The following is a 57,671-nucleotide window of genomic DNA, read 5'->3' as shown; positions in this document are numbered from 1 at the left end:
TGGCCCGTGCCGTAGAGGCCGGCCGCCGTGTCCTTACTGACTACCAGGTTATTGGCCGGCACCGTGATTTTGCCCAGCGGGCTGATGGCCGTGCCGTAGCGCACGCGGTAGTCTGGGTCGCGGGTGTCGTTTTCGCTCCACATGAAGTAGTAGGTGCCGTTGCGGTAGAGCACGTGGGTACCCTCGCGGAAGGTGCCGTCGGGCGTCAGCACCTGCGTGGTACCGGGCTTCAGGGAGGTAAGGTCGTCGTTCAACTCGGCGCCGGCCAGGTAGCCGTTGCCCCAGTAGAGGTAGTTTTTGCCGGTTTGGGGGTCGTGGAACACGGCCGGGTCAATCTGTTGGCCGCCCTTCACGCCCTCGGGCCGGGTGTCAATCAGGGGCTTGCCCGAGTCCACGAACGGGCCGGTGGGGCTGTCGGCCAGGGCCACGCCAATCTTGGCTTCGGCGCAGAAATAATAGGCGTACTTGTAGCCAGTGGCCGTTTTCTGCTCGATGATGCAGGGGGCCCAGGCGTTTTTCTTCGCCCAGTTCACATCATTGCCCAAATCCAATATCACGCCCTCATCTTTCCAGTTCACTAAATCGGGCGATGAAAACGCTTTGAAGTAAGTGCCCGACCAGCCCGTGAAGCCGTCGCTGGTAGGATAGAGGTAGAATTTGCCGGTTTTTTCGGAATAGAGAATGGCCGGGTCGGCGTAGTAGCCGGTCAGGGCCGGGTTGTGGGTTTCGGTGATGCTCAGCGAAACGGACTGTTTCTGGTTGGTGCCGCTCACGGTGTAGCGCACGGGGCCTTTGGTAAAATCCTGCGGGCCGGCGGGCTGCACCGCTACGCCGGCGAAGGTGGAAAGCGCGGGGTCGAAGACTTTCAGATTGGTGCCCGGTTTGGCCAGAAAACTCAGCTTGCCGGCAGCAGAATCAGCCACGGTATTCTGCGGACGGATAGCGGGATTACGGGCCGAGCGTAGCACCGCCGCCGGGGCCAGCCAGCGGGAGGCCAGGCGCGCGCCCTCCTGCGCCGTGATGGGCAGCACCGTGCCGTGACGCGGGTGGAAATCCATGCTCACCTCGCCATCCACGACCTTGAAATTGCGCAGGTCGGAAGTGCGCGTGAACTGGTAGCGGCCCTTGGTGTACACGTCGTACATCAGGATGTAATCGTTGGAATTGTTGAGCTTGAAAGTGCCCGCGCCTTCTACCGGGTCGGTGGTTTGCTGCACGTACTGGTCGCGCAGCACGTAGCCGCCGGTGAGCTTATCCGACACGGCTATTTTGATGCCGTTGCCCTGGCCTTCGGTCTTAAAAAACAGGTAAAACTTCCCGTCTTTCGCCACGATGTCGCCGTCGATGCACGAGCCGTTGGTGGGGCTCACGAACAGCTGCTTCGGCTCGCCTTCCAGGTCGGTGAAGTCTTTGTTGGCGTAGGCGTAGTAGATTTTGTCGGGGTCGGTGCCGTGCTTCAGCGAGAAGTAAACCAAGTACTTGCCGGCCTGGGCGTCGTAAATGGTTTGCGGGGCCCACACGCGTTTCAGATTTTCCTGGCCGGGGTAGCGCTTTTGGAAATTGATGGCGCTGGACTTCCAGGTAATTAGATCAGTGGACTTCATCAGCACCATGCCCCGGTTCGAATCCCAGCCCTTGGCCGATACCATGTCGGTGGCCACCATGTAGAATGTTTTGCCATCGGCCCCGCGCAGGATGTGCGGGTCGCGCACGCCGCCCGTTTCGCTGATGGCGGCCGAGCTGATGACCGGCCGGTTGCCATTCAGGGCCGTGTAGTGGTAGCCATCGGGGCTAAGGGCGAAGCGAATGGCTTCTTCTTTAATGTCGTTGCCGGTGAAGTAGACGAACAGGTAGGCGCTGGTTTTTTCCTTCGCGGGCGGGCCAAGCCAGCCGGCGGCATGCCGGATGAAACCGAGCGCGCCAAGCAACAGCAGCAAAAAGCAGTGTTTCATATAAACCGATAAAGTGGCCGGAGCCACCTGAAGATGCTTGTCATTCGGAGCGCAGCGAAGGACCTTCTCACGCTCGCCCTGCTCAGAATCGGGCCAAAGTAAGCAGTCCTAATAAGGTCCTTCGCTGCGCTCAGGATGACAGATGAATAAATGCTGACGGAGAAAAACACGAACGCACGGCCCAACCAGTGGCCGGCAAGGGTCCCACCTCCCACCGGCCAGCGGCTCCTCTTGCGGAAGGAGACGGGCTCTCACTGTTGGGGCCAGCTGGTTTCTCACTGCGCAGCGGGCCGGGGCGCTGGTTGGGGCCGTACGTTCGTTAGGTTTTTCGGGGGTTAATCGTACTTGATGGTCTTGCTGCTGCCGTCCCTGAAAGTCACCGTAGCGCTGCCGTTCGGGGTGGTGGGCAACAGTTTTTTCACGGGCATCAGCTCGGCCTCCGTCCAGGTTCCGCCCGATTTTTTCCAGAGCATGAGCGTGGCGTAGAGCGCGGGCTGGGCGGGCGCGAACTGCGCCGAGACGTTGATAACGGCGCTTTCAGGCTTCACGGGGTTGAGGCCGGTGGTGGTCAGAGTTTCGGTTTTGGTCCAGCCACTGAGCGGGACGAGGGCCAGCTGGTAGGTGCCGTTGTCGATGATTTGGGCCTCGTAGCCGCCCACCTTGCGCGTGCTGCGCCGGATGGTGCCCATGAGGTTGGGCAGCGAATAATGGCCGAGGCGGACCGCCACGGGCTCGGTGCTCAGGTTCTGGTCGAGGCGCAGGATGCCGTTGGGCAGGGTGATGTCGGCGAGGTGGAGCTTGACGTTGTGGTTGGTTTCCAGCTCGGCATCGCGGTAGTAAACGCCGTTTTCAAACTTTTTGAAGGTGTAAAGGCGCAGCGGCTCCCACTTGTTGTCCGGGGTTTTGAATACGTAGTCCATGGCCACTTCGCCGTTGGGGCCGTCGGCCTGCCAAGGGAAGGCGCTGTTGTAGCTCAGGCGGTTGTAATTCTCGTTGCCCCGGTTGCCGTCGCTGGCCGGTTGGGCCGAGGGCACGCGGATTTCGGCCGCGCCGATGTTCGGGTAGTCGGTCACGAGGATGTTGGGGCCGGCCTCGAACTTGTTGAACACGGTGCCCGGCTTCAGCTCTTTGGTCCAGGGGCCTTCATTTTCGGTGGCGGTCCAGAAGGGCGAGTCGGCCGGCACGAGCAGGCCCAGGAAGGCCTTGGCCATCCAGAACACGCTGCCCCGGCAGCTATAGGCCTGCACGGCGGGGTCGAAAGCGCCGTAGAAGCCCAGCGTGGGGATGTTATCCTGCAGGAAATCCGGGTTTTCCAGAAATTGCAGCAGTGCGCCCGAGGCAATACGCCGCATCCAGCCGAAGTTGGTGCCGGCCTCGGGGTGCAGGCCCATCAGCGGGAAGGGCACCACCGCCGCAAAGCGGTAGGTGATGCTGCGGCCCCACATTATCATGCTGCCGTCGCGCCCGAACTGGTAGGGGTAATTGTCCTTCAGCGGGGCAAAATTGGCGGTGAGCTGGGCGGCAATTTCGGGGTAGTGCGCCCGGCCGTAGTATTCGCTCCACAGCCGGCCGTACATCTGGAAGGCCCACATGCTGTAATAGTCGAAGGTGGGTGCGTCGTGGTACCATCCTTCGCCGCGGTAGTGCGTGAGCTGCTTTTGCAGGTATTCCTCCATCAATTTCTCATTGACAGCATAGCCCCGGCTTTTGTAAAAGCTCAGGATGAAAATGTTGAAATAGCGCCAGTTCTGGGGCACGGTGGGGCCGTCGCCGTAGCTGAGCATGGTGGCAGCCAGAGCATCTTTGGTGGCCTGGGGCAGCGGGTCCCACAGGATTTCGGGGGCCGCAAACAGCGCCACACTCAGCCCGCCAAACTCCACCAAATTCTGGCTGGGGCCGCCGTCCTTGGCCCGGGGCTGAATGAACGCCGGGCTGGCCGGGTTCACCAGCTGGGCCAACTGGTGGCGGTAGTAGTCGCCCACTTTGATGCCGTTTAGCGTCAGGCCGGGGGCTTCCTTGAGCAACGGCGCGGCCATAAACAACGTGCGGCATAGGCCCTCCAGCTTCTCGGTGGGCACCTGGGCGGCGGTGCGTGGGTAGCTTTTGCCGGGCTGCTTCGGAAACTGCATCGGGTCGTCCAGCTGGTGTACGTAGCTGAACGCGCCGCCGAGCAGGTAGCGGGCGGCGTCCTGCCAGTGCCGCCGCGTCATACCGGTGAAGGGACTCAGCTTCTTATCTGGCTGCTGCACCTTGAACAGCGGCAGCCTGGTGGCGGGTGGCGTGACGGCGGTAGTGAAGGCAGGCGCAACCGGCTGGGCGTAGGCCGAGGGTGCGGCCAGGGCGGCGAGGGTTCCGAGAAGTAAGCCGGTTATTTTCATCAAGAGTAAATACGGTTTCGGCTTCGTTTGCACATTTAACCTCACCCCCGGCCCCTCTCCTTGGGGAGAGGGGCCGGGGGTGAGGTTTTTAGTACCCGTCGTTCTGGCCCAGCGTGGCCATGCCGTTCAGGTCAATGGACGTTTGCGGGATGGGCAGCAACAGCTTTTTGGCGGTGAGGCCGGACACCGGGGCCGGGTTCAGGCGCGTCACACGGTCAATGAGCGTGCCGGTGCGCAGCAGCGTGAGGCGGCGCTGCTCCTCCCCTATCAGCTCGCGGGCGCGCTCGTCGAGGATGAAGTCCAGCGTCATCTGGCCGGCCGAAACCGGGGCGGCCTGGGCGCGGGTGCGCAGCTCGTTGATGCTGCTGGCCGCGCCGGTGGTGTTGCCTTGCTTTACCTGGGCCTCGGCCAGCAGCAGGTAGGTTTCGCCCAGGCGCATCATGGGCAGGTCCTTGATGGTGCCGAAGCCGAAGGTGTCGGTGGGGTCAAACTGGTTCCACTTGGTGGTGTAGGGCGTGATGTAGAAGATGGTATCCGAACCGGTGAGTCCGGTCACGCGCTTGCCGTATTTGAGCGGCACGGCGGGGTTGTTGTAGTAGAACACGCGCTTGAGGTTGTACTTCGAGTTGCGCATGTCGGGGCCGGTGTTGTACAGGCGGTAGTCCACCCAGTTGCTCAGGCGCAGGCGGCCCAGGCCGCGTCCGCCCAGCGAGTCCACCAGCGTCATGCCGTTCACGTTGTAGTAGGCCGGCACCCACACGCGGCGTTGTTGGGCGCTGGTGGTGCCGCCGGGCACCAGCAACTGCTGCTCAATGCCCCAAATCAGCTCGGTGTTGCCTTGGCTGCGGCGCTGGTTGCCCACAATGAACATATCCGAGAAGCAGTCGCCCGGCTGGGTCGATTTAACGCCGTAGCGGGCCTTAATCAGGCTATACTGGCCGCCGCTGATAACCTCTTTCAGCTGCGTTTCGGCCAGCGCGGGCTGGTTGGTTCGCAGGTACACTTCGCCGAGCAGCTGCTGGGCCGCCCCCTTCGTGATGCGGCCCGAAGCCGCCTTGCTGGCCAGAAACAGCTTCGGAATGGCCGTGGTCAGGTCGTTGATGATGAACGTATTCACCGCCGCGATGGGCGTGCGGGTGAAGTCGGTGCGCGGCGTGGTCACGGGCGTCTCAATCAGCGGCACGTCGCCCCACAGCGTCACCAGGAAGTTGTAGGCGTAGGCGCGGTAGAAGCGGGCCTCGCCGCTGATGCGGTCCTTGTAGCCCTGGCGCAGCGTGGCCGGCGCGGTGGCCGCGCCCTGAATAATCTGGTTGCAGTTGTTGATGGTGCGGTAGGCCCAGCTCCACATCACGGCGGCGGCCTGGTCCTGCGAGTTCAGCAAGGTGTAGTTGTAATAGGGAATCTCGGCGCCCTGCACCTGGCCGGGAATGGCCACGTCGGTGCCGAGCTGCATCATGCTCAGCAGGCCCTGCTCGTCGGAGCGGGTGTATTGCTCGCGCACCACCGACTGCAGGCCGGCCATGGCGGCCTCAAAGCCCAGCGAATCGACCAGCACCGTTTGGGGCGTGTAGAGCGACTGCGGGGTTTCGGCCAGATAATCTTTTTTACAGGAGCTCAGCAGCTGGGCCGCCGCGAGCAGGGCAAAGCCCACTAATCCAATGCGTTTCATATAAATAGGGTGCGAAAGTCGGGTGGGATGGAATTACAGCGTCAGGTTGAGGCCGAACACGAAGGTGCGCACCTGCGGGAAGTTGGGGTTGGTGCCGTTGCGGGGGTTGCCCAGCGTGGTCAGGTTGTCCACGTTGCCCGAGCCGTTGCCTAGGGTGTAGCCCTGCTCGGGGTCCCAGCCCACCCACTTGGTCCAGGTGTAGAGGTTGCGGCCGCTCACGTACACCGAGATGCCGCCCATTTTCAAGCGCTCTATCAGCGGGGCCGGCAGCGAGTAGCTCAGCGTCACGTCCTTGAGGCGGGTGTAGCTGGCGTCCACGGGGTACTGGTAGCCGCGGGTGTTGTAGAAGTTCAGGCCGGGGCGGTCGTTGCTGGCGTTCTGAGGCGTCCAGTAGCCCACTTCCTGGGGGGTGTTGAGACGGCCGCCCAGGTCCACGAAGTTCAGGATGCCGTTGTTTTTCAGAATGCCCTGCGCCGTTTGCAGGAACACACGCAGGCTCAGCCCCTTGTAGGTGAAGGTATTGGTGAGGCCGGCCGTGTAATCGGGCAGCGACGAGCCCACATACTCGCGGTCGTTGGAGTCGATTTTCTTGTCGCCGTTCAGGTCCGCAAATTTCAGGTCGCCGGGTTTGGCGCCGGGGTCCTGCTGCGAGGGGTCTTCGCCCACCTGCCACACGCCAATCTTGCGGTAGTCGTAGATGGCCCCCAGCGGCCGGCCCAGAAAGCGGCGGTTGCCGATGTCGTCGGTGCTGGTGTAGCCCAGCTCCAGCAGGCGGTTGCGGTTGGCCGAGATGTTGAAGGCCGACGACCAGCTGAAATCGGCTTTCTGAATATTCACCGTGTTCAGACTCAGCTCAATACCCTTGTTTTGCACCACCCCGATATTGTCGAGAATGGAGTTGTAGCCCGAGATAATCGGAATCTGACGGGCCAGCAGCAGGTCCTTGGTTTTGGCATCGTAATACTCCAGGCTGCCCGTGATGCGGTTTTTCAGCACGCCAAAGTCGATGGCGTAGTTGGCGCTGGTGGTTTGCTCCCACTTCAGGTTGGCGTTGCCAATGTTGTTGGCCCGCACGCCCACCGCCGCCACGCCGCCGTAGGCGTATTGCAGCAGGGCATTGCCCGTGATGGTGCCGTAGGGGTCGATGCCCTCGTTGCCGGTGGTGCCGTAGGAGAAGCGCAGCTTCAGCACGTTCAGCACCGAATTATCTTTCAGGAAGGCCTCATTGGCAATGTTCCAGCCCACGGCCACCGAGGGGAAGGTGGCGTACTTGTCGGCGTTGGCCCCAAACACGGAGGAGCCGTCGCGGCGGGCCGTGGCCGTAAACAGGTAGCGGCTGTCGTAGGAGTAGTTCAGGCGGGCCATTTGCGACACCAGGGCCCGGCGCTCGCTGTAGGAGCTGATGGTGGGTGTGTTCGAGCCCGAGCCGATGCTGTTGAAGCCAATCTGGTCGTTAATAAAGCCGCTGGCGTTTTCCGTGGTCGTAAACAGCTTGTTCTGCTGGGCGCTGTAGAGCAGCGTCAGGTCGAAGTGGTGCTTGTCGATGTCCTTGTTGTAGGCCAGGATGTTCTCCACCGTGTAGTTGGGCCGCTCGTCGTTCACCAGCTGGGCGGTGCCGCGCAGGTCGCCGCCCTGCCGGCCTACGTAGCTGGCGAAGCGGTAGGTACGGAAGCCGTAGGTCACGTTCAGGCGGTATTTCAGGCCTGGCAGGAAGGTGGGGGCCACCTCAGCGTAGCCCGTGCCCGTGAGCTGGTTCACGCGGCTTTCGCGGGTGGTGGTGGTGCCAATCAGCGGGTTAGTAAAGAGCTGCTCGGGCTGCTGGGCGTAGATGGTGTAGGTGCCGTCGGGGTTGTACACGTTGGCGTAGGGGCTCGAAATCATGGCCGAGCTCAGGTTGGCGCGGCCGCCGCCGTCGTCGTTGTTGGCGTAGAAGGCCGAGGTGCCCACGCGCAGCCAGTTGGTCAGGTTGGCATCCACATTGGTGCGGAAGCTGATGCGCTGGTACTGGTACCCTTTGATGATGCCCTGCTGCTTGAAATAGTCGCCCGACACGAAATACTTCACGTCATCGTTGCCGCCCGAAATCGACACGTTGTGGTCCTGGATAAAGCCTTGTTGCTTAATCAGCTCCATCCAGTCCACGGTGCGGCCGGCGTTGTAGTTGTCCACCTCGCTCAGGTTGGGCACGTGGCCGAAGGTGATGCCCCGCTGCCGGGTAAACTCCTCGTACTTAGCCACAAAGTCCGGCCCGTTCAGCGGGTGCAGCTTGGCCACGATGTACTCCGGCCCGGCGTAGCCCGCGTAGCGAATCTGGGGCTTGCCGGTTTTGCCACGCTTGGTAGTCACGAGGATAACGCCGTTGGAGCCGCGCGTACCGTAAATAGCCGTCGAGGAAGCGTCCTTCAGAATCTCAATCGAGGCAATGTCGTTGGTGTTGATGTCGTTGAGGTTGCCCGCAAACGGCAGCCCGTCCACAATCAGATATGGGTCGGTGTTAGCCGTAATCGAGCGCACGCCCCGAATCTGGATGCTGGACTGCGAGCCCGGCACCCCCGAGCCGCTGGTGACCTGCACGCCGGCCACCGCACCTTGCAGGGCCTGGGCCACGTTGGCCACCGGCAGCTTCTCCAGCCGGTCCTGCGGCACCGATACCACGGAGCCCGTCACGTCGGAGCGCTTCTGGGTGCCGTAGCCCACCACCACCACCTCGCTCAGGTCCTGAGTGTCGGGAGCCAGTTTCACGGTGATGCTGCTCTGGCTGCCCACCACAATTTCCTGCTTCACGTAGCCCACGAAGGAGATGACCAACGTGGGCGCAGCCGTGCCGGCCGGAATTTGCAGCGTGAAGCCGCCGTTGCCGTCGGTGCTGGTGCCGGTGGTTGTGCCTTTCAGCACCACCGTCACGCCGGGCAGGCCCGCGCCTTTCTCATCGAGCACCGTGCCCGAGATGGTGCCCTCGGCCGCCGGCACGGCCAGCCCGAGCGCCGCCAGCGGAGCCTCGGCCCGGCTGGCAGTGGGTTGAAGCGCGGCTAAGGGCAGCGCTCCGCAGAGGAGTAAAAGTTTTGCCTGCATACGATTTTGGGAAAAAGGCAACCGGCGAAGGCTGCCCGGGGTGGGAATTATTGGGAATCTCAGAGGTCGTTTTCTGAGGTAAAAGTACCCGGCTGCTTAAGCGAAATCCGGGGTGTTTTTAGGCTAAAAAGGGGGGCGAATTAGGCCCCCAGGCCAGACAATCGATTGTGAAAATTCAACCATCTTATTAATAATATGATACTTATATTATTAACGGTGTAAATCCCCTCTCTCAGGTAGCTGAACAGTAGGCTTTCGCGCTAAGGATTGATGCCCCCCTTCGCTTTGGCCGCGTCGAACGCGCTCAGGTTCCAGCGGTCGGCCCACTGCAGGCGCGGCTGGTCGCCCTCGAAGCGCAGCGGCAGCCAGATGTAGCCCCCGTCGATGGGGTTCTTCGGCGTCCAGCGGTCGGCCATGAAAATGAAGGCGTCTTTGCGGCCCGCCACCGGCAGCAGGTAGGTGCTTTGGGAGTGGTAGGTCGAGTCGGCATCGGGGCCGGTGGCCGGGTTGTCCAGTTGCCGCCACGGGCCCCAGATGGACGAGGCCACGAACGAGCGGGCCGCGTTGGGCGCCCAGCCGGTGCAGCCCGAGGTGATGAGGTAGTACTTGCCGCCGCGCTTGCAAATGGCCGGGGCCTCGTTGTGCCCGGCCGGCGCAATCGTGTTCCAGCGCCCCGTGAAGCCCTGGTAATCAGCCGTCAGTTCGGCTACGTGAAGCGTCAGGTTTTCCTCCGAGGAATGGATGTTGTAGGCCTTGCCGTCGTCGTCCACGAAGATGGTCATGTCGCGGGCCATCTGGCCGGGCTCGAAATCACGCCGCACAAACAGGCCCTCGGCCACGGCCCTGGTCCACTCGGGCGTCCACCATTTCAGGCTGGCCTCATTGGGTGCGGGCTTTTTCCATTCGTCCTTGAAGCCCAGCGGCCATTGGCCCGCACCGGGCCGGAAAGAGCGCACGTAGCGGAACGGGCCGGTGGCTTTGTCGCTCACCGCCAAAGCAGTGCGGGCGGCAGCGTAGCCCTTGCCCTTCAGCTCAAGGTGGAACCACATCACGTACTTGCCGGTCTTCTTATTGAACACCACCTTGGGCCGCTCGATGATGCTTCCCTGCTCGATTTCGGAACCCGAGCCGGCGGGCGCCACCGCCAAGGCAATGCCCTCATCGGTCCAGTTATACAGGTCTTTAGAGGAATAGCAGTGTACGCCCACCTGGGCGCTGTTGCCCTTCGGACCTGCAATCTTGTGCTCGCCAAACAGGTAGTAACGGCCCTGGTCGTAGAGCACGCCCGCGCCGTGGGCGTTCAGGTGGGTGCCCTTGTTGTCGGGCCACACCTTGCCGGGCTCGAAGGCCGTGCGCTGCGCTTGTGCCAACCCAGATACGGCCAGCAGCGCGGTAAGAATGAGCGTCTTTTTCATGATTAAAGGCTGGCCGCAGCCGGCTGCAACTCGCTGAGGATGGAATGATTGAGAAAGGGCAGCGCCGTCTGCCGGGGCTTAAGCAGTTCCAGCACGGTGATTTCGTTGGTGCCTTTTTTCAGCCATTCGGCGGGCACGTACAGGGTTTGCTGCGGGCCGATGGCCCAGTAACGGCCCAGGTTGTGGCCGTTCACCCACACGCTGCCCTTGCCCCAGGCGCGCAGGTCGAGGTAAGTGTCCACGGGCTGGGCCACAGTGAAGGTGGCCGAGCGCAGCACCGGCCCGGCGGAGGCCGGAGCTGCGGCGGCGGCTTTCGCCACAGCCGGGGCCTGGTCAAAGGGCAGACCGTACATGCGCCAGTCTTTCAGTTCCTTGCCGTCGAGCTGCGCGCTTTTGGTGATGCCTTTGGTGTTCTGGAGCAGGTACTCACCGAAGTTGATGCGGCCCATGTTTTCCACCAGAATATCGAGCTGCACGGGGCCGGCGGGCAGGGTCAGCTTCAGCTGGTCCTGGCGCAGGCGGCGGTCGAGGGTACCCACGCGCTGGCCGTTCACGAGCACCACGGCGTAGTCGCGCAGGTCGTTCAGCTTTAATGTTTTGGTGCCGCCGCCAGGCACCGTAGTGCGGTAGAGCACGAAGCCGTAGGCTTGCTTCAGGGCCTCAAAAGTGAGCGGGGTGGCGCTGGCCACGGGGGCGGGCAGGCGGCTGAGCAAACCCGCGGCGTTGGTGAGCTGCAGGGCCGGCAGGGCGGCGCTGGGGCGTGCGGCGGGCACGGGCGGCAGCGGCTGCCCGGGGGGCCGGTATTTGGCAATTACTTCCCTAAAGGCCATGAACTTAGGCGTGGCATTGCCGGCCTCGTCCAAGGGCGCGTCGTAATCGTAGCTGCTCACCTGGGGCTCATAGTGCGAGCTGTCGCCCTTGTAGTTGGCCCCGTTCATGAAGCCCCGCGTGCTGCCGCCGTGAAACATGTACATGTTGATGCTCATGCCGGCTTTCAGCACCGAATCGAGGCCGGGCGTGTACTTGCTGGCGGGCACGGTGTGGTGCGGCGCGCCCCACCAGTCGAACCAAGCCGGGTACCACTCGGCCACGTAGTAAGGGCCTTTGCCGCCGTGGTTGGCGCGCACCAGCTGGCGGATTTGGCTGGGCTTGTCGGTACCGTTCACGGCGGGCAGCAGGCCGTCGAGGTGGCCGGCGGCCACGTCGCGCACCGGGTCACAGGTGTAGAGCAGCCCATCGAACCCGGCTTCTTCAAACAGCTTTTTGTTGAGCGCAAGGTATTCCTTATCAGAACTGTAAGAGCCGTACTCATTCTCGACCTGCACCATGAGCACGGGGCCGCCGTGGTTGACCTGCAGCGGCGCGAGCTGCTTGCCCACGGCCTGGATGTAGCGCCGATAGGCCGCCACGTACTGCGGCTCCTGGCTGCGCACTTTCAGACCGGGCACGTTTTGGAGCCAGTAAGGGTAGCCGCCGAATTCCCACTCGGCACACACGTAGGGGCTGGGGCGCAGCACCACCCACAGGCCTTCCTCCTGGGCCATCTTCACGAAGGCGGCCACGTCGTTGTTGCCGGTGAAATCGTACTTGCCGGGCTGGAGCTCGTGCGCGTTCCAGAACACGTAGGTGCCCACCGTGTTCAGGCCCATGGCTTTGGCCATTTTGAGGCGGCTGCGCCAGGCCTCGCGCGGAATGCGCGGATAGTGCAGCTCGCCCGAAATCATCTGAAATGGCTTGCCGTCCAGCATAAAATTATCGGCCGACAGGCCGAAGGTGTGGGCGGCCGGCGGCGTGGGTGGGGTGCCGGCCAGGCCCAGGCCAGCCACTGCCAACAAGGGCAACAGGCGGCGCAGATTGTGGGAAAACGAGGAAAGGGTGGGCACGTTCGGTATGGTTAATTGGGTAGGTTTTCCGCTTGGGGCAGGGTGCGGAGCTTGCCCCCGCTCGTCGTTCGAGCCACTCCGGCGATTTTGTTCAACGGCGGGCGGGAGCAAGCCCCGCACCCTACACTCCATTATGCTACTGAACCATTTAGGAGTGATTGCGAAGGCAAAACTACCGACGGGTTACGCGGTGGCCGGGGGGTATTTTCGTTGAAAAGGCGGGCCAAATTGGCCATCCGAATGGCGCGACCCGCCCGCAGGTCCCGCTGGAAAGCACAGGATGCAATCGAGTTATAAAACGATTACCTTGCCGGGCAACCGACGGCCGTTCGATTTGACGAAACGCCTCCGGCAACTTGCTTACTCTTCCCGCTGCATCCAAATTCCCACCACGTGCAGGCTTTATTCGCCCTCAAACGGGCCTTTCCCTTTCTCTTTTTGCTGCTCCTGGCGTTGGGCCCCGGCGCGCAGGCCCAGGACGTAGCGCCTAGCGCCTTCCGCTTCGAGCACCTCACCGTGGACCAGGGCCTGTCGCACTCCGACGGCATGGCCGTGGCCCAAGACCGCGCCGGCTTCATCTGGGTGGGCACCAACCGGGGCATCGACCGCTACGACGGCTACCACCTCCGGCAGTACATGCTGCCCATCAATACCCGCAACGGGGTGTCGGCCAACCGCATCAAAGCCCTGCACGTGGCCCCCGACGGCCGCTTGTGGGCGGGCACCGAGCGCGCCGGCCTGGGCCTCTACGATGCCGCCGCCGACCACCTGCTGAACTACAACGAGCAGCAGGTACCAGCCGCCTTCCGCCCGCTGATGCAGCGTTTGTCGCAGTGCAGCATTGCCGCGCTGGCTTCCGATAAGCAGGGCCGGCTGTGGGCCGGCACGCCCACCGAGGGATTGTTTATGCTGAGCTTCGACCAGCAAGACCACCTCCGCGACCTGCGCCAGGTGCCGCCCCCGATTGGCCAACCTGCTGAGCAATACAACATAACCAGCCTGGCTACCGATGCCGAGGGCAAAGTCTGGGTGGGCACTTTCAACCATGGCCTGCGCGTGATTCGACCCGAAAACCGGAACCTCACCGCCGAGCCCACCGAGTTCACCCAACCTGTGCGCGTGCTGCACATCGACCACCGCGGCGACCTCTGGATTGGGGCCGACCAGCAGGTGCTGTGGGTGAGCGCAGCCAACCGCCGCACCGTGCGCGAACTGCGCGCCCACCCGCAGCCGCAAACCTATCCAGTGCTGCAGGCCCTGCACCTCGACTCGTTTGGGCGGCTCTGGGTGGGTACTATTTACGGCCTTTATGTGTGGGAGGCGGGGGCCGTGACCGGTACCGCCCCGCCGCTGCGCGCCGCTCCTACCCTGCTGCTGCCGCAGGATAATGAGCCGTTCGGCATCAACTCAGAGCGCATCCACCAGATTTTTGAAGACCGCAACCAGATTATGTGGCTGTGCGCGTCGGCGGGCGGGTTGAACAAGGTGGATTTGCGCCAAAAGCCGTTTGGGCGACTGCGGCAGCAGCTGGCGGGCGGCTCCACGCTGGCGAATAATTACATAAATACCGTTTATAAGGAGGAAGGACGCAATATTCTGTGGTCGGGCACCCGCAACGGCGTGTATGGCTACGACTTAACGCATCATACCACCTACAGCTACCTCAACCAGCAATGGGCCGGCGCAACCCGGGGCGTCGATGTGGCCTCTATTTTCCAGACCAGCAATGGCACCCTCTGGTTTGGCACCCGCACCAACGGCCTGAGCAGCCTCACCCGCCGCGACGGCCACGAAACCCTGCGCACCTTCGGCCAGCTGCCCCACGGCCCCGACCTGACCAGCGCCAGCGTGGAGGCCATGGCCGAGGACCGGTTTGGCACGCTGTGGGCGGCCACGTTCACGGCCGGCCTGGTGCGCCTGAGTCCCGAGGGCAAGTTTCTGGGCGCTTACCGCAAGGGCCACAGCACTTTGCCCACCGACCAGTTTACCTACTTGCTCTACGACCGCCGGCAGGACGTGCTCTGGGCCAGCACCGTGGACGCGGGCCTGCTGAAGCTGCGCGTCACGGCTGATTCGCTGGTATTGCTCAAGCAGTTCCGGGCCATGCCGGGCGCGGCCAACGGCCTGCGCGTGAACTACGTGTGGCCGCTGCTGTTCGACGAGCACGGCACACTCTGGATTGGCACCATCGGCGGGGGCCTGCACCAGCTCGTGACCGATGCGCAGGGCCGCGAAACCGTGCGCAGCTTCGCCAAATACCTGCCCGAAACCGACGTGGAAAGCATTCTGGCCGATGACGAGGGCCACCTCTGGATTGGCGGAACGGGGCTCTACCGCTTCACGCCGGTCACCAAAAGCTACCTGCGCTACGACGTGGCCGACGGCCTGCAAAGCAACGCCTTTAAGATTGGGGCCGCCGCCCGGGCGCAGGACGGCACGCTGTATTTCGGGGGCATCAACGGCATCAGCTACTTCCAGCCGCACGCCATCCAGCCCAACCCCTACGCGCCGGTGGTGCAGCTCACGGGCCTGCGCATTGCCAACCAGCCGGTGGCCGTGGGCAAGCCTTTCAACGGTCATGTTATTCTGCCGCAGCCACTTTCTACGCCCCAAACGGTGACCATCCGGGCGTCGGAGAATGACTTTTCCATCGAATTTGTGGGGCTGAACTACGCCAACCCGCAGAAAAACCGCTACGCCTACCGGCTGGTAGGCTATAATACAGGCTGGGTGTACCCGGCACCGGGCCAGCGCACGGCCAGCTTCGCCAACCTGCCGCCGGGCCAGTACACCTTCGAGGTGAAGGCCAGCAACGGCGAGGGCGCGTGGTCGAAAAAAGCCGCCACCATGCAGTTCGACGTGCGCGCGCCGTGGTACAAAACCGGCTGGGCTTATGGTCTTTACGCCCTGCTGCTGCTGGGCGGTCTGGCCCTGTACCGCCGCATTGAGATGGCCCAGCAGCGGCTGAAAAACCGGGTGGCGCTGGAGCAATTTCAGACCGAAAAGGAAAAGGAAATGACCAGCCTCAAGCTGGGCTTTTTCACTAACGTGAGCCACGAGCTGCGCACCCCTTTAACGCTGATACTCGGGCCGATGGAAGAACTAATGAGCAGCCCCGGCCCGGTGCCCAACCTGCGCGACAAAGTGGGCCTCATGCACAAGCAAACCCGCAAACTGCTCGACCTCGTGAACCAGCTGCTGGACTTCCGCAAGGTGGAAACCGGCAACGTGCCCCTGCGCACCAGCTACGCTGATACCGTGCAGTTTATCACCGACCTCTACGCCACCTTCCGCCTCAAAGCTGAGGAGCGGGGCGTGCGCTACGTGCTCGACCTGCCCGCCGAGCCCGTGCCGCTGTACTTCGACCGCAGCAAGCTGGAAATCATCCTCACCAACCTGCTGGCCAACGCCTTCAAGTACACCCGCCCCAATGGGCGCGTCGAGCTGGCCGCCACCCCGGTGGGCAACCCCGGCGGCGAAGCCGTGTACACTAAAGGCCGGCTCAGTGGCAATTACCTGAAAATCACGGTGGCCGACAACGGCGTAGGCATCAAGTACTACGAGCTGGAGCGCATCTTCGACCCCTATTACCAGGCCTCGCACACCAACACGCTGCGCATGACGGGCACGGGCATCGGCCTGTCGTTGGCCCGGCAGTTTGCCGAGCGGCACGGCGGCACGCTTACCGCTTCGAGCGGCGAGGGGCTGGGCACCACGTTTGAGCTGCGCCTGCCCTTTGGCCGCCAGCACCTGCAGCCCGAAGACATTCAGGACGAAGAACCTACGCCGGCAGCCCACGCCACCGAGCCGGCCGGGCCGCCCGTCGAAGCTGAGGCCTCACTCGAGGCCACAACGGCGCTGCCGGCCGGCCCCGAGCTCGCCGGCCCCGAGCCGGCCACCGCTCGCCGCCCGCGCCTGCTGGTGGTGGAAGACCACGACGAAGTGCGCCGGTACCTGCATCAACTCTTTGACAATGAATACGAAGTCCTGACCGCCGAAGACGGCATCGATGGCTGGGAACAGTCCCTGGCCCAAGTGCCCGACCTCATCATCTCCGACGTGATGATGCCGCGCTCCGACGGCTTGGAGCTGTGCCAGAAAATCAAGCAGCACCCCAAAACAGCCCACATTCCGGTGCTGCTGCTCACGGCCCGCACGGCCGAGACCCAGGAGCTCGAAGGCCTCGGCACGGGGGCCGACGAGTACATGAGCAAGCCGTTCAATCCCACGCTTTTGCACGCCAAGGCCGCCACTCTGCTACGCAACCGCCGCAAGCTGCACGAGTACTACCAGCGCCATATTCTGCTGGAACCCACCGAAATAGTGGTGGCCGATGCCGACCGGCAATTTCTGGAACAGGCTATGAGCGTGGTGGAGCAAAACCTCGACAATTCCGAGTTTAGCGTGCAGGTGCTGGTGAAGGAAATGGCCATGAGCCAGTCGGTTTTCTACCGCCGCATCAAAAGCATCACCGGCCAGACGGCCGTGGAATTTATCCGGGACGTGCGCATGAAGCGCGCCGCTCAGCTCCTGGCCCAAACCCAGATGCGCGTGTCGGAAATAGCTTTTGAAGTGGGCATTGAGGATGCGAAGTATTTCCGCAAGGCGTTTCAGAAAATATACAACGCCACGCCCTCCGAATACGCCCGGCAGCACCGACCGGACCGGGAAGCCGCTTCGGCCGAACCGGCCGGGTGAAAGCGCGGCGGTACCGTGTAACCTCACCCCCAGCCCCTCTCCTTGGGGAGAGGGGAGCCGCGGCGGTGCGTTTTTCATCTGGTGAGTTCCGAATTTTAGAATCCCGTTAGGCTCCCCTCTCCTCAGGGAGAGGGGCTGGGGGTGAGGTTAGGCGTCAGACTACGTGCCCCACTCGTACCGCTGATAATCAAACTACTCTAATTCCGCCAGACGAAAACTGCCCCCCAAATCCCTCAAAACGCCCCCGCCAAATACCGGCGCGGCGGCCTAGTATTGCGGTTAGTTTTCGCCGCCAACTCCTGTTTGGCCTCACGCCCCTTCTTCGCCTTATGCTTCCTTCTTTTCGTCCGCTGGCCTGCGGGCTGCTGCTGGCCCTGGGCCTCGGCCGTGCGGGCCAGGCCCAGCAAATGACCGCCGCCGACAAGGCCGTTTTCAAGCCCAAGTTCATCAAGCAGCAGCTGCTGAAAGCCACCAAGTGGCAGCTGGCCCACCCCAGGCACAAAGTCACGGACTGGACCAACGGCGCGTTCTACTCCGGCGTGTTTGCCGCATACCAAACCACCAAGTCGAAGCTGATTCTGGACTCGCTAATGGCCATGGGCGAGCGCACCAAATGGCAGCCCGACCGCCGCTACGACCACGCCGACGACATCGTCATCTGCCAGACCTACCTCAATCTCTACCGCCTGAAAAAAGAGCGGCGCATGATTGAGCCGACCCTGGTCGTGGTGGAGAAATTCCGCACCGTGCCCGGCCCCGAGGTAGAGAAAAACGGCATTGCCTGGTGGTGGTGCGACGCCCTGTTTATGGGGCCGCCCGTGCTGGTAAAGCTGGGCCTGATTGAGAACCAACCCAAGTACCTGGCCCTGAGCGACACGCTGTACCAGCAAACCTACCGGCGGCTGTTCAACCACCCGGAACACCTGTTTTCGCGCGATGCCTCCTACCTGTGGAACGCGGCCGGCGAAGGCAAAAAGGAGAGCAACGGCCAGCGCATTTTCTGGAGCCGGGGCAACGGCTGGGTGATGGGCGGCCTGGTACAAATCCTGCAGGAGCTGCCCGCCAGCCACCCTTCGCGGCCTTTCTACGTGGGCCTTTTCAAGGAAATGAGCGCGCGGCTGGTGCAGCTGCAGCAGCCCGACGGCCTGTGGCGCTCCAGCCTGCTCGACCCCGCCGCCTACCCCGGCGGCGAAACCTCGGGCTCGGGCTTCGATACCTACGCCATGGCCTGGGGCATCAACAACGGCATTCTGGATCAGGCCACCTACCTGCCCGCCGTGCAAAAAGCCTGGGTGGCACTCAACAAAGTGGTGTCGCCGGAGGGCCGCGTGGGCTGGGTGCAGCCCATCGGGGCCGACCCGCGCCGCGACTTTTCGGCCGAGAGCTGGGAGGTGTACGGCACCGGGGCCTTCCTGCTGGCCGGCTCCGAAGTCATCAAGCTGAAGCACTGATTTAGCGCCGTTTTGGCCTTGCCACCTATGAAGCGACGCTCATTTATTACCGGAGTTGGGGCCGGCCTGTCAGCGCTTTCGCTGCCGGCCGTGGCTTTGCCCATCGAAACCGCGTCGCCCCCCAGGCCGGTGACTGACCGCGACTATTGGCTGGCCACTCTGCTGCGCATCGTGGAGCCGGTGCTGAAAGCCGGCGCCGAGGGCACGCTTAAAACCGCCATGCCCGTAGAGGCTGCAGCCGGGCAGCAGGAAAGCCGCCGCCGCGTCACGCACCTTGAGGCGCTGGGCCGCACCCTGGCCGGCCTGGCCCCCTGGTTGGAGCTGGCCGACGTGCCCGCCGCCGAGCAGGCCCGCCAGCAGCGCGCCGCAGCGCAGGCCCGCCAGGCCATTACCCACGCCGTAGCCCCGCAATCACCCGGCTTTCTGAACTTTACCCAAGGCGGCCAGCCGGTGGTAGACGCGGCCTTTCTGGCCCACGCGCTGCTGCGCGCGCCTACCCAGCTCTGGGAAAAGCTGCCCGTCGCCACGCAGCAACAGCTGGTGCAGGCGCTGCAAAGCAGCCGCGCTATCAAGCCGGTGTACAGCAACTGGCTGCTGTTCAGCGGCATCATCGAGGCGGCGCTGCTCAAATTCACGGGCAGCGGCGACCTGATGCGGATGGACTACGCCATCAAAGAGCACCAGACCTGGTACAAGGGCGACGGCACCTACGGCGACGGCCCCGATTTTCATTGGGATTACTATAACAGCTACGTCATCCAGCCCATGCTGCTGGACGTGGTGGGCACGCTGATAGCAGCCGGCAAGGAAAGCAAGGAGCTGCTGGAGCGTCTGCAGGCCCGCGCCCGGCGCTACGCCGCCGTCCAAGAGCGGCTGATTGCACCCGATGGTTCGTTTGCGGCCTTCGGGCGCTCATTGGCGTACCGCTGCGGGGCTTTTCAGCATTTGGCGCAGGTCAGCTTGCAGCAGCTTTTGCCTGCCGAGCTACCGGCCGGGCAGGTGCGCAGCGCCCTCACGGCTGTGATTAGCCGCACGATGGAGCCCAAGGGCACATTTGATGCGCAGGGCTGGCTGCAAATTGGGCTGTGCGGGCACCAGCCAGGCATCGGCGAAACCTATATCTCGACCGGCAGCCTGTACCTATGCACCACGGCGTTTCTGCCCTTGGGCCTGCCCGCGAGCGCCCCGTTCTGGACCAGCCCGGCGCAGGACTGGACCGCCCGCCAAATCTGGTCGGGCCAGGACGTGAAGACGGACCACGCGCAGTGAGGGTAACCGGCAAGCGCGGCGAGTAAGCCGGCCCGCCTGCCGCCGCATTCGGCACCCTGCACGGGGCTTTTTCAGACTATTTCATTCCCGCTTTGGCTGGTTGGCGGCCCCGCCTGGCCCGGAAGCCGCGCGCTCAATACCTTTGGCCCTCCCCGTATAATTACCCGGTTTTAAAACACCGTATTTCTACGCGGGCGCAAACCTGGCTTGCCGTTGTCCTTTGTACCGCCAGGGTGCTGGCATCTGGACAATTATTCGGTCTGCTTTTCACGATGCTCCGGCCCTTGCTATTCAAGCTGGTCTGCACTATTTACGCTTCCAAAACCGCAAACGCATTTCACCAATCCTCCTACCTAATTCAATGACAAACACCGAAACAACTACCGCCATCACTACTTCCTACCTGCTTAGCGAGAGCAATTTCGACCAATACGCGGCGGAATGGAAGGTATTTGCCGGGCAGCCCGGTGGCACCCCCCTCACCGATGCTTTCTTCACGTCAAACGATACCCGGCTGCTGACCTTAACCATTCCGCTGGAGCGCATCCAATGGCTGGTTTCGGCAGTGGGCGTGCGCCAGATTAGAGCGCGGTTTTTGCTGATGCCCGGTTCCGCCCGGAAGCAGTTCAACCTTGCCCTGTTTGCCACCGATGCCACCGGCTACCGGCTGTCGGCCTACTACCTGCCCGAGCAGTACTACGCGGCCGGCACCCCGGACACGAAAGTATATGAGCCGATTCCCGATGACCTGGCTTCTGTCTGGCAGCAAAAATGGCAGGCAGCGGCAGAAATCACGACGGATATGTTTACCACTTACACCCGCGACACGCACGAATCCGCCGTGCTCGAAGGCTACAACTTTGAGATAAAGGACTTTGTATCGGTGCTCTTCGAAACCGGTCAGAACATTACCCTGGGCCTGGGCCTGCACCAGTACCACGCCCCCAACGCCACTTCGGAGGAACAACTGACGAGTACGTTCGGCCTGGTGCTCCAGGCGCCGGCTCTGGGCCAGGCTGCCCGCGGTGCCGGGGCAGCACGGGTCGATTTTGATATGGCTTTTCCGTGCCCTCCCGGCACCTGAGGAGTGACAAAAAATTAATTTATCATTGCCAGTTCTGACGGAGGAAGGCAAGTGTACTATGACTGACCTTTTTCATCTTTCGTTGCAACAGCTGGTGATGCGGCTGACCATGGTGCCGGTGTTGGTGGCGGGAATCATTGGCCTGATTCGTTTTCGCCAGCTGCCGCTGAATCTACGCTACCTCACCGCGCTTGTCGGCTTCATTCTGCCGATGAACGTGCTGGCTTTCGTGTTCATGATTCAGCACCGCAACAACATGTTTTTGATGCCGGTGTACATGGTGGGCGAGTTTACCCTCCTGGCCTTAGTGTTTCGGCACACGCTACAGTCGCCTACCTTCACCAGGGCCGTGCCCTGGCTGGTAGGCGGCTTTGCGGCGTATGTCTTGTTCGATAGCCTGGCCCCGGGCGCGCTGGCTCAGTTTCGGCCCGGCCAGCAAGTGGTGCAGGGCACGCTGGTGCTGGGGCTGGTGGGACTGTATTTTCGCAAATTGCTGCGCGAGCTGCGCGTGTTGCAGCTGCGGCGCGAGCCCATGTTCTGGGTGTCGGCCGGTTTATTAATATATTACCTGGGGTATTTGCAGATTGCCATTTTCAGCAACTACCTCCTGCATTACTCGCACCAGCTGAATGCGAATGTCTGGATGATACATTCCTTTCTGTTCATTATGCTTTATAGCTGCTACAGCCTGGCCTTATGGCTCCCCCGGCGGAAGTAACGTTTGGCCAGCTGCTGTTTGCCGGCATCGCCGTGATGCTGCTGGCGGCCGGCACACTGCTGGTTTTTCTGGTGACGTACCAAAAGCGCCTGCTGCAGCAGCAGCTCCACATGCGCACGGCCGAAGCCATTCATCAGCAGCAGCTATTGGTGGCCATTATCGAGGCGCAGGAAGGCGAGCGTGAGCGCATCGGGCAGGACCTGCACGATGGCATCGGCTCGACCGTGGCCACGGCCAAGCTCTTGGTCAACCGGCTCACTAGCCTGCCCAACCAAGCCCCACCGCCCGACCTGCTGGCCCTCATCGAAGAGCTCATGACCACCGCCGTGCAGGACGTGCGCAGCGTGTCGCACAGCCTGTACCCGGCCGTGCTGTCGCGCTACGGCCTGGCCGAAGCCATTCAGCACCTGGTGGACGTGTGCAACGAAACGGGCCGGTTGCCCATCGGGCTGGCCCTGGAGTATGGCCAGCCCCTGGCCTTGGCCCAGGAGCTGGCCCTGTACCGCATTTGCCAGGAGCTGCTGCACAATGCCCTCAAGCACGCCAAGGGTGCCACCTACCTCGCGGTGCAACTGCACCAAACGCCCCAGCTCCTGACGCTGGCCGTGGAGGACGATGGCTGCGGGTTTGCGGCCGGGGCCAACGGCGCGGGGCGCAAAAACGGCGGCGCGGGCCTGCGCAGCATCGAGGTGCGGGTGCAGATGCTGCGCGCCAGCCTGCGCCGCCACAGCGCCCCCGGGCAGGGCACCCGCATGGTGGTGGAGCTGCCGCTACTGCCGAGTTAATTTTATTTTTCTTTCCTTCGTCACACTTAGCTCCCACCCCCATCTATGGTCTCCCCCATCGCCCCTGCCCACATCGCCCTTCTCGACGACCACCCCATGTTCCGTCAGGGGTTGCGCTACATTCTCGAACCGTTGCCCTACGTGGCCAGCATCACGGAAATGGCCGAGGCTGCCGACCTAGTGGCCTTGTGCCGACAGCAGCTGCCCGATGTGGTACTCCTCGATTTGCAGATGCCCCAGATGGATGGGCCGGAAGTGGCCCAGCTCCTGCTGGCCGAGTTTCCGGAGCTGAAAATCATCGTGCTCTCGATGTTTTCGGCCGACAAATACATCACGCAGATGATGAAGCTGGGGGCCCGCAGCTACCTGCCCAAAGATGCCACCCAGGAAGAGCTGGTGCAGGCCATCCAGGAGGTGCTCAGCACGGGCTACCACTTCACGCCCCGCATGTCGCGGGCGCTTATGCGGGGCGTGCAAAAGCCCAGCCGCCAGCCCATCACCAAGCTGCCGGAACTGCTGCAGTTTACCCCACGCGAGGAAGAAGTGCTGCGCCTGATTTGCCAGGGCCACCGGGCCAGTGAAATCGCCGAGCAGTTGTTCATCAGCCGCCGCACCGTGGAAGGGCACTGGCAGAAGCTGCTGGAAAAAACCGGCGCGTCCAGCGTGGCGGCACTGGTTGTGTTTGCCGCCAAGCACGGCTTGCTCGACCAGTAGCCACGGGGCGTTAGCAGGTCCGGCTTTCGCCAGCAGTTTGCCCGCGTTTTTCCCTAACTTAGGAAGGCTAACTTCTGCCGGCATCGCGCCCAGGCCTGCTTCATCATGACCGAACTTGCTGCTACCCCCTGGCCCGCCCTGCCCGCCAACTGGGACGACACCCGCCAAACCCTGCACCTCTGGACCCAGATAGTGGGCAAGACCCGCCTGGCGCTCAGCCCCATGGTGAACCACTGGTGGCAGGTGCCGCTGTACGTGACGCCGCGCGGCCTTTCTACCGGCGCCATGCCCTACGCCGGGGGCAGCTGCGAGGTCGTGTTCGACTTCAACCAGCACTGCCTGCGCCTGCACACCAGCGACGGCCGCAGCCGCGAGCTGCCGCTCCGGCCCCGCTCCGTGGCCGACTTCTACCACCACTACCGCGCTTTGCTGCGCGAAGCTGGCATTCACATCAAAATCTGGCCCGTGCCGGTGGAGCTGGAAGAAGCCACGCCCTTTGCCCAGGACGAACACCACTGCTCCTACGACCCCGCCGCCGTGCAGCAGTTCTGGCAGGTGCTGCTGCGGGCCGATGCGGTGCTCCACGAGTTCCGGGGCGGCTTCACGGGCAAGTGCAGCCCGGTGCATTTTTTCTGGGGCAGCTTCGATTTGGCGGTCACGCGCTTCTCGGGGCGGCCCGCGCCGCCGCACCCCGGCGGCATCCCGCACCTGGCCGACTGGGTAACCCGCGAGTCGTATTCGGCCGAGCAGAGCGCGGCGGGCTGGTGGCCCGGCGGCAACGGCCAGGCGGCCGCCTTCTACAGCTACGTGTATCCCGGCGTGCCGGGGCTGGCCGAGGCCGCCATTCAGCCCGCCGAGGCCTTTTTCAATCCCGAAATGGGCGAATTTCTGCTCCCTTATGAGGCCGCCCGCACGGCCCCCGACCCGCGCCAGACCGTGCTCGACTTCCTGCAAAGCACCTACGCTGCCGCCGCCGACCTATCGAACTGGGACCGCGCCGCGCTGGAGCGACACTAGCCGAATGCGGCTCCTTATTCGGCCGGCAACTGGCGACCGAAGTGCTTTTTCAGGATTTCGTCGACTTTTTCCCGGTTCAGGGGCTTGTTGAAAAAGCCGCCGATGTTGAGGTGTTCCACCCGTTCCACATCGCGGGGGTGCAGCGAGGTGGTCAGCATCACGATGGTGGTGGCCTGGCGCTGGGCGGCGGGCAGCTGCTCGTAGGCTTCGAGGAAGGCAAAGCCGTCCATCACGGGCATTTTCACGTCCAGCAGAATCAGGACCGGGCAGTCGGCAAAGGGCGTCTGGCAGTGCACGTGCAGCAGGTCAAGCGCCTCCTTGCCGTTGATGGCTACCAGTATCTGCTCCGCTACATTCAGCCGCTTCAGCAGCAGCTGGTTGAGGTAGTTAGTGGTAGAATCGTCGTCGACGAGCAGGACACAGGCGAGTTTTTGCATGGGCATTCAGGCCGAACCTCCGTCCGCAAAGCCGGGCCCGGAAGCAGCAACGATTATTGGTTAGTGAAGTACACCGAGAACACGCTGCCCACCCCCAGCGTCGACTTTACGGCAATCCGGCCCCCAGCGTTTTCCACCATTTTCTTCACCATGTACAGGCCAATGCCCGAGCCCTCCACATGGTCGTGGAAGCGCTGAAACATGCCAAACAGCCGGTCGGTGTAGGCCGCATCAAGACCCAGGCCGTTGTCACTCACTTCCAGCACCACGCCGCCGGCTTCGGTCCAGGTGCGAAGGCGCACGTGCGGTGAGCGGTTGGGGGCGCGGTACTTCAGGGCATTGCTGAGCAGGTTGAACACCACCGAGCGCAGGTTTTTCTCCAAAAACAGCACCGTGGTGGCCTGCACGTCCACGTCCAGCCTGGCTTCCGTGCTTTGAATAACCGGCTCTAGGTCGAGGCGCACGTCGTGAACGACGGCTGCCAGGTCGACGGGCACCGCCAGGCCGCCGTGCTCCTTTTGCAGCCGCGATACTTCCGTCAGGTGCTCAATGGTGCGCTTGAAGCGGTTCACCGAGTCCTGCATCAGGTCGAGCAGGGGGTGCACTTCCTCGCTCTGGGTCGTGGCGGCGGGCAGCTCCAGCAGCAGGGCATCGAGCAAGCCTTCGATGTTGCTGATGGGCGCCCTGAGGTCGTGCGAGGCGGTGTAGATGAAATTGTCGAGGTCGACGTTGGCGCGGGTGAGCTGCTCGTTGTTGTCGCGCAGCTGCTGCTGGGCCTGGTCGATGCGCTCCAGGGCCAGCTTTTGCTCGTGAATGTCGGTGCAGGTACCAATCCACTGGATAATCTCGCCCTGTGTATTGCGCGAAGGCAGGGCGCGGCCCAGCATCCAGCGGTAGTCGCCGGCGCGGTTGCGGAAGCGGTACTCCACCTCATACGGCTCGCCAGAGGCCAGGCACTCCCGCCACCGCTGCCCCGAGGCGGGCCGGTCGTCGGGGTGCAGGTGCGCGTCCCAGCCCTGGTCCGAGCCCACGGCATTTTCCCGGCCGATGTAGTCGAACCAGCGGCGGTTGAGGTAAGTGTTGAAGCCTTGCGGGTTGGCCGTCCAGGCAATCTGCGGGATGCCTTCCAGCACGCGGCTGGCTTCGGCGGCGGCGCGCTCGCCGGCCAGGCGGGCGGCTTCTTCGCGCTTCAATTCCTCGTTTTTGCGGTCAAGCAGCGCGTTTTGCTCGGCCACCTGCGCCCGAATGGCCGTGATTTCGCGCTGCGCCGAAAGGTCGGTAACGATGACGGCCAGCACCGGCGTCTCGTTGAATTCCAGTACGTTCATCGACACCGAAAACGGGAGCAGCACCCCGGTCTGGGTTCGCAGCGGCAGCTCGCCCCGGCTTTTGCCCGCCCAGCCCTTGAGCATCAAGGCCGCCCAAATTTGCTTGAAGCCCGGCGGCACAAACTCGTCAAAGCTGCGACCCATCACCTCGGCCAGGGGGCAGCGCAGCAGGTCGGCCAGGCTGGCGTTGCAGTAGAGCACGGTGGCGTCTTCGGCCAGCAGCAGCGCGCCCTCGTTCATCTGCTCGATGAGGGTGCGGTAGCTCTGGTCGGCCCCTTGCAGGGTGAAAATGCGCGGCCCTTCGGCGCTTTGCACGGCCAGCGCATCCACGGCCCCCGTCCGGATGGCGTGAATCAGCTCGTGGGCTTCCTCCAGCTGCTCGCGCAGCTCTTCGTTGGCCCGGGCCAGTTCGGCGGCAGTGGGCTCAAACTCACTCATAGGGCGTGGCTTCGTCCGGCGTGGCTTCGTCCCCGGATGGCGTGATGCCCAGCGCTTTCAGCACCCGCGGCCAATCCGAGAGGTCGCCCACCAAGCGGCGGACCAGGCCTGGACTGCGTTTGATGAGCGTGGGCACGCCGATAAGGTCTTCGCGCTGGGCCAGGTCGGGCTGCTGGTAAATATCCACAATCAGCAGCTCGTAGCGCCCTTTCAGGTACTGCTCGCAAATGTCTTTGATGTTGCGCACGGCGCGCGTCGAGTTCGGCGTGGCCCCCGTGATGAACAGGTGCAGCACGTACTCGGGGCTGGCGGGCTCCGGCGGGGCCAGGGGGTCCGTAAAAGGGTCCATGGGCGCAGTTATTTGCTCGAAACCGGGCGCACGTCGAGACCGACCAGCACCCGCTCTTCGTTCGAGAGGTCGCCAATGATTTTGCGGATGGGCTCGGGCACTTTGCGCACCAGCGTGGGAATGGCCAGAATCTGGTCGCCTTCGGCCAGCTGCGGATTCACCAATAGGTCAACCACTTCTATTTTATAGCGTCCCTTGAGGTGCTGCTCGCAGTACTTCTTCAGGTTGGCCAGGGCCGTCACCGACTTGGGCGTTTGGCCGGCCACGTACAAGCGCAGTTCCCACATTTCCTGAAAGCCTTCTTCTAACTCAACTGCAGCTACTTCTGCCATAAAAACGGGTGGTGCAATGGGATGCTACGGCATTCCGGGGATTTAGGTTACTGGCCGCTTTCGGCGGTGGGGGCACCTGGGGCCGGCGGGTTGGCGGCCGCGATGCGCTGCTGGCCGCTGAGCAGGGCTTGCCGGCGGCTCTGCTCGTTGGCACTGATTTGGCGCAGCTCCTCCTCCACCGACTCAAACTCGGTGCGCAGGTTGGCAATGTTGGCTTCCAGCACGCGGCGGCGGCGCTCCACCTCGCGGTCGCGGCGTTCGGCTTCCTGCTGCACGGCCAGGGTTTCGGCACGCTCCTGCATCTGCTGGGCCAGGCGGCTGGCCCCGGTCACGATGCCGGTAGGCCCGAGCACTACATCGAGCAGCTCGATGCCGTGGCTGGTCACGAGGAATTCGCGCACCTGGTTGGAGTGCGCCATGCCGCGTGATTTGAGAATGCTCAGGCCGCGGTTACGCTCACCCACGCCTTCCAGGTCGCGCACCGAAATCCAGGTATCGACCAGCGACGACACGCCCTCGTCGGTCATTTCCTGTTGCAGGCCGCGCCCGCTCACCAGCGCCGTGAACAAGGCCGTAATGCCATTTACTTTCAGAAAGTCGATGAGGCGGGTGAGCATGCTGCGCACCTCATTCAGGTTGCCCACGGTGATGAGGTTGGTGATGGGGTCGATGACCACGGCCGTGGGCCGGAACTCCTTCACCAAGCGGTGCAGCGTTACGAGGTGTTGCTCCAGACCGTTGAGGGTGGGGCGGGCGGCTTCGATGAGCAGCCGGCCAGCGTCGAGGTGCGCCTGCAGATTGATGCTGACGGACGCCATGTTGCGCAGCAGCTGCGCCGGCGATTCTTCAAAAGCAAAGAAAATGCAGCGCCCGCCGTCGCGGCAGATTTGGTCGGCAAAGCTGGCGGCCAGCGTAGTTTTGGCGGTGCCGGCAGTGCCCGTGACGAGCACGCTGCTGCCCTCGTAGTAGCCGCGCAGGCCAAACATGTCGTCGAGGGCCGGAATGCCGGTCGACACCACGCGGCTCGACACGGCGTGGTCGAGCCGCAGCGAGGTAACGGGTAGCACCGAAATGCCGTTTGCGGTGATGAGGTAGGGGTATTCGTTGGTGCCGTGGGTGCTGCCGCGGTACTTCACCACGCGCAGCCGGCGGGTGGTAATCTGGTCAATCACGCGGTTGTCGAGCAGAATCACGCAGTCCGACACGTACTCTTCCAGGCCCTGGCGCGTGAGCGAGCCGTCGCCGCGCTCGGCGGTGATGATGGCAGTCACGCCCTTTTCCTTGAGCCAGTGAAACAGCCGGCGGATTTCCGAGCGCAGCACGGCTTGGTTCGGGAAGCCCGCAAACAGCGCCTCAATGGTATCGAGCACCACACGCTTGGCCCCGATGCTGTCGATGGCGTAGCCCAGGCGAATGAACAGGCCCTCCAAATCGTATTCACCGGTTTCCTCAATCTCGGAGCGGTCGACGTGGACGTGGTCGAGGCGCAGCAGTTTGCGCTCCTGCAAGTCCGTCAAATCGAAGCCCAGGGACGTGACGTTGGCCGCCAGCTCGGGGGCCGTTTCCTCGAAGGCCATGAGCACGCCCGGCTCGTTGAATTCCAGCGCGCCGCGCACCAGAAACTCGATGCCCATCAGGGTTTTGCCGCAGCCGGCGCTGCCGCAAATCAGCGTGGGGCGGCCCAGCGGCAGGCCGCCTTCGGTTATTTCGTCGAGGCCCTCGATGCCCGTGGGGGCCTTGGGCAGCTGGGGCAGGGCGTGGGCAGCGGCGGGAGAATGTGCAGACATGAAGAAACGCTATGAACCGATAAAGGTAATGGCTGAAACAAAAAGGCCCGGCTATGCGCAATGCATAGCCGGGCTTTCAGACAACAAACCTCAACCGTTGATTCCAAACCTATGCCCCATCAGCGGCTGCCGGCTTCAAAATCGAGCCAGCCGGCGCGGTGCTCTTCCAGCTCGGCCGGGCTGATGCCGTAGGCGGCGCAGGCTTCGTCGGCGGCCATCAGGCCCTGCTCCACGGCGTTGAGCACGGCCCACACTTTGAGCTTGCGCTCAGCGGTTTCGGCGGCCGCATCGGCGGGCGCAGGGCGGCCGTCGGTATCGAAGAAGTCGGGCTGGTTCTCGCTCATAGCTCAGGCAAGATAGGACGGCAAATATTAACGCAGCGTGAAGCTTAATCGGATTGTCGGGCCGCGCCAAAGTTTATTTCCAGCGGCTGAAAAACTGGTCGAAAGCCTCGCGGTAGCCGTCGCTCACGGGCAGGGTTTCGCCGGCAATCTGCACCGTGCCGCGCCCCACCGACTGGATGTGGCCCAGCCCCACGATGTAGCTGCGGTGGATGCGCAAAAACTTGCTGGCGGGCAGCTTTTCCTCCATGCCGCGCAGGCTGGTGAGCGAGAGCAGCGGCCGCGTCTGGGTGGCCAGGTGCACCTTCACGTAGTCCTTCAGGCCCTCCACGTACACAATATCGGCCAGCGGCACGCGCACCAGCTGGTACTCCACTTTGAGGTAGATGTGGTCTTCTTCTGGTTGTGGTGGATTGGCGGGGAGGTGGATTGGCGGGGTGGTGGTTGTGGGCGCGGGCATTTCGCTGGCCTGCTTCATCTCGAAGTAGGTTTTGGCCTTGAGGGCCGCCCGCAGAAATTCCTGGTAGTCGAATGGTTTGAGCAGGTAGTCCAGCGCATCGACGCGGAAGCCTTCGAGGGCGTACTGGTTGAAGGCCGTGGTGAAGATGACGCGCGGGCCGTGCTGCAGCACCTTGGCCAGCTCCAGCCCGCTCAGGTCAGGCATCTTGATGTCGAGAAACAGCAGCTGGGCATCGGGCCGCTCGTGCAGCGAGCGCAGGGCGGCCACGGCGCTTTCGTGCCGGCCCACAAGGCGCAGAAAAGGCGTTTGCTCGATAAAGGAGCAGACCAGGCCCAAGGCCAGGGGCTCGTCGTCGACGGCCACGCAGTTGATGACGAACGGGGCGGCAGTGGCGGGCGTTACAGATTCAGGTGCAGGCATACTTCGTATTCGTTGGCGGCATTGCGGGGGTTTACGCGCACGGTGTGGGCGTGGGGATAGAGCAAATCGAGGCGGCGCTGGGTGTTGGCCAGGCCAATGCCGCCGGGCTCGTCGTCATCGGCGGGCCGGTCGGGAAATACGGTGTTGCGCACGCACAGCTCGACGGCGTGGGCCGTGGGCTGGCGCAGCTCGATGGTGATGCGACTGGCCGCAGTGGCGCTCACACCGTGCTTAAACGCATTCTCGACAAACGGCTGAAACAGCATGGGCGCGATGAAGGGGTCGGGGCTGAGCGGGTCGGGCATCTCGAAATGGACCTGCACTTTGTTGGTCAGGCGCAGGTGCATCAGCTCAATGTAATCGCGCAGGAAGCTGATTTCCTGGCTCAGGCGCGTGTGGCCGGCGGGCGACTCGTAGAGCACGTAGCGCATCATGCGCGAGAGGCGGTGCAGGGCGGCGCGGGCCTGGTCGGCGTCGACCAGCGTGAGGGCGTAGATGTTATTGAGCGTATTAAAGAAGAAGTGCGGGTTAATCTGGGCTTTGAGCAGACTCAGCTCGGTGGCTACCTGGCGGCGCTCCAGCTCCAGACGGCTTTCGGCGTCGCGCTGGCCCTTTTGCATGGCTGCCAGGCTGGTTGCAATGCCCAGCACCAGCAGCGTAATCAGCAGCACGCCGGTGTTGAAGAGCGGGCGGCCTTCCTCGGGCCCCAGCTGCGGGTGCGGGCGCGGCCCCGACCACGGGTTGGGCGGGTTGAGGACGGCCTCGCGGGCGGTGGCCACCAGCTCGGGCACGCCCAGGCGCTGCTCCACCTGTTGATGGATGGCCAGCACCGCCAGCACCAGGATAGCATTCAACGCCACGTAGGCCCAGGCCTTGCCATCATACAGCAGGCGCGGTGCAGCCCACAGCACATTCAGGTAGAACACGCCCACCAGCAGGCCAAACACCACGGCCTGCGTCAGCCAGAACTCTGTGGGCTTGGGGCCGGGGTAGTCGGGCTGCTGGGCCCACAGCAGCACCGCCACCAGGCCCCAGACCAGGGCGTGCAGCAGCAGGGTGGAAGCCGAACGGAGTAGCGGTAACGCCATATTAGTGGTGAAAAGGAATTGCTTCGCAAGCTACAACGGCGGCTTGGGTGCCCGGGCCTTGCATCGGCCAGCCGGGCCCGGGTATCGCCCAGTCGGCACTTTGGGCCGCTGGCGGGCGCGGCAGGGTAAAGTCGGTTGGAGACTATGCCGTCTGGGGAGCGAAACGGGCGAATGGGCGATGCCGGATAGTGACTCGCCGATTGCAGTTTGACCAGCCTATAGAAGGCCTGCAAATTTGAATCAGTCCCACCGCTTCCGTGGCCCGCAAACTGGCTGTTTCAACTCCGCTTTCCTCCCGCTTTTTCATGGCCTCGTCTCTACTGCCCCGCGTTGCTTCGATGGTGGCCGCTGCCGCGCTACTGGTGGTAGTGGCCTGCCAGAAACAGCCCGCCACGCCCAATGCCGCCGAGCTGGCCACGCTCACGGCGCTGCCGCAGGTGGCAGCGGCTCCGGCCAACAACCCCAGCAGCGCGGCCAAAATCGCGCTGGGCCGCGCCTTGTTCTGGGACCCCGTGCTCTCGGGCGGCAAGGACGTGAGCTGCGCCAGCTGCCACCACCCCGCCAGCGGCTACGCCGACGCCCTCGACCTGGCCATTGGCAGCAACGGGCAGGGCCTGGGCACCGCCCGCCACTTCCGCGCACCCAACGATTTTCCCTTCAACAAACGCAACACGCCCACCGTCCTCAACACCGCCTTCAACGGCATGGCTACGGATGGCAACTACCAGCCCGCCACGGCCGCCATGTTCTGGGATTTGCGGGCGCAGTCGCTCGAAACGCAGTCGCTGATGCCCGTGGCCACGCTGGAGGAGATGCGCGGCCACCAATACGCCGAAGGCGTGGCCCTCGATTCGGTGGTGGCGCGGCTGCGCGGCATTGCGGCGTATGGGCCGCTGTTCGGGGCGGCTTTCGCCGAGGCCACGCCCATCACGGCGGCCAATATCGGCAAGGCCCTGGCCTGCTTCGAGCGCACGCTGGTGGCCGCGGATTCGCCTTTCGACCAGTACATGCGCGGCGATAAGAGCGCCCTCACGGCCCAGCAGGTGCAGGGACTGAATGACTTCGTGACCAGCGGCTGCGCCAAATGCCACAGCGGGCCGATGCTCAGCGACTACCAGCTGCACGTGCTCGGCGTGGCCGACAACACCAAAAACCCGGCTTCTGACGCGGGCGCCAACGGCAGCTACGCCTTCCGCACGCCCAGCCTGCGCAACGTGGCCCTCACTGCGCCTTACATGCACAGCGGCACGCTGCCCAACCTGCAGGCCGTGCTCAATTTCTACGACCCCGGCCGTGGCGGCCAGGCACCTTCGGCCAACCCGCACGTGAGCGTGGGCCAGCGCGACCCGCTATTCCCCGGCCGCGTGACCAACCCGCAGAACATCATCGCCTTTCTGCAGTCGCTCACCGCCGCCAGCTACGACCGCACCGTGCCCGCCGCCGTGCCCAGCGGCCTGGCCGTGGGCGGCAATATCCACTAGCCTTCCTTTCATCAGTCTCCATTTTTCAACCTTTTTCCCCAACCAACTTTTATGCGCGTTACCAACTTCCTACGCTTTGCCAGTGCTGCTGCGCTGCTGTGCTCCATGAGCAGCTTTTCTGGCTGCGAGAAAGAAAACGTGAGCCCCAACGGCGGCTGCACTAAAAAAACCACGACGACGACCACCACCACGCCGACGACCACGACCACGACCACCACGGGTACGGGCACCGGCACGGGCGCTAACTAATCCGGCGCAGCAGAACCTCATCTCCCGGTCTCGGCCGTGGGGTGAGGTTCTTAGGTTGCCGCCGTCCTATTTATTATCTTCACTATCACCATGAAAACGCTCCGCTCGCTTGGTCTTCTGCTACTGTTGCTGCTGCCGCTGATGGCGTCGGCCACGCACATTGTGGGCGGCGAGCTGGATTTGCAATACAAGTCCGGCAGCACCTACACGCTCAGCCTGAACCTGTATTTTGATGCCATCAACGGCGACCCGCAGGCCTTGGACCCGAGCCTCGTGGCCAGCATTTTTGTAAAAGCCACCAACCAGCGCGTGGTGAACGTGACGCTGCCGCTCACCTCCAACACCTTCGTGCAATACACCAACCCGGCCTGCTCCGTGGGCTCATTGAGCACCCGCAAGCTGGTGTACACCAAAGAAATTACCCTGGACGCCGCCACTTATGCCAACCCCGGCGGCTACTACGTGGCCGTGGAGCGCTGCTGCCGCAACATCAGCATCGGCAACATTGTGAACCCCGGCGGCGCGGCCCAGACCTTTTACCTCGAATTTCCGGCCGTCGTCCGCAATGGCGCGGCTTTCATCGACTCCACGCCGCGCATTTTCCCGCCCCTGGGCGACTATGCGTGCCGGGGCGAGTTGTTTTATTACGATTTCGGCGGGCAGGACGTGGACGGCGACTCCCTCATCTACGACATGGTGACGCCGTTGAACGGCCACGCCACGGCCGCCGTGGGCAACACCGCGCCACTGCCCAGCGCCGCGCCCTACGCCCCCATCACCTGGAACCCGGGCCTGAGCGCCACCAACCAAATTCCGGGCACTCCGGCGCTGGGGATTGATGCGCACACCGGCCGGCTCACGGTGCGAGCCAGCAGCCTGGGCTTGTTCGTGTTTGGGGTGCGCTGCTCAGAATACCGCAAAGGCGTGAAGATTGGCGAGACGCGGCGCGACTTTCAGCTTTATGTGCTGAACTGCCCCACCAACGTGGCGCCAAAGCTGCAGGTGCACGCGGCCAACAGCGCCGCGCTCTACCGGCCCGGCCGCGACACGCTGCGCCTGCTGCCCGGCGGCAACCGCTGCCTCACCATCCGCTACACCGACCCCGACCCCAACTCCGTGCTCACGATGAGCACGCGGGCGGTCAATTTCACGGTGCCCGCGCCCACCTTCACCACCAGCACCAGCGGCACGGTGCGGGCCGCCGGCGCGCCCGATACGCTCACCGCCACCCTCTGTTTCCCCGATTGCTCGGATACCAAAGGCAAGGTGTATTTGCTCGACCTCATCGTGGCCGACAACGGCTGCAGCCTGCCCAAGCACGACACCGTGCGCGTGGCCTTCACCGCCACGCAGGCCCCCAACGCGGCCCCGGTACTCACCAGCAGCTTCCCGCCCGCCCCGGCTTCCACCGCCGACGCCGCGCCCACTGTGGTGCGCGTGACCCTGGGCCAGCACTACACCGCTACCCTGGCCGGCACCGATGCCGACCGCAACGCCCTGGCCCTCACTGCTACCGGCGAGGGCTTCGACCTGGCCGCCGTGGGCATGCAGTTCGCCGCGCAGAACGGTGCGGGGCAGGCCGATGGCACCTTTGCGTGGGAGCCCACCTGCGCGGCCGTGGCGGCAATGGGTACCGCCGGGGGCCTGGTCGTGCACTTCAAGCTGACCGAAACCGGTCCCTGCGTGCCGCTCCCGCAGGAACGGGCCATTCGCTTCGAAGTGGTGCCGGTAGCCGAAGTAGCGGCCTTCCGCCCGGCCAACGTCATCACGCCGAACGGCGACGGGAAGAACGACTTTCTGCGCATGCCCGACCTGCCGGTGGATTTCTGCGACAATAAGTTTGCGGGCATCAAAATCTTCTCGCGCTGGGGGCAGGAGGTATTCGCATCGGCGGAGCGAGGGTTTCAGTGGGGCGGCCAGGGCGTGGGCGGGCTGTATTACTATCTGGCCACCTACACCGACGGCCGCAAGTTCAAGGGCTGGGTGGAGGTGATTCCGTAGCGGTTTCCGGAACGGGGTAGAGACGCGACACTTCGCGTCTCCTCACTGAACGGGTTTCCAGCGGGGCCTGCGCTGAGACGCGAAGTGTCGCGTCTCTACATCCTTTGCCACCTTTGTGGTTGCTTTTTCCTATCCCATGAAGCTCAAGCCCAACATTGCCACCAGCGAGGCCGGATTCATCTTCAATCCCGCCACCGGCGACTCCTTCGCGGCCAATCCGCTGGCGGCCGACATCCTGGCCCGCGCCAAGGCCGGGCTGGATGCGGCGGCCATCAAGGCCGACATTCTGACGCGCTACGATGTGGCCCCCGGCCAGCTCGAAAAGGACTGGGACGACCTGCTGGCCCAGCTGCGCGACTTCAACCTGCTGGACGGAAGCGGGAAGTGGGAAGCGGGGAGCGAGGAGCAGGCAATGGGCAAAGCAAAATAATCCGACGCTATGCCGCCTCCCACTTCCCGCTTCCCACTTCCCACTTCCGAAACCCGCCCGCGCCTGACCGTGGCCGTCACCGGCCTCAACGCCACTGACAGCCCCGGCCCGGGCGTGGCCGTTATCCGCGCCCTGCGCGAAACCACCGACTTCGACCTGCGCATCATCGGGCTGAGCTACGAGGCGCTGGAGCCGGGCATCTACCTCCGCGAGTTGGTTGACAAGACTTACCAGCTTCCCTACCCTTCGGCCGGCACGGCGGCGCTGCTGGCGCGGCTGGCCCACATCCGCGAGCGGGAGGCCGTGGCCGTGCTCATCCCCAACTTCGACGCCGAGCTGTTCAACTTCATTAAGCTGGCGCCCGAGCTGCGGGCGCTGGGCATCCACACGTTCTTGCCCACGCTGGAGCAGCTGGAGGCGCGCGACAAGCTGAACCTGTCCGCCTTTGGGGCCGCGCACGGCTTCGGCACGCCTGCCAGCCGGCCGCTGCACAGTGCGTTTGAGCTAACCGCCGCCGCCGAGGTGCTGGGCTGGCCGCTGGTGCTGAAGGGCCGCTACTACGACGCCGCCGTGGTGCACTCGCTGGCGCAGGCCGAGCAGGCGTTTGGGCGGTTGAGCGGGCTGTGGGGCGTGCCGCTCATCGCACAGCAGTTTGTGGCGGGGCAGGAAATCAACATTGCCGGGCTGGGCGACGGGCACGGCCGCGCCCTGAGCGTGGTGCCCATGCGCAAGCTCACCATCACAGACCGGGGCAAGGCCTGGGCGGGCATTACGCTGGAAGATGAGGCGCTGCTGGCCCTGGCCCGCCGCTTTGCCGAGGCCACCCGCTGGCGCGGCGGCTTCGAGCTGGAGCTGATTCGCACGGCGGCCGATGAGCTGATGATTCTCGAAATCAACCCCCGCTTCCCGGCCTGGATTTACCTCACGGCTGCCGCCGGCCAAAACCAGCCCGCCGCCCTGCTCCGCCTGGCCCTGGGCCTGCCCGTGCCCACGATGGAGGACTACGCCGTGGGCAAGATGTTCGTGCGCTACGCTTGGGACTTGATTACCGACCACACCGAATTCCAGCAAGTAGCCGCGCTGGGCGAACTTTGAGCCGACGCTTAGTAGGGAGTAAAGCCTGTCATCCTGAGCGCAGCGAAGGACCTTATCACCGCTGAACGCTCGGCCGTAATAGCAAATGGTATGGCCGTGATAAGGTCCTTCACTGCGCTCAGGATGACAGACGTTGTTTTACTCTTTCCCACCCTTGCCTCCGCGTTTCCTTACCCACCCATGAAACAACCCTACGAACGTCCCACCCTCCGCAAGCTCACGGCTGGCGCGCTGCACAAGTTTGGGCCGCGGGCCGGAGCCGCGCCCACCACGGCCCTCGATGGAGTGCCCGTGGCGGAGCTGGTGGCCCGGTTCGGCTCGCCTTTGTTTGTGCTGAGCGAGCGGCAGCTGCGGCGCAGCTACCAGGCCGCCGTGCGGGCGTTTGGCACGCGCTACCCGGCGGTACAGCTGGCGTGGTCGTACAAGACGAACTATTTGAATGCCGTGTGCCGCACCTTTCACCAGGAGGGCGCATGGGCCGAAGTGGTGAGCGGCATGGAGCTGGAAAAGGCCTTGCTCAACGGCGTGCCCGGCCCGCACATCCTCTTCAACGGCCCCGGCAAGCGGCGAGCCGAGCTGGAGCGGGCGTGTGAAGTCGATGCCGTTATTCACCTCGACAACGCCGATGAATTGCACCTGCTGCTGGACGTGGCGGTTGGCCGCGCCACCCGGCCCCGCGTGGCCCTGCGCGTGAACCTCGACGCCGGCATCTACCCGCAGTGGGACCGGTTCGGCTTCAACCTGGAAAACGGCGAGGCCTGGCAGGCGCTGAGCCGCGTAGTGGCCTCGGGGCAGCTGGCGCTGGTGGGGCTGCACTGCCACATCGGCACCTACGTACTCCAACCGAAGGCCTACGGCACAGCGGCCACCAAGCTGGCAGCCATAGCCCTCCGCTGCCAGCGTGAGCTGCACACGGCCGTACAGTACCTGGACTTGGGCGGCGGCTTCCCCTCTACCAATACCCTAAAGGGCGCTTATCTGCCCGCCGCCGACACCGTGCCTCCGCTGGACGAGTACGCCGAAACCATCACCAATGTGCTGCTTGGCGCGGGCTTCCCTGCGGATGAGCTGCCGCTGCTGGTGCTGGAAGCCGGCCGGGCGCTGGTGGACGACGCGGGCTCGCTCATCGGCTCGGTGCTGGCCAACAAGCGCCTGGCCGATGGCCGCCGCGCCACCATCCTCGACTTCGGCGTGAACCTGCTCTTTACTTCCTTCTGGTACGACCACCACATCAGCCCCACCCGCGAGTTCTCCGACCACACCGAGCCCACCGTGCTCTACGGCCCGCTGTGCATGAACATCGACCAGCTGCGCGATAGCATCGCCCTGCCCCTGCTCGCCCCCGGCGACACCGTGGTGGTACACAAAGTGGGCGCCTACAACATGAGCCAGTGGCAGCAGTTCATCAACCTGCGGCCCAACGTGGTGATGGTGGACGAGGCCGGCGCAGTGCACTTGATAAGAGCCGCCGAAACGCTGGAGTACCTGCAGCAGCTGGAGCGGGTGCCGGCGCACCTGGCAGGGCCCCGTTTGTCATCCTGAGCGGAGCGAAGGACTTTATCACGTTCGAACAACTTGCCATCGGCCGTTGCAGCCGGGATAAGGTCCTTCGCTGCGCTCAGGATGACAGGTCCTTTTTACTCGACCCGTTAAAATCTACCGCTCAACGCTCCTATGCCTTCCCTCAACTCCTTCTTCCGCGCCGTGCTGCACAGCTACGCCATGCTGTTCTTTTCGCAGCACCGGGGCTTTGCGGCCGTGCTGCTGGCGGTGTCGTTCGGGCGCCCGGTGGTGGGGGCGGCGGGGCTGGCCAGCACCTGCCTGGCGGTGGCCGGGGCGCGGTTGGGCGGCTTCAATAAGGAATGGACCGACAGCGGCGCCTACAGCTTCAACGCCCTGCTCACGGGGCTGGCACTGGCCTCGTTCTTAGCGCCGGGCTGGGGGCTGGCGGGGCTGGTGGTGGTGGGCGCGGGCCTGGCCCTGCTGCTGAGCGTGGCCTTGGGCGGCTGGCTGGGCGGGCGGGGGCTACCGTTTCTGTCGCTGCCCTTCGTGGGCACAGTGTGGCTTTTGCTGCTCGGGGCTGGGCCGCTGCTGCACCTGTCGCCGGCCGAGGGCAGCACCTACTGGCTGAACGAGGCCTACGCCCTGGGCGGCCCCCGGCTGGTGGCGGCCGCCCAATGGGTGGGCGAGTGGCCCTGGCCGCCCCTACTGGCCACCTACCTGCGCGCGCTGAGCGCGGTGCTGTTTCAGGACAGCGCGCTGGCCGGGCTGCTGCTGGCGGCTGGGCTGCTGTGGCACTCGCGCATTGCGTTTTCGTTGTCGGTGCTAGGCTTTTTGGGGGCGTATGGGTTGGTGCTGCTCACCGGGCCGGCGGGCAGCGGGCCGCTGGACTACAACCTGGGGGCCAACTACGTGGTGGCGGCCATGGCCGTGGGCGGCGTGTTCGTCATCCCATCGGCGGCCAGCTACGGCTGGGCTTTGCTGAGCGTGCCCGTGACGGTGGTGGCGCTGGCCGGCTTCACGGCCGTGCTTGACAGGCTGGGGCTGCCGGCTCTTTCGCTGCCCTACTGCGCCACGGCGCTGCTGTTTCTGTACGTGCTGCTGCTGCGCGAGCGGCCGGGCGCGGGACTGGAGCTCACGCCCATCCAGCGCTACTCGCCCGAGCGCAACCTCTACGCCTACGCTACGGCGCGGGTGCGGCTGGCTCACCAGGGCGCGGTGGCCCTCACGCTGCCCTTCCGGGGCGCGTGGACCTGCACCCAGGGCTACCTGAGCGGCGGCCCCACCCACCTCGGCGACTGGGGCCAAGCCCTGGACTTTGCCATCACCGATGCCGACGGACGCACCTACCACGGCTCCGGCCTCAGTCTGAGCGACTACTATGCCTACAACAAGCCCGTGCTGGCCCCCGCCGACGGCGTGGTGGAGGAAGTTATTCAACACATCGAAGACAACGCCATTGGCGAGGTGAACACCCGCCAGAACTGGGGCAATACCGTGGTGCTGCGCCACGCGCCGGGCCTGTTCACGCAGCTCTCGCACCTGCGTGCCCACTCGGTGCCGGTGAAAGTGGGCGACTACGTGCGGCGCGGCGACATCATCGGCACCTGTGGCAGTTCGGGCCGCTCGCCCGAGCCGCACCTGCACTTCCAGGTGCAGGCCACGCCCTACGTCGGTTCGCGCACCGTGGCGTACCCGTTGGCGTACTTCGTGGCCGAGGCAGGGCAAAAGGTTTACAACGTCGTGGAAAGCGTTTCCAACGCATCGGACGGTGCATCCAACACGTTGGAAAGCATAGCGGTTTTACCGAAAATGCCGCAGCTCCGCCACTTTGCCGTGCCCACAGCGGGCGAAGTGGTCCGTCCACCCGCCTTCAACCGCACCCTGAGCCAGGCTCTGCGCCTGCCCCCCGGCTACGCGCTGGCCGTGCGCGATGCCGCCGCGCCCGCCGCCCCGGCCCAGCGCTGGGAAGTGTTCACCGATGCTTATAATCTGGCCTACCTGCGCTGCCAGCGCACGGGGGCCGTGCTCTACTTCTCTGGCGATGAGTCGGTGTTCTACTGCACGGCTTTCTACGGCGATGAAAGCTCGTGGCTTTACCTGCTCTACCAGGCCGCCTACCGGGTGCCGTTGGTCAGCCTACCGGGGCAGGTAGTGCACGACGAATTTCCGCTGACCGTGGTGCGCAGCCCCGTCCTAACGTGGGCGCAGGACGTGCTGGCCCCGTTCTACCGCTTCCTGCGCCCCACCTTCTGGGCCGAAGAATTGCCGGCCACCGCCGGCCACTGGCCCGGCGGGCCGGTGCGCCTGCGCAGCCGCGTGGTGGTAGCCGGTTTCGGCCGCGCCCGCGAGGTACAGGCGTCCGAGCTGCTTTTTGCCGAAGGCCGGCTGGCCGAGCTGCGCGTGCGTCGGGACACCGGTAGCCTCACCCTTACCTGCACAGTAGCCGGCGCATGAGGAAAGTTATTGTCCTGCTGCTCCTGCTACTGGCCGGGGCCACTGCCGCCCGCGCCCAGGCCCCCGTGCCCGATTATCAGGCCACTGACAGCCTCATCCAGGCCCTGGCCGGGCAGTACCGCTGGGCCGCGCTCGACTCGGTGGGGCGTGCCGCGCTGCGGCTGGGGCTCGACTACCCCGGCCTGCGCCGCCGGTTGGGCCAGGCCGCCCTGGCCCGCGACCGTCCGGCGGTAGCCATCCGCCACTACGGCCGCGCCCTGCGCGAAAACCCCATCGACACCACCGCCCGCTACGGGCTGGCCCTCGCCTACCTCAGCCTCAACCAGCCCGGCCGCGCCGCGCTGGTGGCCTGCGGCCTGCCCGACTCGCTCCGCCGGCCGCTGCATCTCAACGGTTTCCAGCTCCTGAGCCGGGTAGAGGTGGAGGCCAGCGGGCAGTCGGTCCGTAACGAGCACCGGGGGCCGGCCGGTTTCCTGCGCCTGGGCCTGGGCACCCGCCTCAGCCCCCGCTTCGGCCTGAGCCAGAACTTCAGCTACTTCGGCCAGAACATTGAGCTACCCGACCGCCAGCGGCGCGGGCGCGGCGACGAATACCCCGTGCGCCAGCACCAGTACCACGCCCTGCTGGCCGGCCAGCTCGGTCCGCGCTGGCAAGCCCTGCTCGGCTACCACTACCTGCGCAGCGACTTCGGCCGTCTCGAAGCGCCCGCCAGCCACCTCGGCTATGCGGCCCTGGCCTACGCCCGCCCCTACTATGTGGTGCAGGTGGGCCACTATTTCGGCACCCTCACCGACACGGCCCGCACCCAAACCGACCTGCGCCTGACCGTGTACCCGCTCGGCAACCTGCGCCTCTACGGCTTCGGGCAGGCCAGCCTGGTGCGCTCCAACGGCCGCAGCTTTCCGCACGGGCTGCTGGGGGCGGGCGGGCGGCTGCACCGCCGCGTGTGGCTCGATGTGTACGGCGGCCTGGGCCAGGTGCCCGTGCTGGCCGAGCTCGACGGACTTTACGTCTACAACCTACTTGACCCCCTGCGGGCCCGCACCGGAGCCGGCCTGCTTATTTTGCTACCCGAGCGGCTCTCCCTGCGCCTGAGCTACGGCCTGGAACAGCGCCGCGACGCCATCGACAGCCGTCTGTATAACTTGCAATCCCTTAGTACCGCCCTCGCATGGACCTGGTAAAGCTGACCTTCGCCACCGCTGCCCTTGTGTATGCTGTGCCGGCCGCCGCCCAGGCCCCGGACCAGTCTGCCGCCTTCGCCACCAGTTATGCCGCCGAGGCCAAGGCCGATTACGCCGAGGCCATCGCGCCCATCAAGGGCGTCTACACCGGCACCTACGAGCAGAACCTGCGCCTGGGCTGGCTTTATTTCCTGGCCAAAAACTACCCCGCCGCCGCCGCCCACTACCAGAAAGCCGTGGAGCAGCGCCCCTACGCCATCGAGCCCAAGCTGGGCCTTATCAAGCCCCTCAACGCGCTGGGCCAGATTGAGAAGATGCTGACCACCTACGAAGGCATCCTCAAAGTAGACCCCCAGAACACCCAGGCCAACTATTGGACTGGCGTCATTTACCTCAACCGCAAGGCTTACGGCCAAGCTGCGCGGTACTTCGAGCACGTGGTAAACCTCTACCCGTTCGACTACGATTCCAACATCTCGCTGGCCTGGGCCTACCTCAACCTCGGTAAGAAAGCCGAGGCCCGCGCCCTCTACACCAAGGCCCTGCTCATCCGGCCCGGCGATGCCGCCGCCACCGCCGGCCTGCGCCGCCTCTAGTGTCGGACGCTCCGCATCAGGCGCGAGGCCGGCGACCGGGGCGGCGGGCCTGGCGCTGAGCCACCCGTTGGGCCTGCAGCTTGGCGTATTCATCGGCTTTCAGGACCGACCGGAGTTGGGTGTCAAACTCATCTTCGAAGCGCTGCATAGTAAAAAGGAATGAGTGAGGGAAAGCGCCGGCAGGCCGGTTTGCTGCGTCAAAGGTGCAGGGCCGCAGCCGGGGCTTCAAACCCAATCGGCCAGCCGGGCTGCCGCGCCGACCATCGCCCTATTGCACCCATTCCGGACTGCCGCCCGGCAGCACTGGCTTGAAGCAAAACCATTGGGAGTGATGGAGCTAATGTTCATCGACTTTTTAAACTAAGCCGTCGATTACCAGTCTTAACCACGCGCTTAGTCGCCCATCTTTGGCCTGTTGCTTGCTGCTAGTCTATCCCCTACCATCATTATTGCCTATTTCTCACGCATTGCTTGCTTTTCCCATGACCGACGCCCCCGGCTACGTCACCCCTTACGACGTTGCCACTGCCCCCAGCAGCGGCTGCGCCATTTCGCCCGATGTCATGCCCTGGCACCACCGCACCAGCGATGGAACCGTTGTGCTGCGCACTGCAGACAGCCCTTTTGTGCTGGGGCAGAATTACCCCAACCCGCACACCGGCGAAACCACCGTCCCCTTCACCCTGCCAACTATGGCCGACGTTCATCTCGATTTGTTCGACCAGTTGGGCCGCAAAATGGCCGGGGTGGTGCGCAAAGGCCGTAGCGCCGGTGCCCAAACAATAAAGCTGAACTTGGAGGGCTTGGGATTGCCGGCTGGCGACTATATTTACAGACTGCAGGTTAGCAGCCGGTTCGGAATATTCCAACAGGCGAAGCAAATGACCCTTGTATAAAGACAACTGAAAGTGAGTGGGCTGATTTGTGCTGCCCGAGGCCGACCGCTGCAACGGTCGGCCTCTTTTTTTTGGCTGCGGGGCCGGCGGTCGCATTCGTTTGGCCGAAACCTTTCAGGTTAGGCAGCGCCGCCCGTACTTTGCCGTTGGGCCGCCGCGGGCGACGGTCCGGTTGCTTACTTTGCTTCACCTCCCACCGCGGCCCCGCCGCATAGCTTTTTTTTATGGCTGACCAAACCCTTACCGGCCTGCGCGCCGGTGTGCTGCACAGCGACGAAGTGCAGGCCCTCTTCCAGCACGCCAAGGCTCACGGCTACGCCCTGCCCGCCGTGAACGTGACCGGCACCAACACCGTGAACGCCGTGCTCGAAACCGCCAAGGCGGTGAATTCGCCGGTTATCATCCAGTTCTCGAACGGCGGCGCGCAGTTCTTCGCCGGCAAGTCGGTGCCGAATGATAAGCAGCAGGCCAGCATCGCGGGCGGCATTTCGGGGGCTCAGCACGTGCATTTGATGGCCGAGCTCTACGATGTGCCCGTAATTCTGCACACCGACCACGCTGCCAAAAAGCTCCTGCCCTGGATTGACGGCCTGCTCACGGCCGGCGAAAAGCACTTCCAGCAGTACGGCCAGCCGCTCTACAGCTCGCACATGCTCGATTTGTCGGAGGAGCCGATTGAGGAGAACATTGAAATCTGCAAGCGCTACCTCGAGCGCATGGCCAAAATCGGGATGACGCTGGAGATTGAGCTCGGCGTGACCGGCGGCGAGGAAGACGGTGTCGACAACTCCGACGTGGACTCTAGCAAGCTCTACACCCAGCCCGAGGAAGTAGCCTACGCCTACGAGCAGCTGAGCGAAGTGAGCCCGCGCTTCACCATCGCGGCTGCATTTGGCAACGTGCACGGAGTGTACAAGCCCGGCAACGTGAAGCTGCAGCCCAAGATTCTGCACAACTCGCAGGAGTTCCTGCGCCAGAAGCACAACATCCAGGAGGCGCTGCCCATCGACTTCGTGTTCCACGGCGGCTCGGGCTCGAGCCAGGAAGAAATCCGCGAGGCCATCAGCTACGGCGCCATCAAAATGAACATCGACACCGACTTGCAGTGGGCGCTGTGGGAAGGCATCAAGGACTACTACGTGAAGAACGAAGGCTTCTTGCAGGGCCAGATTGGCAACCCCACCGGGGCCGATTCGCCCAATAAGAAATACTACGACCCGCGCGTGTGGCTACGCAAAGGCGAAGAGTCGTTCTTGGCCCGCCTGAAATCGGCGTTTGAGGACCTGAACTGCATGAATCGCCGGTACTAGTCTTGCCGGAGCGGGACTGTCATTGCGAGGCATAGCCGAAGCAATCCGTCCTGTTCTCAGCGACCAGCCTGATAATGTGATAAGCCCTGACGCCAGCAACGGCGTCAGGGCTTATTATTGCCGGAAGGTTCATTACATTTCAGGGCTTATTACATTGAAACAGGACGGATTGCCGCGTTGCGCTGCGCTCCACTCGCAATGACAGACGCCCCCAACCGCCATGTCTTACCAGCCCAGCCCCACCCGCTACCAGGAAATGACCTACCGCCGCTGTGGCCGCAGCGGCCTGAAACTGCCGGCCCTCTCGCTGGGCCTGTGGCATAATTTCGGCGATGTGGACCTGCTGGCCAACTCCCGCGCCATCCTGCACCGGGCGTTCGACCGAGGCATCACGCACTTCGACCTGGCCAACAACTACGGCCCGCCGCCTGGCTCGGCCGAGGAGAATTTTGGGCGCATCCTGCGCGAAGACTTCCGGCCTTACCGCGACGAGCTCATCATCTCGACCAAAGCCGGGTACCACATGTGGGAAGGCCCCTACGGCGAATGGGGCTCGAAGAAATACCTGGTTTCCAGCCTCGACCAAAGCCTGAAACGCATGGGCCTGGAGTACGTCGACATCTTCTACCACCACCGCCCCGACCCCGACACGCCCCTGGCCGAAACCATGGCCGCCCTCGACCTCATTGTGCGCCAGGGCAAGGCCCTGTACGTAGGCCTGAGCAACTACAAGCCCACTGAGGCTGCCGAAGCCTTCGCCCTGCTACGCCACCTGGGCACGCCCTGCCTCATCCACCAGCCCAAGTATTCCATGTTTGAGCGCTGGGTCGAAGACGGCCTGCTCGACCTCCTGGGCACCGAAGGCGTGGGCTGCATCCCGTTCTCGCCCCTGGCCCAGGGCCTGCTGACGGACAAGTACCTACACGGCATCCCCGACGATTCGCGCGTGGCCAAAGGCGTAGGCTTCCTCACCGCAACCAACCTCACACCCGCGCGCCTCGACCAGGTACGCCGCCTCAACGACCTCGCCCAAACCCGCAACCAAAGCCTCGCCCAAATGGCCCTCGCCTGGCTGCTGAAAGACGCGCGGGTAACGTCCGTCCTCATTGGCGCCAGCAAGCCCGAGCAGTTGGACGACTCGCTCCGCTGCCTGGAGAATTTGACGTTTAGCGCGGAAGAGTTGGCGACGATTGAGAAGGTTCTAAGGGACTAATCCGGTCTGCATACTTCCGGTCAGCTTGTGCTCAATTGGTTGCTATCGAGCATTCGGTGCGGTCCCGGCACCAAGCCCGACTCATTGACCAGTGAGAGAAGCGATGAGGCCCCGGCACTGCGCAGTGCCGGGGCTTTTTTGGTGTTCAGAATTACTACTGGTTTCCAACTGCCCGGGGCGAGCTAACCCATTGGCCAGTTGCCCACACCCAGGCTCTACTGTTCAGAAACAGACGTTATTGCCACATAATGAGGCTTTTTTACAAGGACTTTGCTTAATTTTGTCTCATATATAGCTTATCCAAATAATAACAAAGCGCCTCTTTTGGGCGCTGTTTTTTTGGTACCCGAAGTTCTTTTCTATGTACTGCAACTTTTATTCATTGACTTCTTGTATTCCCGCTCGCCACCGCTGGGCGGCCCCGCTGGCACTGGCGCTTGTGGCCGTGGGCCAGCCCCAAATGGTTTGGGCTCAAAACGTGGGCATCGGCACTACCCAACCCACCCAAACACTCGACGTGAACGGCTCGACCCGGGTGCGGGGCCTGAGCGGCACCGGGGTGCGGGTGGTCACGGCCGACGACAACGGCAACCTAAGCACGGCCCCCCTGGGTACGGGCGGCACCACCGGCAGCTACATCCAGAACCAGACCACCGTGCAGCCGGGCGCCAGCTTCAACATCGGCAACAACGGCGTTATCGGGGGGCGGTTGGGCATTGGCACCGCGGCCCCCGCCACGGCGCTGGACCTCTACAATGGCGAGTTTCGCCTCACCCAAAACGGTGGAGCGCCCGCCCCAGCGCAGCTAAGCCAGCTGACCAGCAACGTGACCACCACCGCCACGGGCGTGGGGCCTGGCCAGACGTTTTCGCTGCCGCTCGGGGCGCGCATCACCCAGATTGACGTGTTTGTGGCGCCGGGTGCCACCACTTCCGGCACTTTTCGCCTGCAACAAGGCACGCCCTCGGCCGCAGCGTCGGCCATCTATTCGCAGACGGTGAACTATACGGCGGGCCCTGGCACCACGGCTACGAGCATTGTGCTGCCTACCCCCACCGACCCGCTCATGAGCCAGCAGTATTCCTTTAGCTTGGGAAGCAACGTGCTGGCGCACTACGCCAGCGGCGGCAACCCCTACGCAGGCGGCCAGGCCTTTGCCAATACCACGCCCCTGAGTGCGGTATCCGACCTGAAGTTTGTGGTGTACTACATCGACCCCGGCACGGCCGCGCTGTACGCCAATCCGGCCGGGCAGGTGGGCATCGGCACTTTGTTTCCCACCGCCAACCTGGATGTGGTGGGTACGGCACGTTTCAGCAGCCTGGGTAGCAGCGGCACCCGCGCCGTATTTGCCGACAACTTTGGCCAGCTGAGCGCGCAGCCCGTGCCCGGCACCCAGAACGAGTTCTGGAACACCACCGGCAACGTCGGCCTGCCGAATGGGCGCTTCCTGGGCACGACCGACAACGTGGAAGTGCCCTTCCGCGTCAACAACGCCGAAATCATGCGCCTGAAAGCCAATGGGGCCATCTGGGCCGGCCTGCGCACCAACGTGATGCTGGGCGTGAATGCCGGCGCGGCACTCGACGCGGGCGCTACGGCCAACACCTTCGTGGGCCAGGCGGCCGGGGCGCAGGCGGTGGGCTCAGCCGATAACACCCTGGTGGGCAACCGTGCCGGCACCGATGCCACCGGTGACCGCAACACGGCGGTGGGCTCGCAGGCGGGCGACGCCTTGGGCAATGGGGCTGATAACGCCTTGCTGGGCGTTTCGGCAGGCAAATACGCTCCCGGTGCGCTGCGGAACGTGGCGGTGGGCAGCAACGCCGGCTATAACCTGGGCGCCGGCGCCAATAACGTGTGGGTCGGCTACAACAGCGGTGTGGGCAACAGCAGTGCCAGCCCGGCTGCATCGGGCAACGTGGGGTTGGGCGCCTTCGCCGGCCTGCGCATCGATTCGGGTACCGGCAACACATTCGTGGGCCAGAATGCGGGCCAGACCATCAGTACGGGCAGCCACAACGTGTTTATCGGGGACGGTGCCGACGTGATAAGCACCTCGAAGTCGGGCCTGAACAACGCTGGGGCCATTGGTTACAACGCCCAGGTAGGCCTGGATAATGCCCTCGTCCTCGGCGGCACCGGGCTCAACGCTGTGAGCGTTGGCATCAATAATCCATATCCGTTTTCGCGTCTCAGCTTTGGCAGCAGCGGCAACGGCGCGTTTAGTACCCCATCCAACCGCCTGGCCCTACGCGAAGGCAGCAGCGGCGAAGACTTCATCGGTCTCGGGCTGGTGCGGGGTACTTCCACCGCCGCCAGCACGGGCGGGCTGGGCCTGTGGGGCGGCTCGGGCAGCAGCACGCCCCCCTACGATGGCAACACTGGCCAGAAAGCGGCTCTGACTGTTTACAGCTCCACCACGCCCCGCGTGGGGGTGGGCACCTACGACCCCGTGAGCTTGCTCTCAAACACTGACAACGCCCAATTGCTGGTGCCTTCCGATAACGTGCTGCCCGGCAGCACCGCCCTGGCCTGGCTGACCGAGCAAAACAGCAGCTACGCTGCCTTACTGGCCAACAACGGCACCGGCAACGGGGCCAATGGCTTGGCTGTGAAAGTAGACGGCACGGGCGGGGCGGCCACCACGGCTCTGCTGGTGAGCAAAGCGCCATCGGGCGGCACGCCCGCGCCCTTGCTGGTGGTGAAAGCCAGCGGGAACGTGGGCGTGGGCGTGGCCGCGCCGCAAGCCGCGCTGGACGTAAATGGCAACGCCCAGTTCTCGGGTACGGTGCAAGCGACCGGTAGTGTGCAGACTGGCGGCAACTACAACTACTCCACCCTCCAAACCAGGGCGGTGGCCGTGGGCGCGTCGGCTTTTCAGCCCACGGCCGCGGCCAGCTGGCAGCTCAATGCTTTCGGCCCTTCGGCGGTGCTCTCCGGGGCCATTGCCAACGGCACGGCCGGCACAACGCGCTCGGTGTATGCCGATGTCTACCTGCCCGACGGCGCCACCGTCAATGGGCTCTCCGCTTTGGTCTACGATGCCGATGCGACCAACAGCGTCCAAGTATTTCTGGAAACCATTTCTCTAGCCGATGGCACTTTCGCTACGGCGGTTCCTCCCCTGATTGCCACCGACCAGTCTGCCGGAAGCGCCGCGTCGTACCAAACGCTGAACTTGGCTTCGGGAGCGCCGGTGATTACCACCAACACGGCCCAGTACCGGTACCGGCTGCGGTTCGACACCCGCGATAACAACGCCAACCTTCGTCTGGCGCATGTGAAAGTAACCTATACCGTAATCAAAGCCGATTAAGTCATTCCCTATTACTTCCCAATCGAGCCAATCTTGGGCTGAATCTGGATAATGAAGCGCTTGTTCAGCGCCTCCTGACTGCCGGTGTAGCGGCCGGCCCCGCGGAAGCCGCTGCCCGCCGCCACTATCTCCAGGTTGCTGGGAAAACGCAGCCCGGCCTGCTCCCAGAGCCGAATCACGCTCAGTGCCCGGCTGTAGCTGAGCTGGCGCACGGCCGGGCCGTCGAGGTTGTGCGGGTCATTGGCGGGGTAGCGCAGGTCTTTGGCCGCGCGGCCCTCTACTACAATGAGGTACTGCACCTTGTCGTCGTTTTTGATGGCCTGCATCTGGCTCAGCAGGAAGCGGCCGGCTTTCACCAGCGGGGCCTGGGCCTCGTAGGGCAGCACGTCGCTCTTGGGCGCAAAGGTGACCGGGAATTTCAGCTCGTAGCGCTTATAAGTGGCGTTGTACTCGAAATAATTGCTTTCAAGCCGTTTGAGCGCGGCCTTGATTTCGTCGAGCTTGCGCTTTTCCTGCACCTGTACTTTCAGGTCGTAGATGAGCTTGTCGTTGTCGCGCTGCTTGTCTTTGAAGAGCTTGTAGCTGAGCACGAATAGCACGAGCATGGTCAGGAACAAGGCCGTCATGAGGTCCACGTAGCTGGGCCAGAAGAAGTCCTTGCTCTCTTTCATAGTGTTGGTTTTCTAATGGCGCGGCCGGGGCGCCTCACCCCCCGCCGTGCCGTCCTTACTTCTTGCCCAGAATATTCCGTTGAAACCAGTTCGGCCGGGTGATTTCCTCCAGCACCTTGTTGGTCCGGTCCACCTGCTGCAGGAGCTGCTGCTGCAGCTGCGCATCGGCCAAAAGCCGGGCTTCCATGCGTTGCATGGCCTGCGCCGCCAACGACGCCTGGCGTTCCTGCAGCACGTTGAGGTCCTTTTGCTGGGCCGGTAGCTGGGTGAAGGGGTTGAGGTATTCGGTAATTTTCTGGTAGATGTTGTCCTGGTTTAGGCGGCGGAAATGCTGCTGCCACTGCTCATGAGCCTCAGAAGCTTCTTTCTGCAACTCCTGCAGGCGGCCGTCGAGCTCGGCATCCATGCGGTGCACGCCCTCGCTCACGCCCTGGCGGATTTGCGCGCCCAAATCAGCCAGCAGCTTGCCGTGCTGGCTGAAAAACGCTACTTGCTGGCGTAGCGCATCGTCGTGCTGCTGCAGGTACTGCGGCACACTGGCCAGGCCCTGCTCCAGCGCCGTGAGGCGGTTGAGGAGCGAGCCAATGGTCTGGGCGGCCTCGTTGCTGTGCGTCACGGTCGTGTTCAGCGCCTGCTGGTAGCCCAGGAATTTCTCAAAGGTCTGGGCGCTTTCGTCCACCCGGTCAAACACCTTGATGGTAGCATTGGCCAGCTCCGAGTAGCCGATTTTTTCCAGCTGCTCCAGGAAGCGCTTCTGAATGCTCACGTTCTCAGTGATGCTGGCAATGAGCGGCGTGAACTCGTGAATCTTGCTGAAAAAGTCGTTCTGAATCTGGCTAAAAAACTCGGCGTTGAAGGTATCGAGCACCGATTTCAGGTTGCTCATGCCGGCCTGCATGTCGGAGTTCAGTTTGGGCAGCAGCGCCTTTTGCAGAAAGGTATAGTAGGCATTTTTGTTGCGGTCGCGGGCAGCGCGGGCCTGCTTCAGCAACTGGTTGCCGGCCAGGGTGAAGGCGAGGCCAAACAGGCTACCAATCATTGCAATCAGCACCCCGCCGAGGAAATGCTGCACGTCGCCGTTGCTGAACGAGGTATCGGTATTCGGGTTAGCCGTCACGTCGGCAAACGGGTTGCCGACCAGCGACACCAGCCCGATAATGGCCCCCGTGAACGTGCCCAGCAAGCCCAGATACAGCGGCGTGGCAATCTGGGCCTGAATTTCCTCGTCCAGCGCCTCGGCGTGGCGCTCCGAAATGTCTTTCAAAATGCCAAAATCGGCCGCCGCGCCCCGGTTATTGAGCAGGTATTCGTTGGTGTCGGTGATGATTTGGCCGAACTCCGGCGAGGCATCGCGGGTAATCAGGGCATCGTACTGGATGGCGAAGTTCTTGTCCGGGTCGGCCGCCGTGAAGGGAATGGGCTGCACGCCCACCGCACCCGCCTGCGGGTACATGGCCTGCACCCGGGCCACTAGCTGGCGGTTGCGCAGAAACACCAGCGCCTGCCAGGCCACCAGCGCCAGGATAAGGAGAATTTCAATTAGGAGCATAAAATGGGGCAACAAACAGAGAGACGCATATTCGCGTCTCGTCGTTGAAATGCTGATACAATGCCTTTTGGCAACTGAAAAAGACAGGACCCAACATCGATGTTCAACGGCAAGACGCAAATATGCGTCTCTACAACTAGCTCAGCGCAATTTCTGCCTTTTGCACAACGTGCCAGGCGTCGTCGCGCTTTTCCAGCTTGCCGGCTTTCAGGTTTTTGATGGTGGTGAACTGCTCGGTGGGTGGCAGCTCAAACTGGAAGAATTCCTTCAGCTCCCGCACACCGTTGCCGATAATGCGCGACTGGTCGGCCTGCGGGCTGAAGGAAAACTGCGCCGTAACAGCTTCCGCCGAAGGAAGTGTAATGAGCAGCGGCATCTGGGGCAGCGGGTTGGGACTGAGCTTGCGGTGCTCGATGCTGGGCACGTCGGGTGCCGGTGCGTAGTAGTGCAGCGGGCCGTTTGAGGCGGCAGGCGGGGCGGCTTCGGCAGCGGCGGCTTCGTGGGCGCTGCTATCAATCAATTCCTGAATGGCGGGCGGCGTAGACGTTGGCGCGGCCCATTCAACGGTTTGGCCGGGCTCCAGGGGCTGGTTATCGCCAGTGGGCGGCGGCAGGGGTGAAGTTGGGTTCATAGCGGAGGTACGGGGTGCAATCTTTGGCCAGGACTGGGATGGATTGGCTGCGGGCGAGTTGCGGGAGTTGAAGTTGGGCTGGTTTCGTTTATCCTTGCCCGATGGTTTGGCTGGCTGCTTCGAAGTCGTGCCCTGCACTTCGCGCATCGACTGAAACGAAACGCCTTTGCCCGTGCTTTCGCCCTTGCTCGTATTCTCAATAGCGGGCGGCTCGGTGGGCGGCGACTTTCGCACATTTTCCGCCGGCTTTTTCCGCACCGGCTCGGGCACGGGAATGGGCGCGGGAACAGGGGCTTCCGGCGGGGCCGGAACACTGGTTGACGGTGATTTTCGCACGAAAAACCACACGCCCAGCGCGCCGATGGCCACGCCACCCAGCACAGCCCACACCGTCGACCAGTGCGAAGCTGGCTGAGCCGTGACCGTGCTACCCGCCGCCGATGAGTCGGCAGCTACACCGGACTTTGGCGGGCTAGCCGCTGGCTGGGCCCACACCACCGGGCTGCCACTCAGTAACCCCAGGAGCAGGAGAAGCAGCAACGGCCGGCTGCCCTTGCGCGGGCAGCCGCCCGGCTGGAGCAGGCTCATCGAGCCGACGCGGCTAGTTGAGCGGCTGCGCGTCATGAAGCACCTTGGATAGCTCATACAGGGCGTTTTTGAACGGCAGGAAGAACAGCGTTTCAGGCACGGTATCGCCGTCGCGCAGCACGTCGGCGTACTGCTGGCGATAGAGGTTGAACGAGTCGCCGAGGCTGCGCTCCAGCGTGTTCATCACCAGCCCGGGGTCGTTTTTCACCCCCAGGTCGGCCTGCACGCGCTTCAGCTCGGGGTCTTCGAGCAGCAGCTTGAGGCAGGCGCGGGCATTGCTCAACACGGCTTGCTTGATTTCGTCGGTCACGGCCGTGGCTTCGAGGTGGTGCTCGCCTTTGTCGGCCTGCGGGTTTTCGGGGTCGGGCAGCGTGCCCACGGGGCGCACCATGGGCGGGTCCTGCGGAATCTGGCCGGTGGCGAGTACGCCGCCGTTGGCGGTGGTTTGCTTGGGGTCGTCGGCCAGCTTGATGCGGAAATCGGCCGGCACGGTCTGGCCGGTGGCTTTTTCCATGATGAGGCGGGCCAGCTTCTCCACCGGCTGCAGGTTGGAACCCGCCGCCAGCAGGCGCACGTAGAGGCTGCCGCGCCCCGTGAAGCACAGGTAGCGCGGCAGCTGCTGGCCGTTGGCCACCGTCACCTGCGCCACGTGATAAATGAGCGCGCCGAAGTGCAGGTAGAACAACACCCGCAGGTGCTCGGCCCGCAGGAGCCGCTCGCTAAATCCCAGCAGCTGGTCATAGTTGAACAGGAAGCTGGCCACATCCTCAGAGCCAAAATTGTCGGTTCCTTCGGCCACCAGCACGTATTCGCGGGCCCGGCGGGCGGCGGGCGAAAGCACCGCGCTCTGCACGCCGGCCACGCCGAAACGCACGAGGCCGTTGTCCTTCGAGCCGCGCACCTCGGCCCCGCCGTCGCCCCACAGGTCGTTGCCGGCGAAGCGGAACGAGGTGCTCAGCACCGGCTTGCGGTCGGCGTAGAGCAGCACATCAGTGGTGCCGCCGCCGATGTCGATAAAGGCCGCGTTTTCGCCCGGCCCCAGCGTCACGATGTTGCGGCGGGTGAGGTAGTAGTATGGTGCCGTCGACTCGACCATGCAGGGCATGGAGTTGGTGGTGTGGAAGACGCTGTGAAACAGTGTATCCCACTCACGCTGGTACAGGTTGCGCTGGTAGGTCGAGAAGCTCAGCGGGGCAAACCAAGTGATTTGCGTGGCCGCGAGGCTGCCACCGTTGAGGGCCACCTTGGCGCGGCACAGCAGCAGGATTTCCTTGAAAAACGCTCGCACGCGGTTGGTGTTGGCAATGTTCAGCGAATTATCCCACTTCAGATTAGTATGGTAGTTCGGCCGGCGCTGCTCCTCGGTGATGATACCGAAGGCCACGTTGATGTTGCCGAGCACGCTCAGCTCTTGGGTGGCGTAGTTGGCCGCCTCGTAGGTGGCGGTGCGGGCCGGGAATGCATAGGGCGAGCTGTCGGCCCCGATGATGGGCGGCACGAATTCGCGCTCCTGGTACTGCTGCCAGCGCTTGATTTGCACGAAGTTGGCCGGGTCGTCGTCGATGCCCCGGTACAGGCGCTCGTAGGCGGTGCGGTCGGGCTCGGCGGTGCTCTTCTTCAGCAGGGCCACCGGCGTATCGGCCAGGCCGAAGCTGAACGGCTTGGGCTCTTGCCCGGGGCTGTCCTGCATGGCCACGTGGGTGTTCGTGGTGCCGAAGTCGATGGCGAAACGGTATTCTTTAGTGCCTTGGCGCACTTCGGGCCAGCGCGGAATCACGAGCGCACGGCCCTCGGCCGGAGCCGGGTTCAGCACTTCGAGGTAGTCGAAATGGGTGCCGCGCACCTCGTAGTAGGTGCTGCCCTCGTCCTGGCTGGTTTTGGGCGTGCGCTCGTAGCGGGTGGCGCTCTGGTCGGTACCGGTTTCGCTGAGCTGGTGGCCGTTGGCCCAGAATTTCAGGTCGACTTTCTTGGTCACCATGCTCGGGTCGATGTTGTTGGCATCTACCAGCATGACTTTATAGAAGTCGTTGTACTGCGGCGCATCGGCCACTTTCACAAAGGGAAATACTGACAGCGCCACGTTGGTCACGCGCAACCGCCCCACGCCCTCCCCTTGCGGGTTGTCGTAGTAAGCGCGCTCATAGTCCACGTAGTCGCCGCCGCTCACCGGCACCCGCAGCCGCACCCGGATGCAGGCCGATTCCAACTCCAGCGAGAGGTGCTCGGCCAAGTCCTGCTGCGTGAAGTAATCGAAATACAGCGGCTTGATGGGCAGCAGCGGCCAGCTGCTGGGCCGGAAACCAGGCGCAATTTTCAGGTTGCCGCTGAAGAATTTGGCTTCGTCCACCTCATACGGCACGGCCAGCAGGGTTTCTTCCAGCAGGTCGTTCACCGTGAGGTAGGGATATGGCAGCTCCGGGCCGGGCAGGGTGCGCTCCTTCAGCGGCCGGGCGTCGGCAGCCGGCACGGTGGCCCCGCTGTCGGCAAACAGGGTTTCGTTGTAATACTTTTTGCCAACCGCTTTCAAACCAGGCCGTAGCACAATGGGCAGCGGCCCCGCCACCCCCGCCCGCGTGGGCCGGATGAACAGGTCGGAGCCACGCACGGTGCCTTCGTCGGGTCGCACGCGCAGCAGCACACCAGCCACATCAATCTGGTTGTTGAAGGCATCGGTGAGGACAGGGTAGTTGGCGAGGCTGGCTGTACCGTCCATGGCCCACTTTTGCAGCAGGCCGCGGTCTAGGGTGTCGCGCACCAGCGGCGCGAGGGCTGTCAGGGCCGGGTCTCCCACAAACTCTTGGTACACGTAGTCGCGGAAAGCGGCCTCACGGTTAGCCAGCGGCACGTATTGGTTATCAAAATAATACCCCCCGCCCTGCGGGCGCTGCACCGGCAGCGGCTTCACATTGGGCGCCGGAAAAAACAGCGTGAGCGGCGAGGTACCGCCGATGAGCTGCGGCACGCCATTGGCGCCGGGGAAGTAGATGAGGTGCATCTCGGTCAGCCGGGCAAAGCGGCCGTCGAGGTAGAGGCTCAGCACATCGGCCAGCGGGCGGGTGGCGGGGTTTGCCCGCAATTTGGCCAGTTCCTCATCCTTGCGCCAGGCCCGGATTTGTAGGCGCTGGTTGGCCAGCTTGCGCTGATGGAAGTTGAACACCATTTCCCACACATCCCAGAAGTGACTCACCAGTTGGTGATACACCGAGTCCTGGGCCGCGCCGCCCTGCGTCACGAAGCGCAGGGCCGTTTCTACCAGATGCATCCGGGCGAAGGGCGAGGGAATGGACACCGCCACTTTGGCGGCGCGGCCGCCCTGCGGGTCGAGCAGGCGCTCCACTTCGTGGGGGCCAATTTTACCAGTCGGCCCCCAGCCCTCGTGGGTGCTGGAGCCGGTATCGTGCAAACGCAGGATTTTAGCCATGTGTCTTATTGCGAGAGGCGCAGTCGGCAGAACCTCACCCCCGGCCCCTCTCCTGGGGAGAGGGGAGACACGGCGGCGCGGGCGTTGGTTGCGAAGGGCCTCTAGAGTTGTTTCAAGTTTGTTTAAAAGCAAGGTTTGTCAGGCTCCCCCTCTCCCCAGGGAGAGGGGGCCGGCCCCGGAGGGGTCCCGTGAGGTGACGGCGCTTAGGAGTATTGCAGCTTCTTATCCAGAATCTCGTCCGTCGCTTCCTCAAAGGCCTTTACCACCCAGCGCAGCGCTTCGTTCTCCGTCGGGTTTTTCAGGGTGTCTTTGCCCACGGCCTTTGTCAGCTCGTCGCGGAAGTAGCCGGGAGTGATGCCTTTGCTGAAAATGCCGGTTTCCACCGTCTTGTCGGCCACCATTTTGTTGAAGTCGGCCTCGTCGGCGCGGATGGCAGTGTAGCGGCGCTGGTTCACGCCTAGCTCGCGCAGCCATTCGTTGTAGTCGCCGAAAAAATCGGTCAGCTCGCGCAGGGCGCGGTTGTTGCGCAATTGCGCAGTGAGGTCGCCGGCTTCGTAATAGGGTGCTTTGGCGTCCTCCGGCGTGTGCTTGAGGAAGTAGCGGGCGAAGTAGTGCAGCTGAATGAGCGGGCGGGCCACTTCCTGGCGCATCTCGGTGGGCAGCTGGCCGAAGTCGATGTCGGTGCTATCGGCTTTCAGGCCGTACTCGTGGTAGAGGGGCTGGTTACCGTCAAGCTGGTTGTCGGGCACTTCCATGAAGTGCGGCACGGCCAGGGCCCCCAGCAGCTCCAGCAGATGGGCCTGGTTGCGCTGCTCGGCGCGGCCAGGGTGGTTGGCCAGCGGCTGGCCGGGCTGGTCGCCGAGGTAGTACATGGCTTCCAGGCCTTGCAGGTTGTCGGCGTAGTAGGAAAGGGCCGTTTTTGTCTTCGTGACGAAGGTATTCGAGTCGATGAAATCCTGCCCGGCCTGCTTCTCGTCAGCCGAGGGGTCCTGCAACTTGAAGTAAGGCAGCATCACTAGCGCGCCGGCTTTGAGGCGGCGGCGGATTTCGGGGTGGGCCAGCGGGGAGTTGGCGTCGCGCAGGTTTTTCACCAGCAGCGGGAAGCCGGCCGCACCGGTCCCGCCAAAAATCGAGCTGATAAAAAACGCCCGGTCGCCGTCCTGCAGGCTTTGGGCGAGGTAGCGCATCTCCTTAGATTGCACCACCGCGTTCAGAACCACCGAGCCCACGTTGGGCGAACCACGGAACCCCACGTCGAGGTTGGCCGCGAGGCTGTCCTGCGTGAACAGCAAATCGACCAGCCCTTGGGTTTCCACCGAGAGGTCGTTGTAGCGCAGGTAGTCGCGAAAGGGCTGGCTGATGCCGCCGAAGTCGTACACGAACGAATCGCGCAGTTCTTCCGAGCCGCCGGTGTTCAGATGAGCCAGCGTGTTCATGGGCTGGCTGAAGAATCCGGTTTTTTCCTTCTGACCGTCGCCGTACAGCGCTTCGTGAATGCGGGCGTAGCGCTTGAGCAGAGCCACGGTGCGCGTCACGTCGCCGTTCTGGGTGTCGGGGTCGATGAGGACGGGCACCACTTGGTCGCAGTTCGGAATGCGAACTCCGGACGCCAGCAGCATGGTGAGGGAGCGTAGCACGCGGGCCCCGGTGCCGCCCACGGCAAAGATGAATAGTTTGGACATAGCTGAGTTAAGAGTTAAAAGTTAGGAGTTAAGAGTTGCCAGTTGAAGTCAGAACTGGCACCTAGCCAACTCTTAACTCCTAACTTTTAACTCTTAACTGCCTTAAAACGGCCCCACAAACGGCGTGGTGCGCGCATACGTGCTCCACCGCTTCAGCAGCACCGAAAAAATCAGGAACCACAGCGCGGCAACAATCATATTCACCACCATGAAGTAGCCCAGGTAGCTGCTCACTTCCGCGCCGTGGCTTTTGCTGAGGCTGTTGGCCAGGAACACGCCCAGGCCGGCGGCCAGCGCCAGCGTGAGGGCCCAG

42 protein-coding genes (2 of these 42 running past the window's edge) are annotated in these 57,671 nt (G+C 63.6%); 21 read left to right on the top strand and 21 right to left on the bottom strand.

Going from position 1 to position 57,671, the window contains the following annotated elements:
• The 6 genes from I7X13_RS08690 to I7X13_RS08665 form a co-directional block, all read right to left on the bottom strand.
• Window positions 1-1,952 carry the 5' portion of a family 43 glycosylhydrolase gene (locus tag I7X13_RS08690; RefSeq protein ID WP_198075182.1) on the bottom strand. Its footprint begins 202 nt before the window's first position, so the window shows 1,952 of its 2,154 coding nt (coding positions 1-1,952); its start codon is at window positions 1,950-1,952; its stop codon lies off the left edge, out of view.
• A 335-nt stretch (window positions 1,953-2,287) separates the two neighbouring features.
• A complete protein-coding gene (locus I7X13_RS08685) occupies window positions 2,288-4,330 on the bottom strand; it encodes a DUF2264 domain-containing protein (protein ID WP_198075181.1) in 2,043 nt (680 codons plus the stop codon).
• 88 nt (window positions 4,331-4,418) lie between these two features.
• The gene (locus tag I7X13_RS08680) at window positions 4,419-5,999 is read right to left on the bottom strand and encodes a RagB/SusD family nutrient uptake outer membrane protein (protein WP_198067658.1); all 1,581 of its coding nucleotides are present in this window, start codon (window positions 5,997-5,999) and stop codon (window positions 4,419-4,421) included.
• Window positions 6,000-6,032: 33 nt separating this feature from the next.
• Window positions 6,033-9,071, bottom strand: coding sequence for a SusC/RagA family TonB-linked outer membrane protein (locus tag I7X13_RS08675; RefSeq protein WP_198075180.1), 3,039 nt, complete (start codon window positions 9,069-9,071; stop codon window positions 6,033-6,035).
• A gap of 260 nt (window positions 9,072-9,331) precedes the next feature.
• Window positions 9,332-10,486 carry a glycoside hydrolase family 43 protein gene (locus I7X13_RS08670; RefSeq protein WP_198075179.1) on the bottom strand — a complete coding sequence of 385 codons (1,155 nt, stop codon included), beginning with the start codon at window positions 10,484-10,486 and terminating at the stop codon, window positions 9,332-9,334.
• A gap of 2 nt (window positions 10,487-10,488) precedes the next feature.
• Window positions 10,489-12,369: a glycoside hydrolase family 35 protein gene (locus tag I7X13_RS08665; RefSeq protein WP_198075178.1), complete on the bottom strand. Its 1,881-nt coding sequence runs from the start codon at window positions 12,367-12,369 to the stop codon at window positions 10,489-10,491.
• Between the two features lie 393 nt (window positions 12,370-12,762).
• Between I7X13_RS08665 and I7X13_RS21910 the strand changes: the two genes are divergently transcribed.
• The 8 genes from I7X13_RS21910 (at window position 12,763) to I7X13_RS08625 (ending at window position 24,105) form a co-directional block, all read left to right on the top strand.
• A complete protein-coding gene (locus tag I7X13_RS21910; protein WP_198075177.1) occupies window positions 12,763-17,067 on the top strand; it encodes a hybrid sensor histidine kinase/response regulator transcription factor in 4,305 nt (1,434 codons plus the stop codon).
• A 329-nt stretch (window positions 17,068-17,396) separates the two neighbouring features.
• Window positions 17,397-18,518, top strand: a complete 1,122-nt coding sequence (locus I7X13_RS08655; protein ID WP_198075176.1) for a glycoside hydrolase family 88/105 protein — start codon at window positions 17,397-17,399, stop codon at window positions 18,516-18,518.
• 27 nt (window positions 18,519-18,545) lie between these two features.
• Window positions 18,546-19,787, top strand: coding sequence for a DUF2264 domain-containing protein (locus I7X13_RS08650; protein WP_198075175.1), 1,242 nt, complete (start codon window positions 18,546-18,548; stop codon window positions 19,785-19,787).
• Between the two features lie 361 nt (window positions 19,788-20,148).
• Window positions 20,149-20,871 carry a hypothetical protein gene (locus tag I7X13_RS08645; protein WP_198075174.1) on the top strand — a complete coding sequence of 241 codons (723 nt, stop codon included), beginning with the start codon at window positions 20,149-20,151 and terminating at the stop codon, window positions 20,869-20,871.
• 58 nt (window positions 20,872-20,929) lie between these two features.
• On the top strand, window positions 20,930-21,589 hold the full coding sequence (locus I7X13_RS08640; protein WP_198075173.1) for a hypothetical protein: 660 nt from the start codon (window positions 20,930-20,932) through the stop codon (window positions 21,587-21,589).
• Window positions 21,568-22,374, top strand: a complete 807-nt coding sequence (locus I7X13_RS08635) for a sensor histidine kinase (RefSeq protein ID WP_198067650.1) — start codon at window positions 21,568-21,570, stop codon at window positions 22,372-22,374. Before I7X13_RS08640 ends, I7X13_RS08635 begins: the two co-directional genes overlap by 22 nt.
• Window positions 22,375-22,419: 45 nt before the next feature.
• Window positions 22,420-23,088 (top strand): response regulator transcription factor, encoded by a 669-nt coding sequence (locus I7X13_RS08630; RefSeq protein ID WP_198067649.1) that lies wholly within the window; start codon window positions 22,420-22,422, stop codon window positions 23,086-23,088.
• Window positions 23,089-23,193: 105 nt separating this feature from the next.
• Window positions 23,194-24,105, top strand: a complete 912-nt coding sequence (locus I7X13_RS08625; RefSeq protein WP_198075172.1) for a DUF5996 family protein — start codon at window positions 23,194-23,196, stop codon at window positions 24,103-24,105.
• Between the two features lie 14 nt (window positions 24,106-24,119).
• Here the strand turns inward: I7X13_RS08625 and I7X13_RS08620 are convergent, their stop codons facing one another.
• From I7X13_RS08620 to I7X13_RS08585, 8 genes are all read right to left on the bottom strand, one after another.
• Window positions 24,120-24,542 (bottom strand): response regulator, encoded by a 423-nt coding sequence (locus tag I7X13_RS08620; RefSeq protein WP_198067647.1) that lies wholly within the window; start codon window positions 24,540-24,542, stop codon window positions 24,120-24,122.
• A gap of 53 nt (window positions 24,543-24,595) precedes the next feature.
• Window positions 24,596-26,308 (bottom strand): ATP-binding protein, encoded by a 1,713-nt coding sequence (locus I7X13_RS08615; RefSeq protein WP_198075171.1) that lies wholly within the window; start codon window positions 26,306-26,308, stop codon window positions 24,596-24,598.
• Window positions 26,301-26,657, bottom strand: coding sequence for a circadian clock KaiB family protein (locus tag I7X13_RS08610; RefSeq protein ID WP_198075170.1), 357 nt, complete (start codon window positions 26,655-26,657; stop codon window positions 26,301-26,303). The genes I7X13_RS08615 and I7X13_RS08610 overlap by 8 nt, the downstream gene beginning before the upstream one ends.
• A gap of 8 nt (window positions 26,658-26,665) precedes the next feature.
• Entirely contained in the window at window positions 26,666-26,989 is a 324-nt protein-coding gene (locus I7X13_RS08605; protein ID WP_198067644.1) for a circadian clock KaiB family protein, read from the bottom strand.
• A gap of 47 nt (window positions 26,990-27,036) precedes the next feature.
• Complete coding sequence (gene kaiC / locus I7X13_RS08600; RefSeq protein ID WP_198075169.1) at window positions 27,037-28,776, bottom strand: circadian clock protein KaiC; 1,740 nt, start codon at window positions 28,774-28,776, stop codon at window positions 27,037-27,039.
• 119 nt (window positions 28,777-28,895) lie between these two features.
• Window positions 28,896-29,120 (bottom strand): DUF1153 domain-containing protein, encoded by a 225-nt coding sequence (locus tag I7X13_RS08595; RefSeq protein ID WP_198067642.1) that lies wholly within the window; start codon window positions 29,118-29,120, stop codon window positions 28,896-28,898.
• A gap of 73 nt (window positions 29,121-29,193) precedes the next feature.
• Entirely contained in the window at window positions 29,194-29,997 is an 804-nt protein-coding gene (locus I7X13_RS08590) for a LytR/AlgR family response regulator transcription factor (RefSeq protein ID WP_198075168.1), read from the bottom strand.
• Window positions 29,976-31,085 carry a sensor histidine kinase gene (locus I7X13_RS08585; RefSeq protein WP_198075167.1) on the bottom strand — a complete coding sequence of 370 codons (1,110 nt, stop codon included), beginning with the start codon at window positions 31,083-31,085 and terminating at the stop codon, window positions 29,976-29,978. The genes I7X13_RS08590 and I7X13_RS08585 overlap by 22 nt, the downstream gene beginning before the upstream one ends.
• A 305-nt stretch (window positions 31,086-31,390) precedes the next feature.
• Here I7X13_RS08585 and I7X13_RS08580 point away from each other — a divergent pair, with 305 nt between their 5' ends.
• From I7X13_RS08580 to I7X13_RS08540, 9 genes are all read left to right on the top strand, one after another.
• Entirely contained in the window at window positions 31,391-32,566 is a 1,176-nt protein-coding gene (locus I7X13_RS08580) for a cytochrome-c peroxidase (protein WP_198075166.1), read from the top strand.
• A gap of 51 nt (window positions 32,567-32,617) precedes the next feature.
• Complete coding sequence (locus tag I7X13_RS08575; RefSeq protein WP_198075165.1) at window positions 32,618-32,815, top strand: hypothetical protein; 198 nt, start codon at window positions 32,618-32,620, stop codon at window positions 32,813-32,815.
• 90 nt (window positions 32,816-32,905) lie between these two features.
• A complete protein-coding gene (locus I7X13_RS08570) occupies window positions 32,906-34,816 on the top strand; it encodes a T9SS type B sorting domain-containing protein (protein WP_198075164.1) in 1,911 nt (636 codons plus the stop codon).
• 136 nt (window positions 34,817-34,952) lie between these two features.
• On the top strand, window positions 34,953-35,246 hold the full coding sequence (locus I7X13_RS08565) for a PqqD family protein (protein WP_198075163.1): 294 nt from the start codon (window positions 34,953-34,955) through the stop codon (window positions 35,244-35,246).
• A 9-nt stretch (window positions 35,247-35,255) separates the two neighbouring features.
• Window positions 35,256-36,341, top strand: a complete 1,086-nt coding sequence (locus tag I7X13_RS08560) for an ATP-grasp domain-containing protein (RefSeq protein WP_198075162.1) — start codon at window positions 35,256-35,258, stop codon at window positions 36,339-36,341.
• A 180-nt stretch (window positions 36,342-36,521) separates the two neighbouring features.
• Window positions 36,522-37,883, top strand: a complete 1,362-nt coding sequence (locus I7X13_RS08555) for a type III PLP-dependent enzyme domain-containing protein (RefSeq protein ID WP_198075161.1) — start codon at window positions 36,522-36,524, stop codon at window positions 37,881-37,883.
• Window positions 37,884-38,015: 132 nt separating this feature from the next.
• Window positions 38,016-40,298 (top strand): urea transporter, encoded by a 2,283-nt coding sequence (locus I7X13_RS21905; protein WP_198075160.1) that lies wholly within the window; start codon window positions 38,016-38,018, stop codon window positions 40,296-40,298.
• Window positions 40,295-41,482: a tetratricopeptide repeat protein gene (locus tag I7X13_RS08545; protein ID WP_198075159.1), complete on the top strand. Its 1,188-nt coding sequence runs from the start codon at window positions 40,295-40,297 to the stop codon at window positions 41,480-41,482. Before I7X13_RS21905 ends, I7X13_RS08545 begins: the two co-directional genes overlap by 4 nt.
• Window positions 41,470-42,078, top strand: a complete 609-nt coding sequence (locus tag I7X13_RS08540) for a tetratricopeptide repeat protein (RefSeq protein WP_198067631.1) — start codon at window positions 41,470-41,472, stop codon at window positions 42,076-42,078. Before I7X13_RS08545 ends, I7X13_RS08540 begins: the two co-directional genes overlap by 13 nt.
• A gap of 16 nt (window positions 42,079-42,094) precedes the next feature.
• Here the strand turns inward: I7X13_RS08540 and I7X13_RS21730 are convergent, their stop codons facing one another.
• A complete protein-coding gene (locus tag I7X13_RS21730) occupies window positions 42,095-42,226 on the bottom strand; it encodes a hypothetical protein (protein WP_262895101.1) in 132 nt (43 codons plus the stop codon).
• Between the two features lie 334 nt (window positions 42,227-42,560).
• On the opposite strand from I7X13_RS21730, the gene I7X13_RS08535 reads away from it, so the two are divergent.
• The 4 genes from I7X13_RS08535 (at window position 42,561) to I7X13_RS08520 (ending at window position 48,816) form a co-directional block, all read left to right on the top strand.
• On the top strand, window positions 42,561-42,974 hold the full coding sequence (locus I7X13_RS08535) for a T9SS type A sorting domain-containing protein (RefSeq protein WP_198067630.1): 414 nt from the start codon (window positions 42,561-42,563) through the stop codon (window positions 42,972-42,974).
• 224 nt (window positions 42,975-43,198) lie between these two features.
• Window positions 43,199-44,284 carry a class II fructose-bisphosphate aldolase gene (gene fbaA, locus I7X13_RS08530; RefSeq protein ID WP_198075158.1) on the top strand — a complete coding sequence of 362 codons (1,086 nt, stop codon included), beginning with the start codon at window positions 43,199-43,201 and terminating at the stop codon, window positions 44,282-44,284.
• A 220-nt stretch (window positions 44,285-44,504) separates the two neighbouring features.
• Window positions 44,505-45,497: an L-glyceraldehyde 3-phosphate reductase gene (gene mgrA, locus I7X13_RS08525; protein WP_198075157.1), complete on the top strand. Its 993-nt coding sequence runs from the start codon at window positions 44,505-44,507 to the stop codon at window positions 45,495-45,497.
• Window positions 45,498-45,879: 382 nt separating this feature from the next.
• Window positions 45,880-48,816 (top strand): beta strand repeat-containing protein, encoded by a 2,937-nt coding sequence (locus I7X13_RS08520; RefSeq protein WP_198075156.1) that lies wholly within the window; start codon window positions 45,880-45,882, stop codon window positions 48,814-48,816.
• Window positions 48,817-48,827: 11 nt separating this feature from the next.
• Here I7X13_RS08520 and I7X13_RS08515 read toward each other — a convergent pair whose 3' ends face one another.
• The 6 genes from I7X13_RS08515 to I7X13_RS08490 form a co-directional block, all read right to left on the bottom strand.
• Window positions 48,828-49,487, bottom strand: coding sequence for a hypothetical protein (locus I7X13_RS08515; protein ID WP_198075155.1), 660 nt, complete (start codon window positions 49,485-49,487; stop codon window positions 48,828-48,830).
• Window positions 49,488-49,542: 55 nt separating this feature from the next.
• The gene (locus I7X13_RS08510) at window positions 49,543-51,036 is read right to left on the bottom strand and encodes a hypothetical protein (protein WP_198067625.1); all 1,494 of its coding nucleotides are present in this window, start codon (window positions 51,034-51,036) and stop codon (window positions 49,543-49,545) included.
• Between the two features lie 136 nt (window positions 51,037-51,172).
• Window positions 51,173-52,291 carry a hypothetical protein gene (locus tag I7X13_RS08505; protein ID WP_198075154.1) on the bottom strand — a complete coding sequence of 373 codons (1,119 nt, stop codon included), beginning with the start codon at window positions 52,289-52,291 and terminating at the stop codon, window positions 51,173-51,175.
• Window positions 52,269-55,676, bottom strand: a complete 3,408-nt coding sequence (locus I7X13_RS08500; RefSeq protein ID WP_198075153.1) for an acetate and sugar kinases/Hsc70/actin family protein — start codon at window positions 55,674-55,676, stop codon at window positions 52,269-52,271. The genes I7X13_RS08505 and I7X13_RS08500 overlap by 23 nt, the downstream gene beginning before the upstream one ends.
• Before the next feature lie 203 nt (window positions 55,677-55,879).
• Window positions 55,880-57,358, bottom strand: coding sequence for a hypothetical protein (locus I7X13_RS08495; protein WP_198075152.1), 1,479 nt, complete (start codon window positions 57,356-57,358; stop codon window positions 55,880-55,882).
• 102 nt (window positions 57,359-57,460) lie between these two features.
• A protein-coding gene (locus tag I7X13_RS08490; protein ID WP_198067622.1) for a hypothetical protein crosses the window boundary here: on the bottom strand, window positions 57,461-57,671 show its 3' portion. 200 nt of this gene lie beyond the right edge of the window; only the last 211 of its 411 coding nucleotides appear in the window; its start codon lies beyond the right edge, outside the window; it ends in the stop codon at window positions 57,461-57,463.

Source organism: Hymenobacter negativus (genome assembly GCF_016056375.1).
GTDB classification, from domain to species: Bacteria; Bacteroidota; Bacteroidia; order Cytophagales; family Hymenobacteraceae; genus Hymenobacter; species Hymenobacter negativus_A.
The sequence above is the reverse complement of the archived record's forward strand: the minus strand, read 5'-3'. Positions and strand labels throughout refer to the sequence as shown.

Bases quoted from the DNA above. Each gene is read 5' to 3' on its own strand.
- I7X13_RS08685 (WP_198075181.1), bottom strand. From the start codon at position 4,330: ATGAAAATAACCGGCTTACTTCTCGGAACCCTCGCCGCCCTGGCCGCA.
- I7X13_RS08680 (WP_198067658.1), bottom strand. From the start codon at position 5,999: ATGAAACGCATTGGATTAGTGGGCTTTGCCCTGCTCGCGGCGGCCCAG.
- I7X13_RS08675 (WP_198075180.1), bottom strand. From the start codon at position 9,071: ATGCAGGCAAAACTTTTACTCCTCTGCGGAGCGCTGCCCTTAGCCGCG.
- I7X13_RS08670 (WP_198075179.1), bottom strand. From the start codon at position 10,486: ATGAAAAAGACGCTCATTCTTACCGCGCTGCTGGCCGTATCTGGGTTG.
- I7X13_RS08655 (WP_198075176.1), top strand. From the start codon at position 17,397: ATGCTTCCTTCTTTTCGTCCGCTGGCCTGCGGGCTGCTGCTGGCCCTG.
- I7X13_RS08650 (WP_198075175.1), top strand. From the start codon at position 18,546: ATGAAGCGACGCTCATTTATTACCGGAGTTGGGGCCGGCCTGTCAGCG.
- I7X13_RS08645 (WP_198075174.1), top strand. From the start codon at position 20,149: ATGACAAACACCGAAACAACTACCGCCATCACTACTTCCTACCTGCTT.
- I7X13_RS08640 (WP_198075173.1), top strand. From the start codon at position 20,930: ATGACTGACCTTTTTCATCTTTCGTTGCAACAGCTGGTGATGCGGCTG.
- I7X13_RS08635 (WP_198067650.1), top strand. From the start codon at position 21,568: ATGGCTCCCCCGGCGGAAGTAACGTTTGGCCAGCTGCTGTTTGCCGGC.
- I7X13_RS08630 (WP_198067649.1), top strand. From the start codon at position 22,420: ATGGTCTCCCCCATCGCCCCTGCCCACATCGCCCTTCTCGACGACCAC.
- I7X13_RS08625 (WP_198075172.1), top strand. From the start codon at position 23,194: ATGACCGAACTTGCTGCTACCCCCTGGCCCGCCCTGCCCGCCAACTGG.
- I7X13_RS08620 (WP_198067647.1), bottom strand. From the start codon at position 24,542: ATGCAAAAACTCGCCTGTGTCCTGCTCGTCGACGACGATTCTACCACT.
- I7X13_RS08615 (WP_198075171.1), bottom strand. From the start codon at position 26,308: ATGAGTGAGTTTGAGCCCACTGCCGCCGAACTGGCCCGGGCCAACGAA.
- I7X13_RS08610 (WP_198075170.1), bottom strand. From the start codon at position 26,657: ATGGACCCTTTTACGGACCCCCTGGCCCCGCCGGAGCCCGCCAGCCCC.
- I7X13_RS08605 (WP_198067644.1), bottom strand. From the start codon at position 26,989: ATGGCAGAAGTAGCTGCAGTTGAGTTAGAAGAAGGCTTTCAGGAAATG.
- kaiC (WP_198075169.1), bottom strand. From the start codon at position 28,776: ATGTCTGCACATTCTCCCGCCGCTGCCCACGCCCTGCCCCAGCTGCCC.
- I7X13_RS08595 (WP_198067642.1), bottom strand. From the start codon at position 29,120: ATGAGCGAGAACCAGCCCGACTTCTTCGATACCGACGGCCGCCCTGCG.
- I7X13_RS08590 (WP_198075168.1), bottom strand. From the start codon at position 29,997: ATGCCTGCACCTGAATCTGTAACGCCCGCCACTGCCGCCCCGTTCGTC.
- I7X13_RS08585 (WP_198075167.1), bottom strand. From the start codon at position 31,085: ATGGCGTTACCGCTACTCCGTTCGGCTTCCACCCTGCTGCTGCACGCC.
- I7X13_RS08580 (WP_198075166.1), top strand. From the start codon at position 31,391: ATGGCCTCGTCTCTACTGCCCCGCGTTGCTTCGATGGTGGCCGCTGCC.
- I7X13_RS08575 (WP_198075165.1), top strand. From the start codon at position 32,618: ATGCGCGTTACCAACTTCCTACGCTTTGCCAGTGCTGCTGCGCTGCTG.
- I7X13_RS08570 (WP_198075164.1), top strand. From the start codon at position 32,906: ATGAAAACGCTCCGCTCGCTTGGTCTTCTGCTACTGTTGCTGCTGCCG.
- I7X13_RS08565 (WP_198075163.1), top strand. From the start codon at position 34,953: ATGAAGCTCAAGCCCAACATTGCCACCAGCGAGGCCGGATTCATCTTC.
- I7X13_RS08560 (WP_198075162.1), top strand. From the start codon at position 35,256: ATGCCGCCTCCCACTTCCCGCTTCCCACTTCCCACTTCCGAAACCCGC.
- I7X13_RS08555 (WP_198075161.1), top strand. From the start codon at position 36,522: ATGAAACAACCCTACGAACGTCCCACCCTCCGCAAGCTCACGGCTGGC.
- I7X13_RS21905 (WP_198075160.1), top strand. From the start codon at position 38,016: ATGCCTTCCCTCAACTCCTTCTTCCGCGCCGTGCTGCACAGCTACGCC.
- I7X13_RS08545 (WP_198075159.1), top strand. From the start codon at position 40,295: ATGAGGAAAGTTATTGTCCTGCTGCTCCTGCTACTGGCCGGGGCCACT.
- I7X13_RS08540 (WP_198067631.1), top strand. From the start codon at position 41,470: ATGGACCTGGTAAAGCTGACCTTCGCCACCGCTGCCCTTGTGTATGCT.
- I7X13_RS21730 (WP_262895101.1), bottom strand. From the start codon at position 42,226: ATGCAGCGCTTCGAAGATGAGTTTGACACCCAACTCCGGTCGGTCCTG.
- I7X13_RS08535 (WP_198067630.1), top strand. From the start codon at position 42,561: ATGACCGACGCCCCCGGCTACGTCACCCCTTACGACGTTGCCACTGCC.
- fbaA (WP_198075158.1), top strand. From the start codon at position 43,199: ATGGCTGACCAAACCCTTACCGGCCTGCGCGCCGGTGTGCTGCACAGC.
- mgrA (WP_198075157.1), top strand. From the start codon at position 44,505: ATGTCTTACCAGCCCAGCCCCACCCGCTACCAGGAAATGACCTACCGC.
- I7X13_RS08515 (WP_198075155.1), bottom strand. From the start codon at position 49,487: ATGAAAGAGAGCAAGGACTTCTTCTGGCCCAGCTACGTGGACCTCATG.
- I7X13_RS08510 (WP_198067625.1), bottom strand. From the start codon at position 51,036: ATGCTCCTAATTGAAATTCTCCTTATCCTGGCGCTGGTGGCCTGGCAG.
- I7X13_RS08505 (WP_198075154.1), bottom strand. From the start codon at position 52,291: ATGACGCGCAGCCGCTCAACTAGCCGCGTCGGCTCGATGAGCCTGCTC.
- I7X13_RS08500 (WP_198075153.1), bottom strand. From the start codon at position 55,676: ATGGCTAAAATCCTGCGTTTGCACGATACCGGCTCCAGCACCCACGAG.
- I7X13_RS08495 (WP_198075152.1), bottom strand. From the start codon at position 57,358: ATGTCCAAACTATTCATCTTTGCCGTGGGCGGCACCGGGGCCCGCGTG.